This window comes from Azospirillum isscasi, from assembly GCF_030849505.1.
Lineage (GTDB): Bacteria > Pseudomonadota > Alphaproteobacteria > Azospirillales > Azospirillaceae > Azospirillum > Azospirillum isscasi.
Genome location: NZ_JAUJFI010000017.1, coordinates 1 through 52,027, shown reverse-complemented (window position 1 = coordinate 52,027; position 52,027 = coordinate 1). Strand labels below are relative to the sequence as shown.

At 68.9% G+C, this 52,027-nt stretch carries 48 protein-coding genes and 1 pseudogene; 26 read left to right on the top strand and 23 right to left on the bottom strand.

Going from position 1 to position 52,027, the window contains the following annotated elements; translation table 11 throughout:
* The 4 genes from QSG27_RS06025 to QSG27_RS06010 form a co-directional block, all read left to right on the top strand.
* Window positions 1-815: 2-oxo acid dehydrogenase subunit E2 (locus QSG27_RS06025; RefSeq protein WP_306704225.1), on the top strand; the 815-nt coding region annotated here is incomplete at its 5' end.
* A 13-nt stretch (window positions 816-828) separates the two neighbouring features.
* The gene (lpdA, locus tag QSG27_RS06020; protein ID WP_306704224.1) at window positions 829-2,226 is read left to right on the top strand and encodes a dihydrolipoyl dehydrogenase; all 1,398 of its coding nucleotides are present in this window, start codon (window positions 829-831) and stop codon (window positions 2,224-2,226) included.
* A gap of 234 nt (window positions 2,227-2,460) precedes the next feature.
* The gene (gene lipA, locus QSG27_RS06015; protein WP_306704223.1) at window positions 2,461-3,417 is read left to right on the top strand and encodes a lipoyl synthase; all 957 of its coding nucleotides are present in this window, start codon (window positions 2,461-2,463) and stop codon (window positions 3,415-3,417) included.
* A gap of 29 nt (window positions 3,418-3,446) precedes the next feature.
* The gene (locus QSG27_RS06010) at window positions 3,447-3,914 is read left to right on the top strand and encodes a type II toxin-antitoxin system RatA family toxin (RefSeq protein ID WP_306704222.1); all 468 of its coding nucleotides are present in this window, start codon (window positions 3,447-3,449) and stop codon (window positions 3,912-3,914) included.
* Between the two features lie 13 nt (window positions 3,915-3,927).
* On the opposite strand, the gene QSG27_RS06005 is transcribed toward QSG27_RS06010, so the two are convergent.
* Complete coding sequence (locus QSG27_RS06005) at window positions 3,928-4,431, bottom strand: CinA family protein (protein WP_306704221.1); 504 nt, start codon at window positions 4,429-4,431, stop codon at window positions 3,928-3,930.
* A gap of 59 nt (window positions 4,432-4,490) precedes the next feature.
* Window positions 4,491-5,669, bottom strand: a complete 1,179-nt coding sequence (locus QSG27_RS06000; RefSeq protein ID WP_306704220.1) for a bifunctional 2-C-methyl-D-erythritol 4-phosphate cytidylyltransferase/2-C-methyl-D-erythritol 2,4-cyclodiphosphate synthase — start codon at window positions 5,667-5,669, stop codon at window positions 4,491-4,493.
* Window positions 5,670-5,869: 200 nt separating this feature from the next.
* Here QSG27_RS06000 and QSG27_RS05995 point away from each other — a divergent pair, with 200 nt between their 5' ends.
* The 16 genes from QSG27_RS05995 to mazG all read left to right on the top strand — a co-directional run bounded on the left by QSG27_RS05995 (window position 5,870) and on the right by mazG (window position 22,603).
* Entirely contained in the window at window positions 5,870-6,685 is an 816-nt protein-coding gene (locus tag QSG27_RS05995) for a cytochrome C assembly family protein (RefSeq protein WP_306704219.1), read from the top strand.
* A 124-nt stretch (window positions 6,686-6,809) separates the two neighbouring features.
* Window positions 6,810-7,796: a tRNA dihydrouridine synthase DusB gene (gene dusB / locus QSG27_RS05990; RefSeq protein ID WP_306704218.1), complete on the top strand. Its 987-nt coding sequence runs from the start codon at window positions 6,810-6,812 to the stop codon at window positions 7,794-7,796.
* Window positions 7,796-8,998 (top strand): two-component system sensor histidine kinase NtrB, encoded by a 1,203-nt coding sequence (locus QSG27_RS05985; protein ID WP_306704217.1) that lies wholly within the window; start codon window positions 7,796-7,798, stop codon window positions 8,996-8,998. Before dusB ends, QSG27_RS05985 begins: the two co-directional genes overlap by 1 nt.
* Window positions 8,995-10,440, top strand: coding sequence for a nitrogen regulation protein NR(I) (gene ntrC, locus QSG27_RS05980; RefSeq protein WP_306704216.1), 1,446 nt, complete (start codon window positions 8,995-8,997; stop codon window positions 10,438-10,440). The genes QSG27_RS05985 and ntrC overlap by 4 nt, the downstream gene beginning before the upstream one ends.
* Before the next feature lie 203 nt (window positions 10,441-10,643).
* Entirely contained in the window at window positions 10,644-12,965 is a 2,322-nt protein-coding gene (locus QSG27_RS05975; protein ID WP_306704215.1) for a sensor histidine kinase NtrY-like, read from the top strand.
* The gene (gene ntrX, locus QSG27_RS05970; protein WP_306704214.1) at window positions 12,955-14,355 is read left to right on the top strand and encodes a nitrogen assimilation response regulator NtrX; all 1,401 of its coding nucleotides are present in this window, start codon (window positions 12,955-12,957) and stop codon (window positions 14,353-14,355) included. Before QSG27_RS05975 ends, ntrX begins: the two co-directional genes overlap by 11 nt.
* Window positions 14,356-14,538: 183 nt before the next feature.
* Complete coding sequence (gene trkA / locus QSG27_RS05965) at window positions 14,539-15,915, top strand: Trk system potassium transporter TrkA (RefSeq protein WP_306704213.1); 1,377 nt, start codon at window positions 14,539-14,541, stop codon at window positions 15,913-15,915.
* A gap of 42 nt (window positions 15,916-15,957) precedes the next feature.
* A complete protein-coding gene (locus tag QSG27_RS05960) occupies window positions 15,958-16,821 on the top strand; it encodes a D-amino-acid transaminase (protein ID WP_306704212.1) in 864 nt (287 codons plus the stop codon).
* The gene (locus QSG27_RS05955) at window positions 16,818-17,516 is read left to right on the top strand and encodes an HAD family hydrolase (protein WP_306704211.1); all 699 of its coding nucleotides are present in this window, start codon (window positions 16,818-16,820) and stop codon (window positions 17,514-17,516) included. Before QSG27_RS05960 ends, QSG27_RS05955 begins: the two co-directional genes overlap by 4 nt.
* A gap of 94 nt (window positions 17,517-17,610) precedes the next feature.
* Window positions 17,611-17,859: an RNA chaperone Hfq gene (hfq, locus tag QSG27_RS05950; protein ID WP_035675971.1), complete on the top strand. Its 249-nt coding sequence runs from the start codon at window positions 17,611-17,613 to the stop codon at window positions 17,857-17,859.
* 52 nt (window positions 17,860-17,911) lie between these two features.
* On the top strand, window positions 17,912-19,171 hold the full coding sequence (hflX, locus tag QSG27_RS05945) for a GTPase HflX (protein ID WP_306704210.1): 1,260 nt from the start codon (window positions 17,912-17,914) through the stop codon (window positions 19,169-19,171).
* A 171-nt stretch (window positions 19,172-19,342) separates the two neighbouring features.
* A complete protein-coding gene (locus QSG27_RS05940) occupies window positions 19,343-19,627 on the top strand; it encodes a hypothetical protein (protein ID WP_306704209.1) in 285 nt (94 codons plus the stop codon).
* 100 nt (window positions 19,628-19,727) lie between these two features.
* Window positions 19,728-20,258, top strand: a complete 531-nt coding sequence (locus QSG27_RS05935; RefSeq protein ID WP_306704208.1) for a hypothetical protein — start codon at window positions 19,728-19,730, stop codon at window positions 20,256-20,258.
* The gene (locus QSG27_RS05930; protein WP_306704207.1) at window positions 20,255-21,079 is read left to right on the top strand and encodes an inositol monophosphatase family protein; all 825 of its coding nucleotides are present in this window, start codon (window positions 20,255-20,257) and stop codon (window positions 21,077-21,079) included. The genes QSG27_RS05935 and QSG27_RS05930 overlap by 4 nt, the downstream gene beginning before the upstream one ends.
* Window positions 21,080-21,211: 132 nt before the next feature.
* Window positions 21,212-21,514 (top strand): hypothetical protein, encoded by a 303-nt coding sequence (locus QSG27_RS05925; RefSeq protein ID WP_306704206.1) that lies wholly within the window; start codon window positions 21,212-21,214, stop codon window positions 21,512-21,514.
* Window positions 21,515-21,793: 279 nt separating this feature from the next.
* Window positions 21,794-22,603: a nucleoside triphosphate pyrophosphohydrolase gene (gene mazG / locus QSG27_RS05920; protein ID WP_306704205.1), complete on the top strand. Its 810-nt coding sequence runs from the start codon at window positions 21,794-21,796 to the stop codon at window positions 22,601-22,603.
* 7 nt (window positions 22,604-22,610) lie between these two features.
* On the opposite strand, the gene QSG27_RS05915 is transcribed toward mazG, so the two are convergent.
* Genes QSG27_RS05915 through hyfB form a run of 6 tightly spaced genes read right to left on the bottom strand, consistent with a single transcriptional unit; the run spans window position 22,611 to window position 29,789 of the window.
* Window positions 22,611-23,132 (bottom strand): NADH-quinone oxidoreductase subunit B family protein, encoded by a 522-nt coding sequence (locus QSG27_RS05915; protein WP_306704204.1) that lies wholly within the window; start codon window positions 23,130-23,132, stop codon window positions 22,611-22,613.
* A gap of 11 nt (window positions 23,133-23,143) precedes the next feature.
* Window positions 23,144-24,685 carry a hydrogenase large subunit gene (locus tag QSG27_RS05910; protein ID WP_306704203.1) on the bottom strand — a complete coding sequence of 514 codons (1,542 nt, stop codon included), beginning with the start codon at window positions 24,683-24,685 and terminating at the stop codon, window positions 23,144-23,146.
* An 11-nt stretch (window positions 24,686-24,696) separates the two neighbouring features.
* Window positions 24,697-26,154, bottom strand: a complete 1,458-nt coding sequence (locus tag QSG27_RS05905; RefSeq protein WP_306704202.1) for a hydrogenase 4 subunit F — start codon at window positions 26,152-26,154, stop codon at window positions 24,697-24,699.
* Window positions 26,151-26,813, bottom strand: coding sequence for a hydrogenase-4 component E (locus QSG27_RS05900; RefSeq protein ID WP_094302513.1), 663 nt, complete (start codon window positions 26,811-26,813; stop codon window positions 26,151-26,153). Before QSG27_RS05900 ends, QSG27_RS05905 begins: the two co-directional genes overlap by 4 nt.
* A 1-nt stretch (window position 26,814) precedes the next feature.
* Window positions 26,815-27,771, bottom strand: a complete 957-nt coding sequence (locus QSG27_RS05895) for a respiratory chain complex I subunit 1 family protein (protein ID WP_306704201.1) — start codon at window positions 27,769-27,771, stop codon at window positions 26,815-26,817.
* Window positions 27,768-29,789: a hydrogenase 4 subunit B gene (hyfB, locus tag QSG27_RS05890; protein WP_306704200.1), complete on the bottom strand. Its 2,022-nt coding sequence runs from the start codon at window positions 29,787-29,789 to the stop codon at window positions 27,768-27,770. The genes QSG27_RS05895 and hyfB overlap by 4 nt, the downstream gene beginning before the upstream one ends.
* Before the next feature lie 397 nt (window positions 29,790-30,186).
* Between hyfB and QSG27_RS05885 the strand changes: the two genes are divergently transcribed.
* Both QSG27_RS05885 and QSG27_RS05880 read left to right on the top strand, forming a co-directional pair.
* The gene (locus QSG27_RS05885; protein WP_306704199.1) at window positions 30,187-32,577 is read left to right on the top strand and encodes a Tex family protein; all 2,391 of its coding nucleotides are present in this window, start codon (window positions 30,187-30,189) and stop codon (window positions 32,575-32,577) included.
* A 141-nt stretch (window positions 32,578-32,718) separates the two neighbouring features.
* Window positions 32,719-33,828 carry a diguanylate cyclase domain-containing protein gene (locus QSG27_RS05880; protein ID WP_306704198.1) on the top strand — a complete coding sequence of 370 codons (1,110 nt, stop codon included), beginning with the start codon at window positions 32,719-32,721 and terminating at the stop codon, window positions 33,826-33,828.
* A gap of 20 nt (window positions 33,829-33,848) precedes the next feature.
* Here the strand turns inward: QSG27_RS05880 and QSG27_RS05875 are convergent, their stop codons facing one another.
* The 6 genes from QSG27_RS05875 to QSG27_RS05850 all read right to left on the bottom strand — a co-directional run bounded on the left by QSG27_RS05875 (window position 33,849) and on the right by QSG27_RS05850 (window position 38,136).
* The gene (locus QSG27_RS05875) at window positions 33,849-34,484 is read right to left on the bottom strand and encodes a LysE family translocator (RefSeq protein WP_306704197.1); all 636 of its coding nucleotides are present in this window, start codon (window positions 34,482-34,484) and stop codon (window positions 33,849-33,851) included.
* A 98-nt stretch (window positions 34,485-34,582) separates the two neighbouring features.
* Window positions 34,583-34,903 (bottom strand): hypothetical protein, encoded by a 321-nt coding sequence (locus tag QSG27_RS05870; protein WP_306704196.1) that lies wholly within the window; start codon window positions 34,901-34,903, stop codon window positions 34,583-34,585.
* Between the two features lie 70 nt (window positions 34,904-34,973).
* A complete protein-coding gene (locus QSG27_RS05865) occupies window positions 34,974-35,300 on the bottom strand; it encodes a hypothetical protein (protein WP_306704195.1) in 327 nt (108 codons plus the stop codon).
* Window positions 35,301-35,341: 41 nt separating this feature from the next.
* Window positions 35,342-36,175, bottom strand: coding sequence for a hypothetical protein (locus QSG27_RS05860; RefSeq protein ID WP_306704194.1), 834 nt, complete (start codon window positions 36,173-36,175; stop codon window positions 35,342-35,344).
* Between the two features lie 41 nt (window positions 36,176-36,216).
* Window positions 36,217-37,158, bottom strand: a complete 942-nt coding sequence (locus tag QSG27_RS05855; RefSeq protein ID WP_306704193.1) for a YqaJ viral recombinase family protein — start codon at window positions 37,156-37,158, stop codon at window positions 36,217-36,219.
* 342 nt (window positions 37,159-37,500) lie between these two features.
* A complete protein-coding gene (locus QSG27_RS05850) occupies window positions 37,501-38,136 on the bottom strand; it encodes an XRE family transcriptional regulator (protein ID WP_306704192.1) in 636 nt (211 codons plus the stop codon).
* A gap of 237 nt (window positions 38,137-38,373) precedes the next feature.
* Between QSG27_RS05850 and QSG27_RS05845 the strand changes: the two genes are divergently transcribed.
* Window positions 38,374-38,694, top strand: a complete 321-nt coding sequence (locus QSG27_RS05845; protein ID WP_306704191.1) for a heavy metal-binding domain-containing protein — start codon at window positions 38,374-38,376, stop codon at window positions 38,692-38,694.
* Window positions 38,695-38,796: 102 nt separating this feature from the next.
* Window positions 38,797-39,993 (top strand): E22 family MetX-like putative esterase, encoded by a 1,197-nt coding sequence (locus tag QSG27_RS05840; RefSeq protein WP_306704190.1) that lies wholly within the window; start codon window positions 38,797-38,799, stop codon window positions 39,991-39,993.
* Window positions 39,994-40,120: 127 nt separating this feature from the next.
* Here the strand turns inward: QSG27_RS05840 and QSG27_RS05835 are convergent, their stop codons facing one another.
* From QSG27_RS05835 to QSG27_RS05825, 3 genes are all read right to left on the bottom strand, one after another.
* Window positions 40,121-40,573, bottom strand: coding sequence for a hypothetical protein (locus QSG27_RS05835; protein ID WP_306704189.1), 453 nt, complete (start codon window positions 40,571-40,573; stop codon window positions 40,121-40,123).
* A 220-nt stretch (window positions 40,574-40,793) separates the two neighbouring features.
* Entirely contained in the window at window positions 40,794-41,198 is a 405-nt protein-coding gene (locus QSG27_RS05830; RefSeq protein WP_306704188.1) for a response regulator, read from the bottom strand.
* Between the two features lie 17 nt (window positions 41,199-41,215).
* Window positions 41,216-43,027, bottom strand: a complete 1,812-nt coding sequence (locus tag QSG27_RS05825) for an extracellular solute-binding protein (RefSeq protein ID WP_306704187.1) — start codon at window positions 43,025-43,027, stop codon at window positions 41,216-41,218.
* Window positions 43,028-43,233: 206 nt separating this feature from the next.
* Between QSG27_RS05825 and QSG27_RS05820 the strand changes: the two genes are divergently transcribed.
* On the top strand, window positions 43,234-43,854 hold the full coding sequence (locus QSG27_RS05820) for a glutathione S-transferase family protein (protein WP_306704186.1): 621 nt from the start codon (window positions 43,234-43,236) through the stop codon (window positions 43,852-43,854).
* A gap of 64 nt (window positions 43,855-43,918) precedes the next feature.
* Here the strand turns inward: QSG27_RS05820 and QSG27_RS05815 are convergent, their stop codons facing one another.
* The 3 genes from QSG27_RS05815 to QSG27_RS05805 all read right to left on the bottom strand — a co-directional run bounded on the left by QSG27_RS05815 (window position 43,919) and on the right by QSG27_RS05805 (window position 47,166).
* Entirely contained in the window at window positions 43,919-45,025 is a 1,107-nt protein-coding gene (locus tag QSG27_RS05815; protein ID WP_306704185.1) for a TRAP transporter substrate-binding protein, read from the bottom strand.
* Window positions 45,026-45,193: 168 nt separating this feature from the next.
* The gene (locus QSG27_RS05810) at window positions 45,194-46,819 is read right to left on the bottom strand and encodes an alpha-amylase family glycosyl hydrolase (protein WP_306704184.1); all 1,626 of its coding nucleotides are present in this window, start codon (window positions 46,817-46,819) and stop codon (window positions 45,194-45,196) included.
* A gap of 74 nt (window positions 46,820-46,893) precedes the next feature.
* Window positions 46,894-47,166, bottom strand: a complete 273-nt coding sequence (locus tag QSG27_RS05805; RefSeq protein WP_306704183.1) for a hypothetical protein — start codon at window positions 47,164-47,166, stop codon at window positions 46,894-46,896.
* A gap of 127 nt (window positions 47,167-47,293) precedes the next feature.
* Between QSG27_RS05805 and QSG27_RS05800 the strand changes: the two genes are divergently transcribed.
* On the top strand, window positions 47,294-48,412 hold the full coding sequence (locus tag QSG27_RS05800) for a DNA topoisomerase IB (protein WP_306704182.1): 1,119 nt from the start codon (window positions 47,294-47,296) through the stop codon (window positions 48,410-48,412).
* A gap of 6 nt (window positions 48,413-48,418) precedes the next feature.
* On the opposite strand, the gene QSG27_RS05795 is transcribed toward QSG27_RS05800, so the two are convergent.
* The 3 genes and pseudogenes from QSG27_RS05795 to QSG27_RS05785 all read right to left on the bottom strand — a co-directional run.
* Window positions 48,419-49,408 (bottom strand): small ribosomal subunit Rsm22 family protein, encoded by a 990-nt coding sequence (locus tag QSG27_RS05795; RefSeq protein WP_306704181.1) that lies wholly within the window; start codon window positions 49,406-49,408, stop codon window positions 48,419-48,421.
* A gap of 82 nt (window positions 49,409-49,490) precedes the next feature.
* Entirely contained in the window at window positions 49,491-51,494 is a 2,004-nt protein-coding gene (locus QSG27_RS05790) for a methyl-accepting chemotaxis protein (RefSeq protein WP_306704180.1), read from the bottom strand.
* A gap of 214 nt (window positions 51,495-51,708) precedes the next feature.
* A pseudogene (locus tag QSG27_RS05785) lies at window positions 51,709-52,027 on the bottom strand (hypothetical protein); the annotation flags it as partial.

The window sequence follows — 52,027 nt, the reverse complement described above, 5'->3', positions numbered from 1 at the left end:
AGGCCCCCGCCCCGCAGGCGGCCGCCCCGGCCCCCGCCCCGGCCCCGGCTCCGGCGGCTGCTCCGGTGGCCGCCGCTCCAGCCCCGAAGGCCGCGGGCATCGACGCCAAGGACCTGTCGGACAAGCTCGGCATGCGCTACAAGGCCCAGCCGAACAGCTCCACGCGCAAGACGATCTCCCGTCGTCTGACCGAGGTGCAGCAGACGGTGCCGGACTACTTCCTGGCCATCGACTGCGAGCTGGACGCGCTGCTGAAGGTCCGCGCCGACCTGAACGCCCGCTCCAAGGACTACAAGCTGTCGGTCAACGACTTCATCATCCGCGCCGCCGCGCTGACGCTGAAGAAGTTCCCGAACATCAACGCCGCCTGGTCCGATGAGGCCATCCTGCGTTACGACCATGTGGACATCTCGGTCGCCGTGGCGACCCCGACCGGCCTGATCACGCCCATCGTCAAGAAGGCGGAGACCAAGGGGCTGGCCGAGATCTCCAACGAGATGAAGGGTCTGGCGGAGCGCGCCCGCGATGGCAAGCTGAAGCCGGAAGAGTATCAGGGCGGCACCTTCTCGATCTCCAACCTCGGCATGTACGGCATCCGGGAGTTCGCGGCGATCATCAACCCGCCGCAAGCCTGCATCATGGCGATCGGTGCGGGCGAGCAGCGTCCGGTCGTGAAGAACGGCGCGCTTGCCATCGCCACCGTGATGACCGTCTCGGTCACCGTGGATCACCGCGTCGCCGACGGCGCGCAGGGTGCGGAATTCCTCGCGGCTTTCAAGAAGCTGATCGAGGACCCGCTGAGCATGCTGCTGTAAGGGGGCGCGGACCATGGCTGACATGAACTACGACCTGATCGTCATCGGCGGCGGTCCGGGCGGCTATGTGGCGGCGATCCGCGCCGCCCAGGTCGGCCTCAGCACCGCGGTGGTGGAGCGCGAGAATCTGGGCGGCATCTGCCTCAACTGGGGCTGCATCCCGACCAAGGCGCTGCTGCGCTCCGCCGAGGTGCTGCGCAACGCGAAGCACGCCGCGGATTACGGGCTGGTCATCCAGAACCCGTCCTTCGACCTCGACAAGGTCGTTCAGCGGTCCCGCCGGGTGGCGGGGCAGCTCAACGGCGGCGTCAAGCATCTGCTGAAGAAGAACAAGGTCGCCGTCATAGAGGGCGAGGCCAAGCTGCTGGGCAAGGGGCAGGTGGCCGTGACCAAGGGCGGCGCGGCGGTCGGCACCTTCGGGGCGAAGAACATCATCATCGCCACGGGCGCCCGCGCCCGCACCCTGCCGGGTCTGGAGGACGACGGCAACCTCGTCTGGACCTACCGCAAGGCGATGACCCCGAACACCACGCCGAAGTCGCTGCTGGTCATCGGCTCCGGCGCCATCGGCATCGAGTTCGCCAGCTTCTACAACGAGCTGGGCGCCAAGGTGACGGTGGTCGAGGTGATGGACCGCATCCTGCCGGTCGAGGACGAGGAAATCTCGACCTTCGCCCGCAAGCAGTTCGAAAAGCAGGGCATGCGCATCATCACCAGCGCCAAGGCCGGCAACCTGCGCAAGGGTGCGGACAGCGTGACGGTGGCGGTGGAGGCCAACGGCAAGACCGAGGACATCACGGTCGACCGCGTGATCCTCGCCGTCGGCATCGCGCCGAACACGGAAAATCTGGGCCTGGAGAACACCAAGGTCCAGACCGACCGCGGCCACATCAAGACCAACGCCAACTGCCAGACCGACGAGCCGGGCGTCTACGCCATCGGCGACGTGACGGGGGCTCCCTGGCTCGCCCACAAGGCCAGCCACGAGGGCGTCATCGCCGCGGAGCACATCGCCGGCAAGCACCCGCACGCGCTGGACGTCCGCAACATCCCGGGCTGCACCTACTCGCACCCGCAGGTGGCGTCGGTCGGGCTGACCGAGAAGAAGGCGAAGGAGGCGGGCTACGAGGTCCGCGTCGGCCGCTTCCCCTTCATCGGCAACGGCAAGGCCATCGCTCTGGGCGAGGCGGACGGCATGGTGAAGACCGTGTTCGACGCCAAGACCGGCGAACTGCTGGGCGCCCACATGGTCGGCGCCGAGGTGACGGAGCTGATCCAGGGCTACGCGGTCGCCAAGACCATGGAGACCACCGAGCAGGAACTGATGCAGACGGTGTTCCCGCATCCGACCCTGTCGGAAATGATGCACGAGTCCGTGCTTGATGCCTATGGCCGGGCCATCCACTTCTAAGTGGCCTGTCTGATTGACGGTCGTCTCCTCCCTTGCCCCTCCGGGGCGGGGGAGGGACCCCGCCGCGTCGTCGTTTCGGCGGCGTGGTGTTGGGCTGACCGATAAACAGACTTGACCGGTCGGTCATTCCGGCCTATCCGGCGGGACCGCTTCCGCCGGCCCTGCGCCAAGGCGGGCGCGTTACCGTTCAGAATCGGCGCTGCCGCCGGGCAGCCCGTGGGAGCACTTCAGACCATGACCGTGGCCGATCAGCCCGAGAAGCTTCGCCATCCCGAAAAGGCCCACAAGCCCGACAACCCGATCCAGCGCAAACCCGGCTGGATTCGTGTCAAGGCGCCGACCAGCCAGGAATACAACGAGACCCGCAACCTGATGCGCGGGCTCAAGCTCAACACCGTGTGCGAGGAGGCGGCCTGCCCCAACATCGGGGAGTGCTGGAAGCACAAGCACGCCACCTTCATGATCCTGGGTGCCATCTGCACCCGCGGCTGCGCCTTCTGCAACGTTGGGACCGGACGCCCCGACCAGCTCGACCCGCACGAGCCCGACAATGTGGCGGAGGCGGTGGCCGAGCTGAAGCTGAGCCACGTCGTCGTCACCTCGGTGGACCGCGACGATCTGGAGGACGGCGGGGCGGAGCATTTCGCCCGGACCATCCGCGCCATCCGCGCGGCGTCTCCGACGACCACCATCGAGATCCTGACCCCCGACTTCCAGAAGAAGAAGGGTGCGGTGGAAGTGGTGGTGGAGGCGAAGCCGGACGTCTTCAACCACAATCTGGAAACCGCACCGCGCCTCTACCCGACGATCCGTCCGGGCGCGCGCTATTTCACGTCGCTGCAATTGCTGGCGCGGGTGAAGGAACTGGACCCGTCCATGTTCACCAAGTCCGGAATCATGGTGGGGCTGGGCGAGACCCGCGAGGAAGTCGGGCAGGTGATGGACGACCTGCGCGCCGCCGATGTTGACTTCATGACGATCGGCCAGTACCTCCAGCCGACGCCCAAGCACGCGGCGGTGGACCGGTTCGTGACTCCGGAAGAATTCCAGAGCTACGCAACACTTGGCCGCGGCAAGGGTTTCCTGATGGTGGCCTCGACGCCGCTGACCCGCTCCAGCTACCACGCGGGGGCGGACTTCGCGAAGCTGCGGGAGGCGCGCCTGCGCAAGCTCGCGGCAGCGGCGGGCTGAGAGGCGGCCGAAAGAGAAACGGAGCGGGTATGCCGACGCACGCGGAAAAGAAGGTTCTTCCCTACACGCCGGAACAGATGTACCGGCTGGTCGCCGATGTGGAGAAGTACCCGGAATTCCTGCCCTGGTGCCTCGCCGCCCGCATCCGCCGCCGCGAAGGCAACGTGATGTTCGCGGACCTCGTCATCGGCTTCAAGATGGTGCGGGAACGCTTCACGTCCCGCGTGGAGCTGGACGAGGAGAACCGCCGCATCAACGTCCAGTACACCGAAGGGCCGTTCCAGTATCTGAACAACCACTGGATTTTCGCTCCGCATGAGGGCGGCGTCTGCGTGGATTTCTACGTGGACTTCGAGTTCCGCTCGAAGATGCTGCAGAAGATCATGGGCGTGCTGTTCAACGAGGCGGTGCGCCGCATGGTCCAGGCGTTCGAGACCCGCGCCAACCAGCTCTACGGCAACCGCGCCGCCCAGCCGGCCACGGCACGGACCGCCTGAGGGCGGCGTTCCATCAACGGATGGCGGTTTCGGGCTTGGCGGCCCGCAGCCGCTCCAGCGCGGTCTGCACGGTCGCGAGGCGCACCGCCTCGCGGTCGCCGGGGAAATTGTATTCCTTGTGCTTGGCCGCCCCGCGGCGGACCGCCGTGGCGATGTAGACGCGCCCGACCGGCTTTTCCGGCGTTCCGCCGGCGGGACCGGCGACTCCGGTGACCGCCACCGTCACGTCCGCCTTCGATTTCGCCAGAGCGCCCACGGCCATCGCCACGGCCACCTCCGGGCTGACCGCGCCGTGGGCATAGATCAGGCTGGGCGGCACGCCGAGCATCTCCGACTTGGCGACGTTGGAGTAGGTGACGAAGCCCCGGTCCACCACCCTGGACGACCCCGCGATGTCCGTCAGCGCCCCTGCGATCATGCCGCCCGTGCAGGATTCGGCGGTCGCCACCGTGTAGCCCGCCAGTTCGTATTCGGCGAGGAGCTTGGCGGCGAGTTCGCGGATGTGATCGGGAAACATGCGGGTCCCTTTCGTCGTGCAAAGTTCCCTCTCCCCAGAGGGGAGAGGGCTAAGGATAACTAACCTGGAAGCCGGACCGTCGCCACCGCCTGCGCGGCGATGCCCTCGCCTCGTCCGGTGAAGCCCAGCCGCTCCGTCGTCGTCGCCTTCACACTGACCCGGTCCGCGTCCATGCCCAGAATCTCGGCAAGGCGGGCGGTCATCGCCGCGCGGTGCGGGCCGACCTTCGGGCGTTCGCAGATGATCGTCACGTCCACATGGGCGATTCGCCCGCCGCGCGCCGTCACCAGCTCCGCCGCGTGGCGGAGGAACAGCGCGCTGTCGGCGCCACGCCATTGCGGGTCGCTGGGAGGGAAGTGGCTGCCGATGTCCCCGGCGCAGAGCGCGCCCAGGATGGCGTCGGTCAGGGCGTGCAGCCCGACGTCGGCGTCGGAATGGCCGTCCAGCCGGTGCGTGTGCGGCACCCGCACACCGCAGAGCGTGACGTGGTCGCCCTCGGCGAAGCGGTGCACGTCGAAGCCCATGCCGGTGCGCACGTCGGAAAGGGCGGAGTCGAGCACGCGGGCGGCGCGGGTCAGGTCGTCGGGGGTGGTCACCTTGAAATTCTCCTCCCGTGCGGGCACCAGGGCGACCGGCAGGCCGGCGCGTTCGGCAACCGCCGCGTCGTCGGTCAGCTCCAGCCCGGCGGCGGAGCGGTGAGCGGCCAGGATCTCGGGAAAGCGGAAGCCCTGCGGGGTCTGGGCGCGCCACAGGCCGCTGCGGTCCACGGTGCCGGTCACCAGCCCGCCGTCCGGCCCGCCACCCATCCCACCGTCGCCGCGCTTCAGCGTGTCGGCGACCGGCACCGCGGCCAGCGCCGCGGGATGACGGTCCAGCGCCGCGATGACCGCGTCGATGGTGGCGTCGTCGATCAGCGGACGCGCCGCGTCGTGGATCAGCACCCGGTCCGGCGCCGAGTCGGCCAAAGCCTCCAGCCCGTTGCGGACCGAATCCTGGCGGGAGGCCCCGCCGGCCACCGGTTCGGGCAGGTCCAGCCCGGCGACCGCCGCATCGTAGAGATCGCGGAAGGCGGGATTGATGACGACGCGCACCGCGCTCACCCCGGGGTGGCGCTTGAAGGCTTCGACCGTGCGGCGCAGCACGGGCTGGCCGGCCAGATCGAGATACTGCTTGGGCCGCTCGGCGCCGAACCGCTGGCCGGTGCCGGCGGCGACGATCAGCGCGATACAGGAAGACATGGGACGTTTCCGTGCCGTTTGGGCTATGGTATCCGCGCTTGACGGGCCGCCCGCGTGACGCTTACGTCATGGAGCGGCCGGATGCACCGGAGCCTAGCCGCTCACCGGCGTTCCGCCAAGGGCCTCAGAGACTTGAGCAGCGAAGACTTGATCATCAGCGACTTTGGGTTTCCGCAGAGGGAAGGGCACGGGTCCGCCGCATGTCGCAGAACATCGTCTACAGCCTGACCGCGCTGATGGCGCTGCTGCCGGCGTCCATCTATCCCTACCGCCGGATCGCGGGGCAGGGGGCGGACGGGCGGTCCGTCTATTTCTGGGGCGCCCTGGCGCTTGGCTTCGCCGGTCCGGCGGCCTGGGCGCTGACCCAGGTGGCGGGACGCTGGCACACCGGCCTGTCCACCGCGCTGTGGGTGACCATCGCCGCCTGCATGCTGCTGTTCATGGGGCTGAGCGCGCTCACCCGCTCGGCCTGGAGGCTGTCGCCGCTGCTTCTGCCCTACCTGCTGGCGGTCGGCACCTTCGCGACGCTCGCCCAGCAGGCCCCGGCGCCGGTCCTGCGCGGCGGAGCGCCGGGCATCTGGATCGACCTGCACATCGCCGTGTCGGTCGTCACCTACGCGCTGCTGACCATGGCCGCCGTGGCGTCGCTCGCCGCCTTCCTGCAGGAACGGGCGCTGAAGTCGAAACGCCCGACTCCGCTGACCCGCTTCCTGCCCCCGGTGGCGGAAAGCGAGCGGATGCAGCTTCACCTGCTCGCCGCGTCGGAGGCGGTGCTGGGCGCCGGCCTCGCCACGGGAATGGCGGTGCTCTATTACGAAAACGGCGTCCTGCTGCGCGCCGACCACAAGACGCTGCTGTCGGTCGCCAGCTTTGTCGTCATCGGCGGGTTGCTGCTGGCCCACGCCCGCACCGGCGTGCGCGGGCGCATGGCGGCGCGTCTCGTGCTGATCGCCTATCTGCTGCTGACGCTCGCCTATCCGGGCGTGAAGTTCGTCACCGACGTCCTGCTCGGCTAGCCCCGGCGCATGGCAGCCACCGCGCGGAACACGGGTTGTGCGCTTGCAACATGCCGAAACGCTGTGCTACCGTGCACAAATTCTCATCATATAGCTGATATGCCCATCATGTGGGCAGGTGAACATGGCCATCCAAATCGGCACCATCGCGCTTGAGGGTCCGGTGATCCTCGCCCCTATGTCCGGAGTCACCGACCTGCCGTTCCGGCGGCTGGTGAAGAAATCGGGCTGCGGGCTGGTCGTGTCCGAGATGGTCGCGAGCCAGGCGATGATCCGCGAGAACCGGCAGACCCTGCGCATGGTCGAATGCGAGCCGGAGCAGTTCCCCATGGCGGTCCAACTCGCCGGCTGCGAGCCGGAGGTGATGGCGGAGGCCGCGAAGCTGAACGAGGACCGCGGGGCGGCCATCGTCGACATCAATTTCGGCTGCCCGGTCAAGAAGGTGGTCAACGGCCACGCCGGCTCCTCCCTGATGCGGGACGAGGCGCTCGCCGCCCGTATCCTGGAGGCCACGGTGAAGGCCGTCTCCATCCCCGTGACGCTGAAGATGCGCAAGGGCTGGGACGAGACCAGCCTGAACGCGCCGCGGCTGGCCCGCATCGCGGAGGAGTGCGGGATCAAGCTGGTCACCGTGCATGGCCGCACCCGCGAGCAATTCTACAACGGCACCGCCGACTGGGCCTTCATCCGCTCCGTGAAGGACGCGGTGTCGATCCCGGTGGTGGTCAACGGCGACATCGCCAGCTTCGACGACGTGGACCGCGCGCTCAGCGAATCCGGCGCCGACGGGGTGATGATCGGGCGCGGCAGCTATGGGCGCCCCTGGTTTCCCGCCCAGGTGATGCATTATCTGCGCACCGGCGAACGGCTGCCCGATCCGCCGCTCCACGAGCAGCTCGACACGCTGCTGGAGCATTACGACGCCATGCTGTCCCATTACGGCGTCGAGGGCGGGCTGCGCGTCGCCCGCAAGCATGTCTCCTGGTACTCCTCGGGCCTGCGCGGCTCCGCCGAATTCCGGTCGGAGGTCAACCGCATGTCCGATCCCGAACGAGTGCGCGGCTTCATCCGCGACTTCTACGCCCCGGCGATCGAAAGGATGGCTGCCTGATGGCCCGTACATCCGCTGCTGCTCCGTTGCCCCGCCGCCCGTCGCGGCCTCCTGCACCGTCCTCCTCCTATCGCCCCGTCCGCAGCTGCATCGACCCGTCCGTGGTGCTGAACGCCCTGCCGGACCCGGTGATGGTGGTGGATGGCGGCGGCCTGATCCGCTACGTGAATCTGGAGGGGCAGGAATTCTTCGGCCTGTCCGCCGCGATGATGGAAGGCATGCCGCTGGCCGACCTGCTGCCGCCCAACAGCCCGGTCAGCCAGTTGATCGAGCAGGTGCAGCAGGGCCGGAACCGCGCGTCCCAGGAAGGCGTCGTCATCGACACGCCGCGCATCGGTCCGCACCACGTCACCGTGCGGGTCACCGCGCTTGGCGAGCCCGCCGACCATGTGCTGGTCACGGTCAACGAACGCACGCTGGCCCGCAAGATCGACAACTCGCTGACCCACCGCAACGCCGCCCGCTCGGTCACCGCGATGGCGTCGATGCTGGGGCACGAGGTGAAGAACCCGCTGTCGGGCATCCGCGGCGCCGCCCAGCTCCTGGAAGAGAATTGCAGCGAGTCCGACCGGGTGCTGACCCGGCTGATCTGCGACGAGGCCGACCGCATCGTCGCCCTGGTCAACCGGATGGAGGTCTTCTCCGACCAGCGCCCGCTGGAGCGCAGCGCGGTGAACATCCACACCGTTCTGGAGCATGTCCGCAAGGTCGCCCAGAGCGGCTTCGCCCGGAACATCCGCTTCATCGAGCGGTACGACCCGTCCCTGCCGCCGGTCTATGGGAATCGCGACCAGCTCATTCAGATTTTCCTCAACCTGATTAAAAATGCGGCAGAGGCTGCCTCCGTTCCGGGCGGCGAGATCATCCTCAGCACATCTTATCAGCACGGGGTGCGCATGGCCCTGCCGGGCGGCGACACCCGCCTGCACCTGCCCTTGCTGGTGTCCGTTCAGGATAATGGGGACGGCATACCCGACGATCTGCGGTCCAACCTGTTCGATGCGTTCGTCACGACGAAGGTCAACGGAACTGGCCTTGGTCTTGCATTGGTAGCGAAAATTGTCGGCGACCACGGCGGCGTCATCGAGTTTGACAGCCAGCCGCGCCGCACCGTCTTCAAGGTCTCGCTACCCATGTTCGATGAAGCGCAGATGAGCGGCGATCCTGCACCGGCCAGAGTCATCCGAGGGACCGTCGGATGAGTGCGGCCACGATCCTGGTTGCGGACGACGACCGCGCCATCCGCACCGTGCTGACCCAGGCGCTCGCCCGCCTCGGCCATGAGGTGCGCACCACCGGCAATGCCTCCACGCTCTGGCGCTGGGTGGCGGACGGGCAGGGCGACCTCATCATCACCGACGTGGTGATGCCGGACGAGAACGGCCTGGACCTGATCCCACGGATCAAGAAGATCCGGCCCGACCTGCGCATCATCGTGATGAGCGCGCAGAACACGCTGATCACCGCCGTGAAGGCGGCGGAGCGCGGCGCCTTCGAGTATCTGCCGAAGCCCTTCGACCTGAAGGAGCTGGTGTCGGTGGTCGAGCGGGCGCTGAACTCCAACACCCCGCCGGCGGCGCTTCCCGCCGACGCCGGGGAGGCGGACGAGCAGCTTCCCCTGATCGGCCGCTCGCCGGCCATGCAGGAGATCTACCGCGTCCTTGCCCGTTTGATGGGCACCGACCTGACGGTGACCATCACCGGCGAGTCGGGCACCGGCAAGGAGCTGGTGGCCCGCGCGCTGCACGATTACGGCAAGCGGCGCAACGGCCCCTTCGTCGCCATCAACATGGCGGCCATCCCGCGCGAACTGATCGAGTCCGAGCTGTTCGGCCACGAGAAGGGGGCCTTCACCGGCGCCACCAACCGCTCCACCGGCCGGTTCGAGCAGGCGCAGGGCGGCACCCTGTTCCTCGACGAGATCGGCGACATGCCGCTGGAGGCGCAGACGCGCCTGCTGCGCGTGCTCCAGGAGGGCGAGTACACCACCGTCGGCGGGCGTACGCCCATCAAGACGGACGTACGCATCGTCGCCGCGACCCACCGCGACCTGCGCACGCTGATCCGCCAGGGCCTGTTCCGCGAGGATCTGTTCTACCGCCTGTGCGTCGTTCCCATCCGCCTGCCGCCGCTGCGCGAGCGTACGGAGGACGTGCCGCTTCTGGTCCGCCACTTCCTGAACCAGTGCTCGGCCCAAGGGCTGCCGGTGAAGAGCATCGACCAGCCCGCCATGGACCGGCTGAAGCGCTACCGCTGGCCCGGCAACGTGCGCGAACTGGAGAATCTCGTCCGCCGCCTCGCCGCGCTCTATTCGCAGGAGGTCATCGGCCTGGACGTGGTGGAGGCGGAGCTTGCCGACGCCACCCCCGCCGCCCAGCCGGTGGAAGAGCCACAGGGCGAAGGGCTGTCCGCCGCCGTGGAACGGCACCTGAAGGACTATTTCGCCGCGCACAAGGACGGCATGCCGTCCAACGGCCTGTACGACCGGGTGTTGCGCGAGGTGGAACGGCCACTGATCTCGCTCAGCCTCTCGGCGACGCGGGGCAACCAGATCAAGGCGGCGCAGCTTCTCGGCCTCAACCGCAACACGCTGCGCAAGAAGATCCGCGATCTCGACATCCAGGTGGTGCGCGGGCTGAAATGATCCGGCGCCGGGCGGTCCGGCCCGGCGTCACCGAATTCCCACAGAGGCCGAATTCCCACAGAGTGCCCATTTTGCGACAGGATGGCCGCGCCTCTGCCGTTCGCGATGGGCCATAGGGCCTGTTCGAAAGGCAGAGGGGTTGCCGCTTGGCAGGGCGGCAACAGCTCGTGTATCATTCTGGCAACAGACTGGTTGCCGGATTGATGTCGCCCACACCCCCCGAGACCGCAACGCCGCTTTGGCAGCAGTTCCTTCGCTGGGCAGCCCGTGTCGGGCTGGCGAAGCGGCTCGCCTTCGCGCTGTCGCTGGCGGCGCTGGTGGCGGGCTTCGCGACCTACACGGCGCTGACGGAAAGCGCACCCTTCGGGGAGACCAACCCGCGCACCGTAACGTTGCTGCTGACGCTCGATCTGGCGCTTCTCCTGCTGCTCGGCGTGCTGATCGCGCGGCGCATCGTCTATCTGTGGATCGGGCGGCGGCGCGGCCTCGCCGGGTCGCAGATGCATGTGCGGCTGGTGGCGGTGTTCAGCCTGCTCGCCATCGCCCCGGCCATCATCATGGCCATCTTCTCCACGGTCTTCTTCTACGTCGGCGTGCAGTCCTGGTTCAGCGAACGGGTGCGCACCGCGGTGAACGAGTCCCTGGCGGTCGCCAGTGCCTATCTGCACGAGCACCAGCAGAACATCCGCGCCGACGCGCTCGCCATGGCGAACGACCTGAACCAGGAAGCCGCAAGGCTCGCCAGCGATCCGGAACGGTTCGAGCAGGTGGTCGCCACCCAGGCCATGCTGCGCGCCCTGTCGGAGGCCATCGTCTTCAACGGGACGACCGGCGCCATCGTCGCGCGCTCCGGCTACACCTTTGCGCTGGAGTTCGACCCGATCCCCGACGACAAGCTCGCCACCGCCCGCCGCGGCGAGGTGGCGATGATCGTCAGCGAGAACGACGACCGGGTGCGCGCCCTGGTCCGGCTGGACCGCTTCGCCGACACCTATCTCTATGTCGGGCGCATGGTGGAGCCGCGCGTGCTGTCGCACATGGCCTCGGCGGAAGGGGCGGTGCGAGAGTTCGGCGCGCTGGAAAGCCAGCGCGGCAGCCTTCAGATCACCTTCACCCTGATCTTCCTCGTCGTGGCGCTGCTGCTGCTGCTGGCCGCGGTGTGGGCGGGCCTGATCTTCGCGACGCGGCTGGCGCGGCCCATCAGCGCCCTGATCGGTGCGGCGGAGCGGGTGCGCGCCGGCGATCTGACCGTCCGCGTGACCGAGCCGCCGGGCGAGGACGAGCTGGGCCTGTTGTCGCGCGCCTTCAACCGCATGACGACGGAGATCGAAAGCCAGCGGCACGAGCTTCTGTCCGCCAACCGCCTGATCGACGAGCGCCGCCGCTTCACGGAAACGGTGCTGGGCGGCGTCTCGGCGGGCGTGATCGGCCTGGACGCGGAAGGACGGATCACCCTGCCCAACTTCTCCGCGGCGCGGCTGCTCGGCGTCGAGGACGCGGAAAGCATGATCGGGGTGAAGCTGGCCGACCTGTCGCCGGAGATGGGTGAGCTTCTGGTCCACGCGCCGGGCCGTCCGGGCCGGGTGGTGCAGGACCAGATCCAGATCCGCCGCCCCGGCACGACGCCGCTGACGCTCCTGGTCCGCATCTCCACCGAAGGGCGCGGCAGCGGAGAGATCCGCGGCTATGTCGTGACCTTCGACGACATCACGGAGCTGGTCTCCGCCCAGCGCAAGGCGGCGTGGGCCGATGTGGCCCGGCGCATCGCCCACGAGATCAAGAATCCGCTGACGCCGATCCAGCTTTCCGCCGAACGGCTGCGCCGCAAATACCTGAAGGAGATCACCAGCGACACCGAGGTCTTCACCATGTGCACGGACACCATCGTCCGGCAGGTGGACGACATCCGGCGCATGGTGGACGAATTTTCGGCCTTCGCACGCATGCCGCAGCCGGTGATGAAGCCCTGCAACCTCAACGATCTCGTCCGTCAGGCGGTGTTCCTGCAATCCAGCGCGCACGCCGGAACGATCAAGTTCGAGATGGAGCTTCCCCAAGGGCCGCTGACCGTGCCCTGCGACAGCCGCCAGATCAGCCAGGCGCTGACCAACCTGCTGCAGAACGCGGCGGACGCCATCGAAGGGCGCCCGCCTGCTGCGGACGGCGCGGAGCTGCCGCCGGGCCACGTCTCCATCCGGATCAAGGCCGACGCCGAGCGCATCGCCATGATCGTGGAGGACAACGGCAAGGGCCTGCCGACCGAGGAGCGGGACCGGCTGACCGAACCCTATGTGACGACGCGCGCCAAGGGCACGGGGCTGGGGCTCGCCATCGTCAAGAAGATCATGGAGGACCACGGCGGCGTGCTGACCCTGGAGGATCGCGAGGGCGGCGGGGCGCGCGTCGGTCTGGTCATCCCCAACACGTCCACCCTCGCCGGCATCAACGCGGGCGACGCCTCCGGCGGCGTTGGCACGCCGGCGGAGACCGGTGAAGAGAAGAGGCAGGCAGCCCATGGCGCATGACATTCTGATCGTCGACGACGAAGCGGACATCCGGATGCTGATCGCCGGCATCCTGAACGATGAAGGTATGAAGACGCGCGAGGCCGCCGATGCCGACCAGGCGTTCGCCCAGGTCGCCGCGCGCCGGCCCAGCCTCGTCGTCCTCGACATCTGGCTCCAGGGCAGCCGTCTGGACGGGCTTCAGATCCTCGAACAGCTCATGCGCGATCACCGGAACCTGCCGGTCATCATGATCTCGGGCCACGGCAACATCGAAACCGCCGTATCGGCGATCAAGATCGGCGCCTACGACTTCATCGAGAAGCCCTTCAAGGCCGACCGGCTGCTGCTGATGGTGGATCGCGCCATCGAGGCGGCCCGGCTGAAGCGCGAGAACGAGGAGCTGAAGCTGCGGGCCGGCGGCGAGGTCGAGCTGATCGGCCGCTCCACCGCCGTCAACCACGTCCGCCAGAGCATCGAGAAGGTGGCGCCCACCGGCAGCCGCGTCCTCATCACCGGCCCCGCCGGCTCCGGGAAGGAGGTGGTCGCCCGCCTGATCCACGCGCGGTCGCGCCGCAACGGCGGCCCCTTCGTCGGGCTGAACTGCGCCACCATGCGCCCCGACCGGCTGGAGATGGAACTGTTCGGGACCGAAGCCGGGGTGGACGGCGGCGGGCGCAAGATCGGCACCTTCGAGCAGGCGCACGGCGGCACGCTGCTGCTGGACGAGGTGGCCGACATGCCGCTGGAAACCCAGGGCAAGATCGTCCGCGCCCTGCAGGAGCAGGTATTCGAGCGCGTCGGCGGCGGCCAGCGGGTCGAGGTGGACGTGCGCGTCGTCGCCACCTCCAACCGCGACCTTCAGGCGGAGATCGAGCAGGGGCGCTTCCGCCAGGACCTGTTCTACCGGCTGGCCGTCGTGCCAATCCGCGTGCCGTCGCTGGCCGAACGGCGGGAGGACATCCCGTTCCTGGCCCGCCACTTCATGCAGCGTTCCGCCGAAGCCGCCGGCCTGCCGGCGCGCGAGTTCGGGGAGGACGCCATGGCCGCCCTCCAGGCTTACGACTGGCCGGGCAACGTGCGCCAGCTCCGCAACGTGGTGGACTGGCTGCTCATCATGGCCCAGGGTGACCCGAAGGAGGCGATCCGCGCCGACCAGCTTCCGCCGGAGATCGGCGCCATCACCCCGACCGTCCTGAAATGGGACAAGGGCGGCGAGATCATGGGCCTGCCGCTCCGCGAGGCCCGCGAGGTGTTCGAGCGCGAGTATCTGCTGGCCCAGGTGACCCGCTTCGGCGGCAACATCTCCCGCACCGCCTCCTTCGTGGGGATGGAGCGCTCCGCCCTGCACCGCAAGCTGAAGTCGCTCGGCGTGCACGGCAACGAGAAGGGCAAGCTGTTCGTGGAGTGAGGACCTGTTAACCCTCTCCTCTCCGGGGAGAGGGTGGCCCGCAGGGCCTCTCGCGCTGGCTGAAAGCCCGCGCTGACGGCGGCAGGCGGATGCCATTGGCATCTCCAACACGCACAACCCCCTCAACCCTAACCCTCTCCCCAGAGGGGAGGGGGAATTCAATTAGGGAAGGGTAGGACGACCGTGAAGGTCATCGTTTGCGGAGCCGGGCAGGTCGGCTCGAACATCGCGCGCTATCTGGCGTCCGAAGGCAACAACGTCACCGTGATCGACCATTCGCCGGAACTCATCCAGCGGATCAGCGACACGCTCGACGTGCAGGCCATGGTCGGCCACGCCTCCCACCCCGACGTGCTGGAGGCGGCGGGGGCGGGCGAGACCGACATGATCATCGCGGTCACCCAGATCGACGAGATCAACATGGTCGCCTGCGAGGTCGCGCACGCCCTGTTCAAGGTGCCGACCAAGATCGCCCGCGTGCGCAACCAGAGCTATCTGAAGCCGATCTGGGCGGACCTGTTCAGCCGCGACCACATGCCGATCGACGTCATCATCTCGCCGGAAATCGCGGTGGCGCGGGCCATCGCCCGCCGGCTCCAGGTGCCGGGCGCCTTCGACATGATCCCGCTGGCCGACGGCAAGGTCCGGGTGGTCGGCGTGCTGTGCACGGAAAGCTGCCCGGTGCTGCACACGCCGCTGCGCCAGTTGACCGGCCTGTTCCCCGACCTGGGGCTGGAGGTGGTGGCGATCATCCGCAACGACCGCTCCTTCATCCCCGGCGGCGACGACCAGATGCTGCCGGGCGACGAGGTCTATTTCGTTTGCGACAACCGCCATCTCGGCCGCGCCATGGCCGCCTTCGGCCATGAGGAGGTGGAGGCCCGCCGCATCATCATCCTGGGCGGCGGCAACATCGGTCTTTGCCTAGCGGAGGAACTGGAGGCGAAATATCCCCACGTCACCGCCCGCATCATCGAGATGAACCGCACCCGCGCCCAATATGTGGCCCAGCGCCTGTCGCGCACCATGGTGTTGCACGGCGACGGGCTGGACCCGGAGATCCTGGAGGAGGCAAACGTCCGGGCCACCGAGACGGTGGTCGCGGTGACCAACGACGACGAGGGCAACATCCTGTCCTCGCTGCTTGCCAAGCGGCATGGGGCCAAGCGCGCCATCACGCTGATCAACAAGGCGTCCTACACGTCGCTGGTGTCGCCGCTGGGAATCGACGCGGTGGTCAGCCCGCGCGCCATCACCGTCTCCAACATCCTCCAGCACGTCCGGCGGGGCCGCATCCGCGCGGTGCACAGCCTGCGCGACGGCTTCGCCGAGGTGATCGAGGCGGAGGCGCTGGAAACCTCCGCGGTGGTGAACACGCCGCTGCGGGAGGTGAACCTGCCGTCGGGCGTCATCGTCGGGGCCATCGTCCGCGGCGACGAGGTCATCATCCCGCGCCCCGCCACGGTGATCCGCCCGAAGGACCGCGTCATCATCCTCGCCACCGCCGGTCAGGTGAAGAAGGTTGAGAAGATGTTCGCCGTCCGGCTTGAATTTTTCTGATCGTCTCCCGTATCGTTTTGGCTACCAACCAAAAGAACATCCATGGCTCGATGGGCATACGTCAACGGCCGCTACCTGCCGCACCGGCAGGCCGTGGTCCATGTGGAAGACCGGGGCTTTCAGTTCGCCGACGGCGTCTATGAGGTGGTCACCCTCCTCGACGGGCGCTTCGCGGACCTGGACGGCCATATGGAACGGCTGGGCCGCAGCCTGACGGAGCTGCGCATGGGCTGGCCGGCGGACCCGCGCGTCGTCACCATGATCGCGCGCGAACTGGTGCGGCGAAACCGCGTGGTCAACGGCTCGCTCTACATCCAGGTCACCCGCGGCGTGGCCCCGCGTGACTTCAAGTTCCCCGCGGACACCCCGCCGACCCTGGTGATTACCGTCAAGCGCGTCGCGGCCTTCGCCAAGCCGGCACAGCTTGAGAAAGGCGTGGCCGTCGTCACGGTGCCCGACATCCGCTGGGGCCGGCGCGACATCAAGACGGTGGGTCTGCTGGCCCCGGTGCTGGCGAAGCAGCAGGCCGCCGAGTCGGGCGCCTACGAGGCGTGGCTGATCGACCCGGACGGCACGGTCACGGAGGGCTCCTCCTCCAACGCCTGGATCGTCACCCGGGACGGCACGCTGGTCACCCGTGAACCGTCGGAGAAGATCCTGAACGGCATCACCCGCCTGTCGCTGCTGCGGCTGGCCCGCGAGCGCGGCATCCCGGTGGAGGAGCGCAGCTTCACCGTGGAGGATGCGCTCGCCGCCCGCGAGGCGTTCCTGTCCTCCGCCGGCACCTTCGCGCTGCCGGTGACCCGCATCGACGGCAAGCCGGTGGGCGAGGGCGGGCCGGGGCCGGTTACCATGGCGCTGCGGCAAGCCTATCTCGACTATGTGGCCGGGAGGGCGTCGCGATGAGCGATCCTGCCGCCGTCATCGACCGTCTGCCCGTGCTGCCGCGCGCCGTCCTGTACGACTGGGACAACACGCTGGTGGACAATTGGGGCACCGTGCGCGCCGCGCTGAACCACGCGTTGGTCACCTTCGGCCATCCGGCCTGGAGCGAAGAGGAGGCCCGAACGCGCATCAAGCAGTCGCTCCGCGACAGCTTCCCCCGCATCTTCGGGGAGCGCTGGACCGACGCCCGCGACCTGTTCTACGCCTATTTCGAGGCGCATCACCTGGAGCATCTGCAACCCCTGCCGGGGGCCGAATCCCTGCTGCGCGGCTTTGCCGAGCGCGGGATCTACCAGGCGGTGGTCTCGAACAAGACGGGCCGCTTCCTGCGGGCGGAGGCCGACGCGCTGGGCTGGACCGGTTACTTCGGGCGTCTGGTGGGCGCCCAGGACGCGGAGTTCGACAAGCCGCACGGCGCGCCGGTGCGGATGGCCCTGGAACCGGCGAACATGGCCCCCGGGCCGGACGTCTGGTTCGTCGGGGACGCCGACATCGACATGGAATGTGCCCATGGCGCGGGAATGGTCCCGGTGCTAATAGGGGCAGGCGAGGGGAGCGGCTTCAACCGGTTCCCTCCGGCCCACCGGTACGACACGTGCCACGCATTGTGCGGCTTGGTGGGCGGCGGTGGTGACACCATATCGGATGACCAGTAGTCGAGACGGTTGCAACCAACCATGACCTTATCGCTGCAGGGGGCGGGCTTCCAACAAGAAGCCCCAAAAAACACTGAAGAAGGGGGCGACATAAATGTCTGAAAAAAGCCAGAACGTGCAGGACGTGTTTCTCAATCACGTCCGCAAGAACAAGACTCCCGTGACCGTGTTCCTCGTGAACGGTGTAAAACTTCAGGGAATTATCACCTGGTTCGACAACTTCTCGGTCCTGCTGCGGCGCGACGCGCATTCGCAGCTCGTCTACAAGCACGCCATCTCCACCGTGATGCCCGCGCATCCGATCCAACTTTTCGAGCCGCCCAAGGAAGGTGAAAACGTCTGATCTTCCGACCAATGGCAATAGCCGGGCGCCCGACGCCTCCGGCCGCGCCATCGTGGTCCACCCCGTCCTCCGCAATGAGGCGGACGGGGTCCTGCGCCATCCCGAATCCTGCCTGGACGAGGCGGTGGGCCTTGCCCGCGCCATCGATCTGGAGGTCGTGCACGCCGAATGCGCGCGGGTCAACCGCCCGCAGCCTTCGATCCTGCTGGGGTCGGGGACGGTGGAGCATTTCGCCCAGCTCGTGGAGGAGACGGAGGCGTCCCTCGTCATCCTCGACCACGCCCTGTCGCCGGTGCAGCAGCGCAACCTGGAAAAGGCGCTGAAGGTCAAGGTCATCGACCGCACCGGCCTGATCCTGGAGATCTTCGGTGCCCGCGCCCGCACGCGCGAAGGCATGCTCCAGGTCGAGCTGGCCGCCCTGACCTACCAGAAATCGCGCCTCGTCCGCTCCTGGACCCACCTGGAACGCCAGCGCGGCGGCTTCGGCTTCCTCGGCGGTCCCGGCGAGTCCCAGCTTGAGATGGACCGCCGGCTGATCGGCGACCGCATCGTCAAGATCAAGAAGGAGCTGGAAGACGTCCGCCGCACCCGCGGCCTGCACCGCAAGGCGCGCGCCAAGGTGCCCTATCCGGTGGTCGCGCTGGTCGGCTACACCAACGCCGGCAAGTCCACCCTGTTCAACCGGCTGGCCAACGCCGACGTCTTCGCCAAGGACCTGCTGTTCGCCACGCTGGACCCGACGATGCGTCAGGTGACCCTGCCCTCCGGGCGTAAGGTGATCCTGTCGGACACGGTGGGCTTCATTTCCGACCTGCCGCACGGCCTCGTCGCCGCCTTCCGCGCCACGCTGGAGGAGGTGGACGCCGCCGACATCATCCTGCATGTCCGCGACGTCGCCCATCAGGACAGCGACGCCCAGAAGGCCGACGTGCACGAGGTCATGCGCGACATGGGCATCGACCCGGATGCCGACGACCGCGTGATCGAGGTGCTGAACAAGATCGACGCGCTGGACGGGGAGACCCGCGACGCGCTCCTGGCCCAGACGGCCCGCAACCCGCGTGCCGTTGCCGTTTCCGCCCTGTCGGGGGCGGGGATCGGCGAGCTGGACCGGCTGCTCGACCAGCGGATGAACGCCCACCGCCATGTGGTGGACCTGTCCGTCGAGCTGGGCGACGGGGCGGCGCTCGCCTGGCTCTATGCCAAAGGCGAGGTGCTGGACCGGCGGGACGACGAGGCCCGGGCCCACCTCCAGGTGGCCATCGACCCGGCCGATCTGGCCCGCTTCGAGAAGCGGTTCGTAAACGTTTGATCTTTGGCCATAATGGCGTCGGGCGCGTCATAACTCGTTCGTACACGTGCGGCGACATGACGCGCCCGATTTCAGACCCGGCCTACCACGTCCGAGGTGTAGCCTTTTCCCAACGCGCTCCCGATATCTGAGACGGGGGACCGATGGGTATCCCCGGGAGGAGGCCCGCCTATGCGTTTGCAGACCGATCCAACACACTTTTCGATCACCGCCTTCCTGGCCGATCAGGTGACCCTGGTCGCCCGTCAGGAGCAGTTGTCGCCCGGTGCCGCGGTGCTGCGCATCCAGGAGTTGTCACGCGACCCCGCCGGTCGCGCCCGCCTTCTGGAGATCATCAGCGACGCCTGGCGCAGAGAAACCAACCCCACCGAAAGCAGCAAAATTGCCGCCCTGCGGTCAGAATTGGCCGCCTGGGCGCTGCACGCCACCCCCAGCGACAGCCTGCCGCGCTCCTGATGCGCGTGGGGCTGCCGGGACAAGGAATTGTCCGTGGCTATAAAGCGGGCAGGGCGCCATAATGGGTGTTCGGCCCGCTTCTTCTCTTCTCCGGATTCCCTTGCGCGTTCTGGCTCTACTTCTGCCCCTGGGTCTTCTGTCCTTCGCGGGCGCGGCGGTCGCCGCCGAGCCGGTGCTGCCGCCGGGATTCGTGGAGGAGCCGCGCGTCGCTCCGGAAGACCCCTTGCCGCCGGAACCGGCTGAGTTCCCGCCGGCCCCCTTCAGCCCGCTGGTCGTGGCGCCGGACCCGAGGGAGCTGCTGAAAGCCTGCAAGGAAGCCAGCTTCACCGACTGCTTCCGCTTTTGGCGCCCCCCCCCGCCCCCGCCGAAGGAGGAAACCCGGGAGGCGCGCGACGTGCCGCAGTCCCCGCCAGACCCGAACGCGCCGCGCAAGCCGCCGGAGCCCGGCCCGTTGACCGGCACGCCGCCCGCCCCGAACCCGGCGGCGGATCAGGCCACCTATGACGCACTGGTCAAGGCATTGAAAGACAGCGGTTTGGACGGCAAAGTCATGCTTCCGGAACCGCCGAAGGACGGCGGAACCGTTCTGAGGCTCGACCCCCGATCCAACAAAGCGGCACCCAAACCGTGACAGATTTTCCGATTCCTGCCCTGATTCCCGACGTCGACCGCGTCTCCGCGATCATCCGCGAGGTCGCGGAGAGCGAGATCCTGCCCTATTTCCGCGATCTGGCGAACGCCGGCATCCGCGAGAAGACCGGACCGGCGGATCTCGTGACCCTGGCGGACGAAGCCGGCGAGCGCGCCCTGACGCCGCGCCTGCTGGACCTGCTTCCTGGCAGCACGGTGGTGGGGGAGGAGGCGGTGTCCGCCGACGCGTCCCTGCTCGACCGCATCCATGGCGACGCGCCGGTCTGGATCATCGACCCCATCGACGGCACCTTGAACTTTGCGAACGGGCGCCCGCTGTTCGCGGTGATCGTGGCCCTGGCCTGCCGCGGCGAGACGGTGGCCGGCTGGATTTACGATCCCTGCGACGGGCGGACCGCGACGGCGGTGAAAGGGCAGGGCGCCTACCTGAACGGCACCCGCGTGACGGTCGCCCCGGCGGTGCCCCTGCCGGAAATGACCGGGGCGCTGTCCACGCGATTCTGTGCCGAGGATCTGGGGCGCCGGTTGGACGAGCGTGGCCGGTCGCTCGGCCCGCGGGTCTGCCTTGCCAGCGCGGCGCAGGAGTATCTGCGCCTGTTGGAGGGCAAAGCCCATTTCTCGCTCTATCACCGGCTGATGCCGTGGGATCACGCGGCGGGCGTCCTGCTGCACGCGGAGGCCGGCGGCTACAGCGCGCTGTTCGACGGCTCGCCCTATCGTCCGACCGTCCTGAACGGTGGGGTGATGCTGACCCCCGACCGTGCGAGTTGGGAGGCGCTGCACCGGCATCTGTTCGGTTAAGGCGGGGACGCACCGGACTACCGCACACGTCCCCGGCGGGGACCGGATTGGGAGGGAACTCCGCCGGCACGGCGGCCTTATAGTGCCAGGATGCCGGAAACGGCCGCCGTGAGCCTTGCGGAGCGTCCGATCATGAAGGCCATTGCCCTGAAGCGCGTGCTGCTGGCGGCATCACTGCTGGTGCCCGCGGCTTGCGCGGACAGGACCGCCGACTGCACGCCCACCGGGCAGCGCGAAGCTTCGGCAGGGGCGGCCCGGTGCGCTGCCGATGCCGCGGCGCGGGAGGTCGCGCTGGACCACAAGCTGGACGCCGGCCCGGTCCTGAGCGTGGCGCCCCCGCAACGCCGCAAGGCGCGGCCTGCGGTGCACGCGCAGCCGGAAAGCCCGGAAAGCATGGAGTCCCTGGCGAGTGGATTGCCGGGGGAAAGCTACTGAGGGCAGGGAATTTCCCACTGCGGCATCAGGGCAAAAACCTCCCAGCCCAGGTATTCACGCGTGCAGGCGGCGCAGCGTTCAGGTTTCGAGGTCAGTTCGGCCCGAACATCTTTCGCAAGAAGGGACGGATTGGTGCCCTCCTCCCTTCCCGTCGATCTTATTTTCCATAATACCACTTATATGATTTTTGTGGATTGTCCGCGGCATGCCTCCTTTCCTCCACCGGCCGGGTCGGTTAAGGTCCCCCTCCCTGATCCGTTCCGCTGCCGAGAGTCTCACATGGCCCGCAACATCGACCGCCTGATCGACGTCATGGCCCGCCTGCGCGACCCCAACGGCGGATGCCCGTGGGATCTGGAGCAGACCTACGCCACCATCGCGCCGCACACGATCGAGGAAGCCTACGAGGTGGCCGACGCCATCGAGAAAGGCGACATGCCGGCGCTGCGCGAGGAGTTGGGCGACCTGCTCTTCCAGGTCGTCTACTACAGCCAGATGGCCCGCGAGGAGAAGCTGTTCGACTTCGATGAGGTCGCGGGCGTGATCGCCGACAAGATGATCCGCCGGCACCCGCACGTCTTCGGCGCCGACGAGGTGAACAGCGCCGATCTGCAGATCTCGCGCTGGGAGGATCACAAGGCCGCCGAACGCGCCGCCAAGGCCGCCGAGGAAGGCCGCGCCCCGTCCGCCCTGGAAGGCGTGATCGCCGGCCTGCCCGCCCTCACCCGCGCGCTGAAGCTCCAGAACCGGGCCGCCCGCGTCGGATTCGACTGGACCGATGCGCGGGACATCCTGGACAAGATCGAGGAGGAGGTCCGCGAACTCCGGCACGAGATGGACAGCGGCTCCGCTCCGGAGCGTGTGGCCGACGAGTTGGGCGACCTTCTCTTCGCGCTCGTCAACCTCGCCCGCCGCCTGAAAGTGGAGCCGGAATCGGCCCTGCGCGGCACCAACGCCAAGTTCGAGCGCCGCTTTCACCGCATCGAAGACCTCCTGGCCGGCCAGGGACGCACTCCCAAAGAGGCGACGCTGGACGAGATGGAAGCCTTCTGGCAGCAGGCCAAGCGCGAGGAACGCGGGGTGTCCTGAGCCTCCCTCACGTTGCGGCGCTGGTCTCCAGCAAGGCCAGAAGGCCAGCCAGCAGGTCCACCGGGCGCGGCGGGCAGCCGGGGATGCGCAGATCCACCGGCAACACCTCCTCCACAGGCCCGACGCAGGCATAACCACCTGTGAACAGCCCGCCGCCGACGGCGCAATCGCCGCAGGCCACCACCCATTTCGGATCGGGCGTGGCGTCCCAGGTGCGGACGAGCGCCTCGCGCATGTTGTGGGCGACCGGACCGGTGACCAGCAGAACGTCGGCGTGACGCGGCGAGGCGACGAAACGGATGCCGAAGCGCTCCAGATCGTAGATGGGGTTGTTCAGGGCATGGATTTCCAGCTCGCACCCGTTGCAGGAGCCGGCATCGACCTCGCGGATCGACAGGCTGCGCCCCAGCCGGGCCTTCGCGGCCTTGTCCAGCTTCCCGGCCAGTTCGGCCAGGGCCGGGTCGGCGGGCGCCGGGGCCGGTTCGGTGACCGGGCCGCCGGTCAGGGAGGTCAGGATATGCTTCAGCACCGGCGGCCTCCTTACAGGTCGTGCCCTGCGTAGGAACAATTGAACGACTTGTTGCACAGGGGGAAGTCGGCCACGATGTTGCCCCCGATGGCCGCCTCCAGCAACGGCCACTGGAACCAGGACGGGTCGCGCGGGTGGCAGCGGGCGACGGTACCCTCCCCGTCCAGCCGCACCCAGGTCATGATCTCGCCCCGGAAGGATTCCACCAGGGCCATGCCCTCCCCGCCCCGCCCGGCCTCGATCGGGACCGACGGATGGTCCAGTCCGCGCGAGATGGCCGGCAGGCGGGCCACGATCTGTTCGATCAGGGACAACGACTGCTCGACCTCGCGGATGCGGACCCAGACGCGGGCGTTCACGTCGCCCTCGGTCAGCACCGGCACCTCGAAGGCCAACTCGTCGTAGGGCGCGTAGCCGGGGCTGCGGCGGGCGTCCTGGTCGCGGCCCGACGCGCGCCCGACATGCCCCCCGGCGCCGAAGCGGTTGACCAGTTCCGCGGACACGATCCCGGTCGTCACCGTGCGGTCCTGCAGGGACGCCTTGCCGTCGTAGATGGCGACCAGCGGCGGGAAGCGTCGCCGCAACTCCACCACCAGATCCAGCAGCAGACCGGTCCCGCGCTCCGGCAGGTCGACGGCGACGCCGCCGGGAATCACGCGGTCCATCATCAGCCGGTGCCCGAAGCAGGAATCCGCCGTGCGCAGCACCCGCTCCCGCAACTGGCTGGTCTGGGCCAGCATGAAGGCGAAGGCGGCGTCGTTGCAGATGGCCCCGATGTCGCCCAGATGGTTGGCGATCCGCTCCAGTTCGGCCATCAGCGCGCGCAGCCACACCGCCCGATCCGGCACGGCGATGCCGAGCGCCGCCTCCACCGCGCGGGCGAAGGCGAGGCTGTGCGCCACCGTGGCGTCACCGGAGATGCGGGCGGCCAGCTTCGCCGCCTCTGCCACCGGCCTGCCCTGCATCAGCCCCTCCACGCCGCGGTGGACGTAGCCGAGCCGCTCCTCCAGCCGGACGACGGTCTCGCCGTTGGCGGTGAAGCGGAAATGGCCGGGTTCGATGATGCCGGCATGGACGGGGCCGACCGGGATCTGGTGCAGCCCGTCGCCCTCCACCGGCAGGAAGGTGTAGGGGCCGGGGTTGGGCACCGGGGCGGCCGGCTGCTCCGACAGGGGGCGGCGCACACCCCAGGAGTCGTGGTCCAGCCAGGGGCGCGGGTCGGTCGTGCGCTCCGCCGTCAGGCCGTAAAGGTCATGGGCGGCGCGCTCCAGCCGGTTGGCGGCGGGCCGGACGGCGCTCAGGCTGGGGAAGCGGCCCTGCGGGCAATCGAGGCTGACCACCGCGACGTCGCCGGAGAAATCCTCGCGGAAGGCGGCGTGGACCGCCCTCACCTCCCCCCACAGGCCGAGCAGGCTCCAGGCGTTGCCCTTCAGCTCCTCGATCAGGCGCAGCCAGCCGTCCCGGCCCAGGCGGTAGCGGGGCCAGGGGCGGTGCCCCTCGACCGGCGTGCCGATGCGGTTCAGCAGGCCGAACAGCGGTTCTTCCCCGTACATGCCGTCTCCCCCTACCCCAGCAGCGCCGCGACGGTCTGGAACCAGGCGACCAGCGGTCCCGGCAGCCAGACGCCGGCCACCAGCACCAGCGCCAGATGCGCGTAGAGCGGCACCAGCGTGCCCTGCACCGGCACCGACGCCACCGGCGCGCCGCTGCCCTCCACCCGGCCCGGCGCTCCGAAGCACAATTGCTGGACCCGCAGCACCAGCGCCCCGAAGGCGACCAGGATGCCCACCACCAGCGGCAGGGCCAGCAGAGGCTGCCGCGCGAAGGTGCTGGTGACCAGCAGGAATTCGCTCATGAAGACGCCGAAGGGCGGCAGCCCGGCGATGGCCACCACCCCGGCCAGCAGGCCCCAGCCGAGGGCGGGATGGCTGACCGTCAGGCCGGAAATCCGGTCGATCCGCTGCGTGCCGGTCACCTGCACCGCGTGGCCGACCGCGTAGAAGATGGCCGACTTGGTCAGGCTGTGCATCGCCATGTGCAGCAGCCCGGCGAAGTTGGCGAGCGGCCCGCCCATGCCGAAGGCGAAGGTGATGATGCCCATATGCTCGATGGAGCTGTAGGCGAAGAAACGCTTCACGTCGCGCCGCCGGTACAGCATCAGCCCGGCCAGCAGAAGCGAGGCCAGCCCCATGGCGATCATCAGCGGCCCCGGCGCGATGGCCTCCCCGTTCGCCGCCAGCAGCATCTTGAAGCGCAGCACGGCGTAGAGCGCCACGTTCAGCAGCAGGCCCGACAGCACGGCGGAAATCGGCGTCGGCCCCTCCGCGTGGGCGTCCGGAAGCCAGGCGTGCAGCGGCGCCAGCCCCACCTTGGTGCCGTAGCCGATCAGCAGGAAGACGAAGGCCAGATTCAGGATCGCCGGGCTGATCTTCGTGACATGGCCCATCAGCTCCGTCCAGGTCATCGCCGCCATGCCCGGCCCCATCACCGGCTGGGCGGCCATGTACATCAGGATGGTGCCGAACAGGGCGAGCGCGATGCCGACGCCGCACAGGATGAAGTATTTCCACGCCGCCTCGATGCTGGCCGCGGTGCGGTACAGGCTGACCATCAGCACGGTGGTCAGCGTCGCCCCCTCCACCGCCACCCACATGACGCCCAGGTTGTTGGCCGACAGGGCCAGCAGCATGGTGAACATGAAGGCTTGGTACATGGCGTGGTAGAAGCGCAGCTTGCGCTCGTCCAGCTTGCGCGCCGCGATCTCGTGCGCGATGTAGCCGGCGGAAAAGACGCTGGTGGTCAGCCCGACGAAGGCGGTCAGGGCGATCAGGTAGATGTTGAAGGCGTCCACCACGAACAGCGCCCCGCTCGACGGTTCCAGCCCGAACAGGACCAGGGACGCCAGCAGCGTGACCGCGGAGAAGCCGATGTTCAGCCGCGACCCCAGCCGGTGTCCGGGAACCAGGGCGAGGACGGCGGCGCCGATCAGGGGGGTGGCGACGATGACGGCGACGGCGCTCAATCGCTTTCCCCCCGGAAACTCTCGATCTTCTGCATGTCGAGCGTGTCGAACCGCTCGCGGATGTGGAACAGGAAGATGCCGAAGATGATGAAGGCGACCATGACGGAGAAGGCCACCGACATCTCCACCACCAGCGGCATGCCGGCCACCCCGACCGCCGCCAGGATCAGCCCGTTCTCGATGGACATGAAGCCGACCACCTGGCTGACCGCGTTGCGCCGGGAAATCATCATCAGCAGGCCGAGCAGCACCACCGACAGCGACAGCGCGAGATTCTCGCGGGTCAGGGCGGTGGCGTCCGCCGTCACCGGCAGCACCAGCAGAATCGACAGCGTGACCAGCGACACGCCGGCCACCATGGTCAGCCCGATGCCCAGCGCCGGCTCGATGGTCCGGTGGATCTTCATCTTCACGACGATCCGGTGCAGCGCCACCGGGATCAGGATGGCCTTCAGCACCAGGGTCAGCAGCGCGGTGATGTAGAGGTGCGGCTCCCCGTGCGAGTAGGCCTGCCACGCCGCCGTCGCGGTCAGCGCCAGGGCCTGCATCGTGAAGACGTTCAGCAGGGAGAACAGCCGCCGCTGGTAGAGCAGGGCGAAGCTCATCAGCAGGACGACGGCCCCCAGCATGTGCGCGGCGTCGTAACCCAGGTCGCTCACCTCACACCCCCCGCGACACGTAGAGGAAGATGGCCCCCAGCAGACTCAGCAGCAGGGCGCCGCCCAGGAACTCGCCGACCCGGAAGACCCGCATCTTGGCGATGGAGGTCTCGAACAGCGCCAGCAGAGTCCCGCCCAGGGCCAGCTTCACGACGAAGGCGACCGCCCCGCCCAGCGCCGCCGCCACGCCGGACCCGGCGGTCGCCATGCCCCAGGGCGTGAAGACGCAGGCGATCAGCGCCATGTAGAGCAGCAGCTTCAGCATGCTCGCCGCCTCGACCAGGGCGAGATGGCGGCCCGAATATTCCAGCACCATGGCCTCGTGCACCATGGTCAGTTCCAGATGCGTGGCCGGGTTGTCGATGGGGATGCGCGCGTTCTCGGCGATCGCCACCATCACCAGCGCGATCAGCGCCAGGGCCAGCGAGATGCGCAGCCCGACCGTGCCGGACATCATGAAATCGGCGATCTCCGCCAGCGAGGTGGTTCGCACCAGGATCGCCACCGAGAAGACGACCATCAGCATCGCCGGCTCGGCCAGGGCCGCGATCATCATCTCGCGCGAGGAGCCGATCCCGCCGAAGCTCGTGCCCGTGTCCATCCCGGCGAGCGCCAGGAAGAACCGCGCCGACCCCAGCAGCGCGATCAGCGCGATCAGGTCCGCCGTGGGGGCGAGCGCCAGTTGCGTGGTGAAGACCGGAACCAGCCCCGCCGCCAGCCAGATCGCCGTGAACATGATGTAGGGCACGGTGCGGAACAGCCAGGAGGCGTTGCGGGCCAGCACCACCTCCTTGCGCAGCAGCCGCAGCAGGTCGCGGTAGGGCTGAAGGACGGACGGTCCCCGCCGCCCGACCAGCCGCGCCTTGACCAGCCGCACCCAGCCGGTCAGCAGCGGCGCCAGGGCCAGCACCAGAAGCATCTGGAGGATCTGATAGACGGTGGCGAGCAGCATGGTCATCGTTGCGACACCGCCACCATCACCAGCAGGACGACCAGCGCCAGGAACATCAAGGTCAGGTACCGGCGGATGGTCATGTATTGCAGCCGGTTGGCCCGGTCGGCCAGCCAGGCCACCCCGCGCGACACCGGCTCCACCACGGCCACCCAGGCCGGGTCGGTCCAGGTCACCGACAGGCGGGCGGGCCGCGTGTCGCCCGGCGCCGGCATGTCCACATGGTCGCGGGCGCGGAACACCGTGCTGCCGAAGGCGCGGCGGATCGGCTGGCCGAAGCTGGAGGCCGTGTATTGCGTGACCGCCGCCGAGTCCGGCCCGTCGAAGCCGCAGCCCCAGGGAATCGACCAGCGCACCCGGTCGCTGGCCTTGCGGTGGATGCCCAGAACCAGCACGACGGAAAGCAGGGCGATCACCACCAGCATGATCAGGCCGTTGTAGGAATTGCCGATGGCCGAGGTCGGGGCCAGCCAGAACCAGGGCTGATAGGCGCGCCCGTCGAACGGACCGGCCTCCACCAGCAGGCGCAGCGCCGGCTCGAACAGGCGGATCAGCGGGGTCGGCAGCACGCCCAGCACGACGCAGAGCACCGCCGGAACCGCCATGCCCAGCCGCATCGCCCGCCCGACCTCCACCGCCTCACCGGCGGCGCGCGACCGCGGGCGGCCCAGGAAGGCGATGCCGTAGAGCCGCACGAAGCAGGCACCGGCGAGCGCGGTGGCGAGCGCCAGGGCCGCGCCGACCACGGCGATCTCGATCTTCAGCGACCAGTCCGGAAGCGCCGGGGCGTTCAGGATGGCCTGGAACAGCAGCCATTCCCCGACGAAGCCGTTCAACGGCGGCAGGGCGGAAATCGCCGCGGCCCCGACCAGGGCCAGGACGGCGGTGGTCGGCATCCGGTGGATCAGCCCGCCCAGCCGGTTCAGGTCGCGCGACCCCGTGGCGGTCAGCACCGCCCCCGCGGCGAAGAACAGCAGGCTCTTGAACAGGGAATGGTTGACGACATGCAGCAGCGCCGCCGCCAGGGCGAGGGCGGCGATGACCGGCGTGTGGGCGGCCTTGAAGACCAGCGCCAGCCCCAGCGCGATGACGATGGCCCCGATGTTCTCCACCGTCGAATAGGCCAGCAGTCGCTTCACGTCGTCCTGCATCAGCGCGTAGAGCACGCCCATGACGGCGGTCAGGGCGCCGAATCCCATGGTCACCCCGCCCCACCACCACTCCGGCTCGCCCAGCAGGTCGAACAGGACGCGGATCATCGCGTAGACCGCGACCTTGGTCATCACGCCGGACATCAGGGCCGACACGTGGCTGGGCGCCGCCGGATGGGCCAGCGGCAGCCAGACATGCAGCGGCACCAGCCCGGCCTTCGACCCGGCGCCCAGCAGGATCAGCACGACGACCAGCGCCGCGGCCCCCGCCCCCGGCGCGTGGGCGCGGATGGCGGCGAAGCTGTAGTCGCCGTGCGCCGTCGCCAGCACCCCGAAGGCCAGCAACAGGCAGGCGGTCCCGAAACTCGCCATGACGATGTAGAGGCGCGCGGCCCGCGGTGTCTCCGACTCCCGGTGGGTGGACAGCACCAGGAGCCAGGAGGCCAGCGACATGAACTCCCACGACAGCAGGAAGGTGAAGGCGTCGGCGGCGATCAGCACCATGTTCATGCCGGCCAGGAACAGCGGGTAGAGCGGCAGGACCGGCCCGCCATGGGAATCGTGGTGCGCCCGCTCGTAACCCCAGCCGAACAGGCTGGCGGTGATGCCGCCCAGATTGACGACGATCAGGAAGACGGCGGACAGCGAGTCGGCGCGCAGATGGGCCTCAATCCAGGGCAGCCCGACCGGCAGGACCAGCGACGCATCCGGCCCGCCCCCGGCCAGCCGGACCGCCGCCCACAGGGCGATCAGGGCGCAAGCCGCCGCCGTTCCGCCGTAGACGACCGTGGACGCCTGCGGCAGCCGTTTCGCCGCGATTCCCGCGGCAGCCATCGCGAAGAGGAAGGCGATTGCCGAAACGACCAGTCCCAAGGTTGCGAATCCATATGGATTAGACCCACAAACAGTAAGGATGTTTCTCCCCGGGAACGCAAGGGGAAAAACTCTGTCGCATTCATCTTCCGGGTGCGCGTGCTTTGGGCGCCACGCGCACAGAAAAAAGGCGGCTCACCAAATCTGGGAGCCGCCGGAGTCTGTTCGGGAGGAAACGCAACCAAGTTGCAGGGGAAGATGTAGCCCGGTTATGGTTAACGTTACGTAAACAGAGCCGGGATTTTCATTAACCATACTTTATTGCAACGCCGCTTCTCCCCGCCTGCACAAGCAGCCCCGGCGCGCTCCGAATCCCGCTCCCAGATCCGCACTGGCCCGCAGACCCCGCTTCGCGCTATAGGAGGCCCCCTTCCCTTTCACCAGTCACCGGTTCTCCATGCCGTCCATCGCCATCAGCCAGCGCATCGCCGACGAGCTTTCGGTCCGCGAATCCCAGGTCGCCTCGGCCATCAAGCTGCTCGACGAAGGATCGACCGTTCCCTTCATCGCCCGTTACCGCAAGGAAGCCACGGGCGGGCTCGACGACACGCAGCTGCGCACGCTGGAGGAGCGGCTGTCCTACCTGCGGGAGCTTGAGGACCGGCGGGAGACCATCCTGTCCTCCGTCCGGGAGCAGGACAAGCTGACTCCGGAGCTGGAGCGTCAGATCCGGCAGGCCGACACCAAGACGCGCCTGGAAGACCTCTACCTGCCCTACAAGCCCAAGCGCCGCACCAAGGCGCAGATCGCCCGCGAAGCGGGGCTGGAGCCGCTGGCCGACCGGCTGCTGGCCGACCCCGCCCGCCAGCCGGACGCCGAGGCCGCCGGTTTCGTCAGCGCCGACAAGGGCGTCGCCGATGTGAAGGCCGCGCTGGACGGCGCCCGCCACATCCTGGTGGAGCGCTTCGGCGAGGACGCCGAACTGGTCGGCAGGCTGCGCGCCGCCATGGCCGACAAGGGCGTGGTGACCTCCAAGGTGATCGAGGAGAAGCGGGCGGAGGGCGCCAAGTTCTCCGACTATTTCGAGTTCGACGAGCCCTGGGCGAAGGTGCCCTCCCACCGCGCGCTGGCGCTGTTCCGCGGCCGGACGCAGGGCGTCCTGGACATCCGCCTGGACCTGCCGGTCGAGGAAGGCCAGCCCCATCCGGCGGAGCGCACCATCGCCGCCCATACCGGCATCCGCGACCAGGGCCGCCCCGCCGACAAGTGGCTGTCCGACGTGGTCCGCTGGACCTGGAAGCTGAAGATCGGCCCGCATGTCGAAACCGACCTGATGGGCGACCTGCGCGAGCGCGCGGAGGACGAGGCCATCCGCGTCTTCGCCCGCAACCTGCATGACCTGCTGCTGGCCGCCCCCGCCGGCCCGCGCACGACCATCGGGCTGGACCCCGGCATCCGCACCGGCGTGAAGGTCGCCGTGGTGGACGCCACGGGCAAGCTGGTGGACACCGCCACCGTCTATCCGCACCAGCCGAAGAACGACTGGGACGGCGCCATCGCCACCATCGCCGCGCTGGCGCTGCGCCACAAGGCGGAGCTGATCTCCATCGGCAACGGCACGGCCAGCCGCGAGACGGACAAGCTGGTCGCCGACCTGTTCAAGCGGCACCCGGAGCTGACGCTGACCAAGCTGGTGGTCAGCGAGGCCGGCGCGTCGGTCTATTCCGCCTCGGAGACCGCGGCGGCGGAGTTCCCGAAGCTGGACGTCAGCCTGCGCGGCGCCGTCTCCATCGCGCGCCGCCTTCAGGACCCGCTGGCCGAGCTGGTGAAGATCGAACCGAAGTCCATCGGCGTCGGCCAGTACCAGCACGACGTGTCCGGCGGGAAGCTCGCCCGCTCGCTCGACGCGGTGGTCGAGGACTGCGTGAACGCGGTCGGCGTGGATCTCAACACGGCCTCGGTCCCGCTCCTCACCCGCGTGTCCGGCCTGAACGAGACCATCGCCCGCAACATCGTGGAGCACCGCGACCGCAACGGCGCCTTCCGCTCGCGCAAGCAGTTGCTGGACGTGGCGCGCCTCGGCCCGAAGACCTTCGAGCAGGCCGCCGGCTTCCTGCGCATCCGCGAGGGCGACAACCCGCTGGACACCTCCGCCGTCCACCCCGAAGCCTACCCGCTGGTCGAGCGCATCCTGAAGAAGACCGGCAAGGATCTGGGCAGCGTGATCGGCGACGCCCGCTTCCTGCGGGGCCTGAACGCGGAGGACTTCACCGACGAGCGGTTCGGCGTCCCCACCGTGGAAGACATCCTGAAGGAGCTGGAGAAGCCGGGCCGCGACCCCCGCCCCGAATTCAAGACCGCCACCTTCCAGGAGGGGGTCGAGGAGTTGAAGGACCTCCAGACCGGCATGGTTCTGGAAGGGGTGGTGACCAACGTCACCGCCTTCGGCGCCTTCGTGGACATCGGCGTGCACCAGGACGGGCTGGTCCACATCTCGCAGCTTTCGACCAGCTTCGTGAAGGACCCGCACACCGTCGTGAAGGCCGGCGACATCGTGAAGGTCAAGGTGCTGGAGGTGGACATCCCCCGCAAGCGCATCGGCCTGACCATGCGCCTGACCGACGCCGCCCCGCGCCCGGAGAAGGCCCAGTGGCGGGGCGAGGGTCCGCGTGGGGATGACCGGCGCGGGCCGCCGCCCGGCAAGGCCGGCCCTGGAAAATCCGCCGCCGCCAAGCCGGCTACCAAACCCGCCGCAAAGCCCGCCGCAAAGCCCGCCAAGGCGCCGGAACCCGTCAACAGCGCCTTCGCCGAAGCCTTCGCACGCGCTCAGGCCGGCAAGAAGCGCTGACGTTCCACGGCAAACGGGGCGGGTGCCGAAACACTTGGCTGAAACACTTGGCTGAGACACTCGTCGGCACCCTCCCCCTGCCCCATGGACGGCTCAAGCGCCAAAGGATAGTCTGCACCGACGCCAACAGCACTCGCCCCCATGCTCTCCTCAGCAACCAGGATCGTCGGTCTGTACACGGGTCTCGCCATCGCGTGGGTGGTGGGGTCGGACCGCGTTCTGGAAGCCGCCGGTCTGGGCGAGGTGGTTCTGATCCAGAACGTCAAGGGCGTGGCCTTCGTCCTATCCACGGCGCTGGTTCTCTGGATCTTCCTACGCCAGGAATTCCGGCGCCGCGCCCGGTCGGAAGAGGCCCTGCGCTCCACGCTGGAGCGGCTGGCCCAGTCGGAGGCCGACCTCCGTTCCATCATCGAGAAGCTGCCCGACGCCTTCTTCCGCACCGATCTGGATGGGCGGATCAGCATGGCCTCCCCCCAGTTCGCGCGGGAGTTCGGGCTGACGCCGCATACGGTGATCGGCACCCGCATCGCCGACCATTACGTGGAGGAGGACGGACGGGACAAATTCATCGCGGCCCTGGAGGAATCCGGCGGAGAGGTCCGCGACTACCGCGTGCTGATGCGGCGGCAGGACGGCAGCACCTTCTGGATCTCCGCGAACGCCTACATCCGCCGCGATCCCGCCGGGCGGCCCATCGGGGTGGAGGGCATCGCCCGCAACACCACCGCCCAGCACCATCTGGAGGAGCGGCTGCGCTACCTCGCCGGGCACGACGCGCTGACCGGCCTGTGCAACCGCATCCGCTTCGAAGACCGGCTGCAGCACGCCATCGCCCGGGCCAAGCGGGAGAACAACAGCTTCGCCCTGCTCTTCCTGGACCTCGACGGCTTCAAGGAGGTCAACGACACCCACGGCCACCACAAGGGGGACGAGGTGCTGGTGACCATCGCCCGCCGCCTGTCCGGCATCCTGCGCAACAGCGACACCACGGCCCGCATGGGCGGCGACGAGTTCGCCATCCTGCTGGAGGGGGAAATTTCCGTCGAGAACGCCCGCAGCGTGGCGGAGAAGATCATCGCCACCATCGACCATCCCCTGCCTGGCCTCGACCTGTCGGTGTCCGCCAGCGTCGGCATGGTGATCTATCCGGGGGACGGCACCGACGCCGACACGCTGCTGCGCGGCGCCGATCAGGCCATGTACCGCGCCAAGCGCCTTGGAAAGAACCGGCTGGAGCTGAGCGCCGTCTGACGCGGCGCTCCCGCCGGCTCTCAGGACGGCTTGGCCGCCTCGACCACCAGACGAATCCCCAGCGCGCCGATGACGGAGGCCGCCAGCCGGTCGATCCACGCCTTGGACCGCAGATAGGCCGCGCGCGGGCGGCCGGCGGAAAAGGCCACGGCGACGATGGCGTACCAGCCCGTCTCGACGAGGAACACCGCGGGCGGCAGGGCCAGCAGAATCCAGGCCGGCGGGGACGCCGGCAAAAGGGCCGCGAAGATGCTGCCGTAGACGATGGCGGTCTTCGGGTTGCTGATCTGGGTCGCCAGACCGATCCAGAAGGAGCGGAGCGCGCCGCCCGTGTCCGCGGCCCCGTCCGGAACGCGGATGGTTTCCGACGCCCCCCGCCAGATCCGCACCGCCAGGTGGACGAGATACAGGCCGCCGGCGATCTTCAGCGCCAGATAGAGCCACCCGACCTGGGTCAGCAGGGCATGCAGGCCGAGCAGGGCGAGGGCGGCGAAGGTCACGCCGCCGATCCCCATGCCGAGGGCCGCGGCAAGCCCGGCCCGACGGGACACGGCGATGGAGGTGCGCGCCACCAGGACGAAGCTGGGGCCGGGGCTGATCGCGCCGATGGCCAAGGCGCCGAGAATGCTCAACAAGGCAAGAATGGACCCGTCCATGGCTGAGGCTCCGCCGATTGGGAAAGCCGCAGCTTATGGCCGGCGGGGTCGGCTGTCAGGGGGCAGAAGGCCGCAGCGCCCGGCCCCGCCGCCGGCCGCTACTCCGCGGCGATCAGAAAGCTCGCCCCGTGGCGGGCGCGCGGCGGACCTTCCGGCAGGCCGAGGGTCTGCCCGACCTCCTCCGGCGTCGGCTGGCGCCGGTAGGTCTCCACATAGCGGTCGAGCGCGGCGAGGCATTCGGCGATGGTGCCGGAGCCGACCGCCCGGCAATCCTCGAAGGCGTGCGGGTCGGGACGGAACCAGTGGGTGATGTAGCCGTCCTCCGTCCCGTTCAGCGTCAGGGTCAGGGCGAAGCGGCCCTCATGCCCGATACGGGCGTGAGCCGCGCGCAGCCGGGTCTGGACCTCTTCGATGGTCATGGCGTGAGTTTCCTTCCTCAAAGTCGGGCGGCTTCACGATCAGGCGGCCCCAAAATCAGGCGGCCCAAAATCAGGCGGCGTTGCGGAGCAGACGTTCCTCCAGGCGGCGCGCCCATTCGGCGTCGCGGGCCAGCGATTCCACCAGCGCGCGGGCCGGACCCGCCGCATCCGCCGGCGTGTCGGGGCGGAGCAGGCCGGCCAGCCGCATGGCAAGGGATTCCGCCTCCGCCTCCACCCAACGGGCATACTGCTTGCGGCGTTCCGACTCGTTCCAGTACCAGCGCGGAAGCTGGGGGTAGGTCCGCTCCATCTCGCCTTCCCAGGCGCTCATGCGGAACAGGCCGCTGGGTGAGCGTTCGGTATGGGAACGTTCGGTGGTGGTGCTTGCGGGTGTCATCGTCGGGGCATCTCCCTTCCACGCCGCGCTGCGGGCGTGGCTCAGGCGGCCTCCAGGTCGCCGCCCTCTTCGTCGCGCTTCAGGATTTCCGCCTTCTTCTGGGCGAACAGGCTGGTGATGCGGTGCTGGGCCGCGCGGTCCACCGTGCCGATCTCGCGCAGGCGGGTGCCGGCGCCGGTCCGCCACAGCTCCTCCAGGTCGTCCAGGTCCAGGCAGGCGCCCAGGCGTTTGCGGATCTCCTCCTCGAAGGCGGCGATGGCGGCGGGTTGCAGGTCCGGATTGGCCTTGGCGGCGTAGAAGGCCTCCGACTCCTCCCGGTACTTGCTGTCGTCGAACTGGCCCATATGGACGTCGGCGGCGAGGCCGAGCTGGACGAGGCATTTGCCCACCGCGTCGGTCATCGACATCTTGAAGCACTCGTCGTCGGGCGCCTCGATGCCGTTGCGGCGGCGGACCATCTCGGTGCCGCCCCACTGCGGGCCGGTCCAGCATTTCTCGCCCGTCTCCGGGTCGAGGTACCAGACGCGGGCGCAGATGAAGACCATGCGTTCCGCGATGGTCCAGTCCATCTGCTCGTAGCCCCAGCCCTTGCCGACCGGGCCGAACACCTCGGTCATCATCATCAGGCGCCAGGCCGGGTCGATCTGGGTGCCGCGGAAGCCGCCGTTGCGGGTGAAGGGCTTGGTCGCCTTCGGGTCGGTCCGCTTCAGCCGGTTCCACAGATGCATGTGGTCCAGGGCATCCGGCTTTCCATCCGTCTTCCGGTCATCCGCCTTTTGCCCGTCCGCCTTCCGGTCCGCCTGCGGGGCCGCGATCGTCGGATCGGCCTTGCTGACGGCCTTCTCGGTTTCGGCGACGGTGTCGGTCTTGCTCATGCGTCCCATGGTCGTCGGGTTCCCCTTGTTATCAAAAGCGGTCAGAAGCGTTCGTCTCTCCCCTCACCCCAGCCGCCGCTGAGGACAGCGTCCAGGCTCGGGTCAGGGGACGGAAAGGCCGTGGCGGGCTCCCACGGCTCGGCGGCATCCAGCACCCGCCGGGGCGGCGCGCCGTAGCGCAGCGACAGCCGCCCTTCGCGGTCGCGGGCGAGGTGCAGGCCGCGGCCCGGCTCCTCCCCCGCCACGAAGGCGATGCGCGCGTCGGCGGGCATCAGCGCCTTCAGGGCGGCCTCCGCCTCGCGGACGGCGATGGCGGAGGCGCGGCGCTCCACCAGTTCCGCCGCCAGGGCGGCGAAGCGGTTGTGCCGCGCCATGTCCACCACCCGGCGCGTCTCGTAGGACGGCGCCTCGGCGGGCAGAGGGTCGCCGGGCTCCACATCGTTGGCGACGTGCCACCAGAAGGCGTCCAGCGTCTCCATCAGCCGCCCGCAGTCGTCCTCGCGCCGCCGGACGCGCAGCAGCGCGTGGCCGGTGGGGCGCAGGATCGACAGCATGGCGCGGTCCAGGCCGGTGACCACGAGCTGGTGCTGGACCTGCCAGTGGTAGCGCCGGGCCAGTTCCGCGTCCGTCTGGAAGCCGCCGGAGAATTTCGCCTCCACAAGCGTGTCCGGAGCGCCGACGGACGTCTCCTCCTCCCAGGTCAGGAAATCGGGGTGGGCGACCATCCAGTCATGCTCCGGATGGACCCAGGTCCGCTCCGCCGGCACGCAGGGCAGGCCCGTGGCCTTCTCCACGAAACGGGGGTGCAGATGCTCCGTCGCGATGCCGATCTGCACCGCGGGAACGAGGTCCAGGTCGGCCGGCGCCGCGCGCCCGGTCTTCTCGCGCCACAGAGTCAGCCAGTCGCCCGCCATGATGCGGGTGGCGTCGGAAGACCCGATCCGCCCTGCCCGCGCGGCGCGCTGCGCGTCGGTAATCGCCATTCCCCTGCCGGCCCCCAGCCGTTTGCGTGCGTTTCCGGTTGCCGTCCGATGCGTCTTCGCAGCGCTGTCGGCGTTAACCATAATCCGTAGCGTGAATATGGGCTGCGAACATGCAGGATTCAAGAACAAAAAGAGAACCTGCGGCTTGGCCGTGAGGATCGAATCTTCGAATATTTTCAGAAAACTAAGTCGAAATCAGAGCAGCCGCGGTCACGCTGCGGCCGAATCGGACCGACTCGGCACAGATGGTCATGGATTCGCACGGTCAAAGAGGGGCGAGACAAAGAATTCCGCCACGCGAATCCGCGGCTTTTCTTGCGGATTCCCGCCAAATACGCGCGGTCAGACGCGCAGGCAGCGCTGGATATGAACCGCCACCCCGGCGACGGCGGCGCGCTCGATGGACGTCGGGCGGCAGCCGGGGTCGGTGCTGACCGGCAGCAGATGCGGCGGGAAGAAGCGGTAGCCGCAGACCGTTCCGTCGCCCACCGTCACCACCACGTCCCCCGCCTGCGGCGCCAGCACGTCGAGCGGTTCCAGCACCACGCAATCGTCCGGCAGGACGCCCGCGGCGTTCAGGCTGGTCGAGGCGATGGTCAGCGCGAAGGCGCGGCGCGAGGCCGGGCGGTCAACCGCGATGCCCCGCGCCCCGCCGCTGAGCGCCGCGGCGATGAAGGCTTCGCCCGCCCGCCGCCCCAGTTCCAGAAAGGCGCGCACCTGCTCCACCGACAGCAGCGGCACCCGGGCGACGGGCGGGTAGGCGGCCTCGTCCAGAAAGCGCGGTTCGGACCCGGCGACGCGGGCCAGCCGCCCCAAGGTCTCGGCGCTGGGAACGCTGCCCCGCGCCGGGTCGCGCAGGAAGCGCGTGATGTTGGTCGGCGTGACCTCGGCCAGCCGCGCCCAGGCCCCGGCGCTCCAGCCCTGGGCCTCCATCACGCCGGTCATCCAGCGCAGGATCGCCCGCCGCGTGTCGTCCATGCCGCCGTCCTCTCCGCCGAAAGAGCGCCCTATAAGAGAGAACGTTGAAAGAACGCGCAAGGTTTCTTCGCTTACGTCGCAATTTCGCCGAGGATGCGCTGCGATTTCGCAGTATCGCGTCGGACTCCCCTTTTCTCCGCCTTCGCCCTTTCCTCCCCCCTTGCGACCGGCCCCTATTGCGGCCGACGAAGCGCGCCGCCATCTGGAGGGCGCCAGACCATTCCGGAGGAACCGATAATGATCGTCACCAGCACCGACACCGTCGAAGGCCACCGCATCACCCAGTATCTGGGCATGGTCGCGGGTGAAGCGATCCTGGGCGTGAACATGTTCCGCGACCTGTTCTCCGGCATCCGCGACATCGTCGGCGGGCGGGCCGGCGGCTATCAGAACGCGCTGCGCGACGCCCGCGAGGCCGCCTTCGCCGACCTTCAGGACGCCGCGCGGGCGCTGGGGGCGGACGCCATCGTCGGCGTGGACATCGACTACGAGGTGTTGGGCAAGGAGAACGGCATGCTGATGGTGTCCATCAACGGAACCGCCGTCCGGCTGGGCTGAGTTCCCCCAACCGTCTAGGCCGATTGACCGCCTGGACGGGCGGCCGCACCCCCTTACACTGCCTCCCCGCATCGAAAAGGACAAACGATCGGGAGGGATGACATGCGTGCACTGGCGAAACGGCTCGGCGGCCTTGCTCTGGCCGCCGGGCTTTTCTGCGCGGCGCCGGCCCTGGCCTTCGACGGCCTCGTGGAGAAGAAGGTGTTCGAGATGCCGTCCTACACCACGGTGGGCGGCGGCACGATCAAGAACGTCCGGATCGGCTGGGAAAGCTACGGCACGCTGAACGACGCCAGGGACAACGTCATCCTGGTCACCCATTTCTTCAGCGGCAACAGCCACGCCGCCGGGAAGTACAAGATGGAGGACCCGGCCCCCGGCTATTGGGATTCCATCATCGGGCCGGGCAAGCCGCTGGACACCGACAAATATTTCGTCATCAGCTCCGACACGCTGGTGAACCTGTCGCCCAAGGACCCCAACGTCACCACCACCGGCCCGGCCAGCGTCAATCCCGACACCGGCAAGCCCTACGGGATGAGCTTCCCGGTCGTCACCATCCGCGATTTCGTCAATGTGCAGAAGGCGTTGCTCGACAGTCTCAACGTGAAATCCCTGCACGCGGTGATGGGCGGGTCCATGGGGTCGCTCCAGGCCCTGGAGTGGGCGGCCTCCCATCCGGAGATGGTCAAGCGCGTGGTCGCGGCGATCGGCGGGGCCGAGGCCGATCCCTTCCTGATCGGCTGGCTGAATCTGTGGGCCGCCCCCATCCGCGTCGATCCGAACTGGCAGGGCGGCGACTATTACGGCAAGGCGGAGCCGAAGGCCGGGCTGACCGAGGCGCTGAAGCTGGTGACCCTGCACGCCCGCCATTGGAAATGGGCCGACGCCACCTTCGGCCGCGGCTGGGCCGAGGAAGGCAAGGACCCCGCCGCCAGCATGAACAACCAGTACGCCATCGAATCCTGGCTGGACAAGGCGGCGGCGGCCCGCGCCGCGGTCAGCGACGCCAACCACTTCCTGTATCTGGTGAAGGCCAACCAGACCTTCCTGGTCGGGGGTGGCGGGTCGCTGGACGAAGGTTTGGCGAAGATCAAGGCGCCGGTTCTGTTGATCCCCTCCGCCGACGACCTCGTCTTCCCGCCGGAACGCGCCATGCGTCCGCTGAAGGAGCGGCTGGAGAAACAGGGCGTGGCCGTGACCTACACCGACGCGATCACCACCAGCCTGGGCCACCTGGACGGCATCGCCAACATCGCCAAGGCGGGGGACGCCATATCGGCCTTCATGGCGAAGTAACGGGCGGACGGATCAGCGACGCCACAGACCAGAGGCGCCTGTGTGTGGACATCACGACCGCGACCGGCGACACCGGCCACGTCATGGTCGTGATGGGCGCACCGGCCAGCGCCGGGACGGGCCGGTCTCAGGGTCCGACGTAATGCGGCTTCAGCTTCGCCTGATCGCCGACATAGACGTCGCAGCGGCTGTCCTGGCCGTCGAAGAAATACACCTGACCGGTCTTGCGCTTGTTCTGCGGGTCCGACAGGTTCGCCCCGCCGGAGAAGGCGACGCCGTAGCGTTTGTCCGGGGTCCGCGCCCAATAGAACCCGTCCATCTCCTGTCCGAAGGCGCCGCGCTGGCACAGATGCGACAGGGCGGCGTCGTACCTGGTCAGCCCGTCCAGCCCCTTCGGCAGATTGTAGACGGCCTGACTCCGCACGAAGCGGGTGCGGGGCGGAATGGTTTCCTTGGGGATGAAGGGGCGGCTGGGTGCCCGCATATGGCCGGGATCGGTCCGCTCCACCCGCATCGGGTCCGCCGCCGCGGGCGAGCCCAGCAGCATCAGCAGCAGCGGAACGGCGGCAAGGGCTCTCATGGCGCTAAGATGGAAACTACGATGGCGGCAGGATCATAGCACGGAATGCCCGCCGCCGAGGAACGGCTGCGGCGCGGCAAATTCGTCAGAATTCAATAACATGTTATTTTTCAATACATTAAGAGGTGTTCCTAAAGCGAATCGGGAAGTGATTCACCAAAGAAATTTCTCATATCTTGGTTTATCAAACAGCCATAAACCATTCTTTTCATTGTGATTATCAAATCCTCTCCCCCTCGCCGTCCAGATAGCGGGTGATCGTCGCCAGGAAGTCCTTCGGCCGGATGGGCTTGGGCACATGCCCGTCGAATCCGGCGTCGGAAAAGCGCCGCATGTCCGTGGGGGTCGACAGGTTGGTCACCGCAATCACCAAGGTGCGCGCCAGTTCCCGGTCGGCGCGGATCATCCGGACCACATCCACCCCGGACAGGCCGGGCATGACCACGTCCATGACCACCAGATCGGGCTTCAGCCCGCGCATCAGTTCCGGCACGCCCCGCGGGTCGTCCGTCTCCACGACGCGATGGCCGCCTTCCTCCAGGCAGCGGACGAACAGCTTGCGCATCAGCGCGTTGTCGTCGACGACGAGGATGGTCCGTGCCTTGTCCGGCGGTTGAGCGTCCATGGGGCCGGTCCTTCCTGTCAGGGCGCCTTGCCGGTCGCGGCGGACGGAGCGTCCGACAGCCACCAGGAGTCGAAGGAGATCGAATACGGCGGCAGGGCGTCCGGGCGCTTCAGCCGGTTCCAATAGGCGACGCGGTAGACGCCGGAATACCAGTGCGGCACCACGTAATGCCCCCACAGAAGCACCCGGTCCAGGGCCGAGACGGCGGCCATCAGATCCTCCCGGCTGTCGGCGCGGACGATCTCCCCAATGAGGTGGTCCACCGCCTCGTTGCGGACGCCGGCCAGATTCTCGCTGCCCGGACGGTCGGCGAAGGCCGATCCCCAAAAGCCGGTCTGCTCGTTCCCCGGAGACAGGGACTGCGGCCAGACATGGACCACCATGTCGAAATCGAAGTCGCGGGTGCGGTTCTCATACTGGGCCGTGTCCACCGTCCGGATGCTCGCCCGGATGCCCAGCCGCTTCAGATTCTCGATGAAGGGAAGGGTCACCCGCTCGAAAGTAGGGCTGTCCAGAAGGATCTCGAAGTCCAGCGGCTTGCCGGTCGCGACATCGACCCGCACCCCGTTGCGCACGTCGGTCCCGGCTTCGTCGAGCAGCCGCTTGGCCTCCAGCAGGTTGTGGCGCAGCCCGTTCGGCCCATCCGTGCTGGGCGCGCGGTAGGGCTTCTCGAAGACTTCGGCGGGGATTTTCCCACGCAGCGGCTCCAGGATCGCCAGTTCCCGCCCCTGCGGCACGCCCTGGGACTGGAGCGGCGAATTCTCGAAATAGCTCTCCGTGCGCTTGTAGGCGCCGTAGAACAAGGTCTGGTTCGTCCATTCGAAGTCGAAGGCGTGGGCGATGGCCCAGCGCACCTTGGGGTTCGCGAAGACCGGGCGGCGCGTGTTGAACACGAAGCCCTGCATGCCCGCCGGCACCTCGTTGCGGATCTCCTCCTTCACCACCTTGCCGTCGCGCACGGCGTCGAAGCCGTAGCCGGTGGCCCAGGTCTTGGCGACGTTCTCCTGGCGGAAGTCGTACAGCCCGCCGCGGAAGGCCTGGAGGGCGACGCTGGCGTCCCGGTAATACTCGTAGGCCATGCTGCCGAAGTTGTTCCGCCCGACATTCACCGGCAGATCCGCGCCCCAATAGTCCGCGACCCGCTCGTAGACGATGCTGCGGCCCGGATCGAAGGCGGCGATGCGGTAGGGGCCGCTGCCCAACGGCGGGTCCAGCGTGGTCGCCTGGAAGTCCCTGCCCTGCCAATAATGCTTCGGCAGCACCGGCAACTGCCCGATGATCATCGGCAGCTCGCGGTTGTCGCCCGGCTTGAAGGTGAAGCGGACGCGGCGGTCGCCCTCCGCCGCCACCGTGTCCACCGCGCCGTAATAGCTGCGGTAGAAGGGGTGGCTCTCCGTCAGGATGTTGAAAGAGAAGACCACGTCGTCGGCGGTGACCGGCTTCCCGTCGTGCCAGCGCGCGGCGGAGCGCAGGTTGAAGACGATCGAGGACCGGTCCGCCGGCATCTCCACGCTCTCGGCGAGCAGGCCGTATTCGGTGAAGGGCTCGTCCCCCGACCCGGTCATCAGCGTGTCGTAGATCAGCGTCGCCCCGACCGCCGGCACACCGCGCAGCGTGAAGGGGTTCAGCGTGTCGAAGGACCCGATGGCCTGGAGCGTCACCTTCCCGCCCTTCGGCGCGTTCGGATTGACGTAATCGAAGTGCCGGAAATCCGGCCCGTATTTCGGCTCGCCGTAAAGGGCCATGCCGTGGCGCGGCTGCGCGCCCGCCGGACCGGCCACGGCGGCTGCGATCAGCCCGATCAGTACACCTGCGGCCACACGGCGCATGCCCTGTCCCCCTCGTTTCCTCCGGAGCCGCCGGCCCCGGTTTCCGTCTGATAACATGTGGGAGAGGGGCGGCGGTACGAAACCCCTTTCTTCGCCCGCCGCGGGTCCGGACCCAGCGATTTGCTCTGGTGTGCCGACGGGCTTGCGGTCATGGTTTTCGGCAATCCGCGCCGATAAGCGCGACCAACCAGGAGGGTTACCGCATCGTGTCCGCCGAATTCACCGTTTACGGCAATCTCAATTCGCAGCCCGCCACCCGCGTCGTCCTGTTCCTGTCCATGGCCGGCGTTCCCTTCGCCTACCGCCATGTCGACCTGCGCGGCGGCCAGCAGAAATCGGCGGACTACCTCGCCATCAACCGGTTCGGACGGGTGCCGACTCTGGTCCATGGCGGCCTCAGCGTGTCCGAATCGGGGGTGATCCTGACCTACCTCGCCGAGAAGACTGGCCGGTTCGGCGGGCGGGACGAGCAGGAAAAGGTGAAGCTGGCCGAATGGCTGTCCTGGCTGGCCGACGTCCTGCTGCCGGTTCAGCGCGCCCGTGCGGTGCGCAAGTTCAACGGCGATCCCAACGCCCTGCCCTGGATCGACGCCGCGGCGGCCAGCGGGCTCGCCCAGTTCGACCGCCATCTGGCGGGCCGGACCTTCATCGAGGGCGAGCGGGTCACCATCGCCGACATCTTCGCCTTCCCCTGGATCGACCTCGTGGAGGAGTCGAACATCGACATCGCCGCCTACCCCAACGTCCAGGCGTGGCACGCCCGCATGCTGGCCCAGCCCGGCGCCAAGCGCCAGATGGAGCTGATGCCGCAGACGGACGTCGGCTGACGCAAAAAGAAATGGCCCCCACCCGCGGACCGGATGGGGGCCATTCCTGTTCAGGCGGAACCGTTTACTTCTTGGCGCCGGCGGACGCCACGAAGCTGTCGTAGGGCAGTTCGGCGACGCGGAACCAGAGCTGGGTCTCGTCCAGGAACGGCTTCCAGCTCTCGTAGATGGTCTTGAAGTTCGGGTTGGTCTTCGCCAGCTCGTCATACAGATCGAAGGCGATCTTGTGCGCCTGCTCCATCAGGTCGCGCGGGTAGGCGCGCAGGATGGTGCCCTTGGCGACCAGACGCTTCAGCGCGCGGGCGTTCTCCGCGTCGTAGCGGGCGGTCATGTAGGTGTTCGCCTCGGCGCAGGCGGCGGTCAGGATCGACTGATAGGACTTGGGAAGCTTCTCCCACTCCTGCAGGTTGACGTAGAGCGAGACGTTCGGCCCGCCTTCCCACCAGCCCGGGTAATAGTAGTACTTGGCGACCTGATGGAAGCCCAGCCGCTCGTCGTCGTAGGGGCCGACGAACTCGGTCGCGTCGATGGTGCCCTTTTCCAGCGCCGGATAGACGTCCGCGCCGGCGATCTGGGTCGGGGTGGCGCCCATCTTCGCCATGATCTGGCCGGTGATGCCGGCGATGCGGATCTTCAGGCCCTGGAAATCCGCGGCGGTCTTGATTTCCTTGCGGTACCAGCCGCCCATCTGGGCGCCGGTGTTGCCCGCCGGGAACTGGATGACGTTGTGGTTCTTCATAAAGGCGCGCATCAGGTCCAGGCCGCCGGCCTGGAACCAGGCGTTGGTCTGGCGCGCGTTCGGGCCGAACGGAATGGCCGTGTCGAAGGCGAAGGTCGGGTCCTTGCCGACATAGTAGTAGCCGCAGGTGTGGCCGCACTGGACCGAACCGTTCTGCACGGCGTCGAGCACCTGGAGGCCGGGCACCAGTTCACCGCCCGGAAAGGCGCGGATCTGGAACTTGCCGTCCGTGCTCTCGGCGACGCGGCGGGCGATCAGCTCCGAAGCGCCGAACAGGATGTCGGTGCTCTTCGGGAAGCTCGACGCCAGACGCCACTGGATTTCCGGCTGCGACTGCGCAATGGCCGGCGCGGCCACGCCGGACACCGCCAGCCCCGCACCCGCGGCCACAGTGCCTGCACCCGCCGACTTCAGAAACGCACGTCTTTTCACGATTCTTCTCCCGTGGACTCCGCCTTCCCTTTTCGATTCAAGCAGCCCGTGCGACCACTTGTTGCGAGGGAATTTTCACCGGCGTAACAAAGCAGCGTTTTCGTTCCGGTTCATCGCACAAATGCGCATGACAGGTCTTCGCTGGTCCCGCCGGATTACCCTCGCGCCTCAGCTTTTCCGCCCCAGGAAGGCGGAAAGCGGCGGCAGGACCAGCGTCCGCCCGTCCGCGGCGACCTCCGGAACCGGTGCTCCCGGCGGGCGCGGCAGGTCCAGCGCGGCCATCGGCGGCCTGCGTTTCAGCGCGTATTCCGCCGGCTGGTCGGCAAGGTTGAAAACGGCCAGCAGATCTTCGCCGCCCGCCGCCCGCTCGAAGGCCAGGACGCTGCCGGCCTCCTCCACCGCCTCCACCCCGCCCAGCGTCAGCGCCGGATGGCGGCGGCGCAGGCGCAGCGCCTCCCGCCAGAGGGCCAGCGGGCTGCCGGGGCGCCGTTCCTGTTCGTCCACGGCCAGGGCGCGGTGGGTTTCCGCCACCGGAAGCCAAGTTTCGGCGGCGCCGGAAAAGCCGGCGTTGGGTGCGCCGGACCGCCAGGGCATCGGCGTGCGGCTGCCGTCGCGCCCCTGGAAATCCGGCCAATAGGCGATGCCGAAGGGGTCGCGCAGGTCTTCCTGCTCCAGCACCGCGTTGGGCAGCGCCAGTTCTTCCCCCTGGTAGAGGCAGACGGTGCCCGGCAACGCGGCGAACAGGGCGGCCAGCAGGGCGTTGAAGCGCTCCGGATCGGCGCCGGGCGGCAGCCAGCGGCTGGCCGCGCGCTCCACGTCGTGGTTGGAGAAGCTCCAGCAGATCGCCTCGGGCCGCGGCGTGCCGGCCAGCGCCGCGGCGAAATTCGCCGCGGTGAAGGGCTGCTTGGCCAGCGACAGGCTGTAGGCGGCGTGCAGCCCCTGCGGCCCGCAATAAGCGGCGATGCGCCGCGCCGCTCCTGGCTGGCTCGACAATTCGCCCAGCAGCACCCGGTCCGGATAACGGTCCACCACCGCGCGCAGCCGGGCCAGCACGGTGTGGACGGCGGGGTGCATCATGTCGTGGAGATGCTGTTGCAGGGCGAACAGCTTGGCCGGCGGCTCCGCCGCGGTCCAGGCCGCGGCGGGGTTGGAGCGGAGCTGCGGGTCGTGGGCGAAGAAATCCACCGCGTCGATGCGGAAGCCGTCCACCCCGCGCTCCAGCCAGAAGGCGGCGGTATCGCACAGCGCCTGAAGCACCGCCTCCTCGTGCAGGTTCAGAGCGGGCTGGCCGGGCAGGAAATGGTGCAGGTAATACTGGCGCCGCCGCGGCTCCCAGGTCCAGGCGGGGCCGCCGAACACCGACAGCCAGTTGTTGGGCGGCGTTCCGTCCGGGCGCGGGTCGGCCCAGACATACCAGTCCGCGAACGCCCCGCCGCGCGACCGGCGGCTGGCGGTGAACCAGGGATGCGCGTCCGAGGTGTGGCCGCAGACCAGATCGAGGATGACCTTCAGCCCGTGGCCGTGCGCCGCCTCGACGATGCGGTCCACCGTCTCCAGCCGGCCCATGCGCGGATCGACCGCCCGGTGGTCGGTGATGTCGTAGCCGAAATCCTTCTGCGGCGACGGGTAGAAGGGGCTGATCCACACCCCCTGCACGCCGAGCGACGCCACATGGCCGATGCCCTCCAGCACCCCGTCCAGATCGCCCCAGCCGTCGCCGTTCCGGTCGAGGAAGCTGAGGGGATAGATCTGGTACAGCGCGGCGCCGCGCAGCCAGGAAGACGCCTGGGACATGGGGACCCTCCACACGAGACTCGTGGAAAGGGTCCGTCCATACCCCTAACGATCGGTTACCGGCCCATCTTTGGTCACGGCTCCCGCCGCGGCGGCGTCAGGCGCAGCCAGGGCGCCCAGACCTGCCGCATCGCGTCGCTCCACAGCCGCATCGGCGCCGCCCAGAGGGCGAGCATCGGGTTGGCCGAAGCCAGAAGCGCCGGCCCCATCGTCCCGCGCAGCGCGTCGAAGGAGGGCGTGGCGGTGATCTGGATGGCGATCGTCTCGGCCCCGCGCTCCGGATCGTCCCGATGCAGGATCTGGATGTCCAGGTTCGGCAGGGCGGCGGTCAGCTTGGTCTCTTCCATCGTCCATTCCCCTTGATGCCCGCGCCATGGTCGCCGAACGGCGCGCCCGCTGCAACCATGCAACCAAAACACCGCGCCGATGTTTTCCGCAGGCAACCGATGGGGAATTCGCCATGGATGGGCCGCGATGGATGGGCTGACGGGCACCGATCCCGGTGCCGACGCGGAGGAAGCCGCGGCCTGCGCCGGCCTGACCTATGTCTGCGACGACGCGCCGGGAATCCGCCGCCGCCGCGCCGGCAAGGGCTTCGTCTACCGGTGGCCCGGCGGCGCGCGGGTGACCGAGAACGACACGCTGGAGCGCATCCGCAAGCTGGCGATCCCACCGGCCTACCGGGGCGTCTGGATCTGCCCGGACCCGGACGGCCATCTCCAGGCGACGGGCCGCGACACGCGCGGGCGCAAGCAGTACCGCTACCACCCCCGCTGGACCGAGATGCGCGAGGGCACAAAGTTCGGGCGCATGCTGGACTTCTGCCGCGCCCTGCCCGCCATCCGCCGCCAAGTGGACGCCGATCTGGCCCGCCGCGGCCTGCCCCGGGAAAAGGTGCTGGCCGCCGTGGTGCGGCTGCTGGAAACCACGCTGATCCGCGTCGGCAACGAAAGCTACGCGCGGGAGAACCGCAGCTACGGCCTGACCACCCTGCGCGACGACCATGCGGACGTCGAGGGGGCGGAGATCCGTTTCACCTTCACCGGCAAGTCCGGAAAGACCTGGAACGTCGCGCTGAAGGACCGGCGTCTCGCCCGCGTCGTCGGCGCCTGCCGCGACGTGCCGGGGGACGAGCTGTTCCAGTACATGGACCGCGACGGCCAGCGCCACGCCGTGAGTTCCGGTGACGTGAACGACTATCTGCGCGCCGTCACCGGGCAGGACTTCACGGCGAAGGATTTCCGCACCTGGGCCGGCACCGTCCTGGCCGCCATGGCGCTGCGCGAGTTCGAGAGCTTCGACAGCGCCGCCAAGGCCAAGCGCAACGTCACCCGCGCCATCGAGCAGGTCGCCGCCCGCCTCGGCAACACCGCCAGCGTCTGCCGCAAGAGCTACGTCCATCCCGAGATCCTGGACGCCTATCTGGAGGGCAGCCTGCTGGAGTCCCTGACCCGCGAGGTCGAGGCGGAATTGCGCGAGGAGCTTCCCGGACTGGAGGCGGAGGAGGCCGCCGTGCTCGCCTTCCTGCGCGAACGGCTGGAGCGCGAGCGCCGGTCCCGTACCGGCGAGGGCCGGCGGCGGCGCGCGGCCTGAAGGCGGTCAGGCGTCCGAAGGGCCGGGAAGGGTCAGCCCGTCGCCCCAGCCCAGCCGGCGGGCGGCCTTGAAGGCGGTGCCGTCGCGCTTGCCCAGAATCCGCTCCGTCCGCGTGCCGTCTCCGGCGCACAGCTTGAAGCCGATGCGCCCGTTCCCGGCGTTCCAGGGCGGCGCGATGATGCGGGCCTCCGGACGGGCGGCGGGCTGGCGGGAGGCGGCGATGTAGACGAACTTCTCGTCCTCCCACGGCACCTCCGCCCCCTTGGCCTGACGGTGCAGGCGGGAGCGGGCGACCCGGCGGGAGAAATGGCACCAGTCCGGCGCGGCCAGCGGGCAGGCCGCGCCATGGACGCAGGGCGCCACCAGATGGGCGCCCGCGGCGATCAGCCGGTCCCGCGCCCGGACGATCCGCGCCCAGCCGGCGGGGGTGCCGGGCTCCACGATCAGCAGCGTCCCGGCGGTGAGGTTCCAGAGCCGGTCCACCAGCCGGTCGCGCGCCGGTTCCGCCAGCTCGTCCAGCACATAGGCCAGCGTCACCAGATCGCGCGGCGCCAAACCGGGCAGATCGCCGGCGGCGTCGCCGGCCCGCCATTCGATCCTTGCGGGGGCGGCCCCGCGCGACAGCGTTTCGCCGACGGCGCGGATGGCCGGGCTGCCCTCGATCAGCAGGGCGTCGTCCAGGCTGGCCCAGCAGTCGGAGGCCGCCCACAGCGCCGTTCCCGGCCCAGCCCCCACGTCCAGAGCGGTGACCGGCGCGAAGCCGGGGAGCGCCTCCGCCACCGCCTCCATGCCGGAGCGGACGGCGGCGAAGGTCGCGGGCAAACGGGTGGCGAGGTAGGCCCGCGCCGCCAGATCGTCCGACAGGTGAAAGCGCCCGTCCCGCACCTCCGCCCGGTAGCGTTGGGACAGGCGGTCCGCCGCGCGCTTCAGGTCGGACAGGGCGATGCCGTCCAGCGCGCGGTCCACCGCGTGGCGGAGCGAAGGGGGAAGTTCCATGGGTCCGGAAAAGAGCAGGCTTGGATGTTAGCCTGTTAGCACGCCGCCCGCCGTTGCGGAAACGGACAATGCGCGGAACCGGCTACGCCCGCACCTGCCGCAGGAAGTCGTTGACCGCGCCGTTCAGCGTGCCGGCCACCTCCGACAGGCGGTCGGCGGCCCCCATCATCGCATCGGCGGAGCGTCCGGTGTCCACCGCCACCCGGCTGACGTCGCCGATGTTGGAGGACACGTCGGTGTTCATGCACTCCACCATGCGCACGTTGTGGGTGATTTCGGAGGTGGCCTGCCGCTGCTGCTCCACCGCGGCGGCGATGCCGGTCACGCTCTCGCCGATGACGGCGATGGTGGAGCCGATGCGGGCGATGGCCTCCACCACCCCCGTCGTGGATTGCTGGATGCCTTGCACCAGCGTGGCGATCTCCTCCGTCGAGGACGCCGTTTGGGAGGCGAGCGCCTTCACCTCGTTGGCGACGACGGCGAAGCCCTTGCCGGCGTCGCCGGCCCGCGCCGCCTCGATGCTGGCGTTCAGGGCAAGGAGGTTGGTCTGCTGGGCGATGGCGGTGATGATGGCGACCACCTCGCCGATCTTCTGAGCGGACTCGGACAGGCCCTTGGTCAGCCCGTCGGCGCGCCGGGATTCGGTCACGGCGTCCTCCGCCACGTCGCGGGAGTGGGCGATCTGCCGCCCGATCCCGTCGATGGAAGCGGAAAGCTGCTCGCTGGCCGAGGCCACGGCGCCGACGTTGCTGGTGGCGTTGCCGGCGGCGTCCGCGGCGGCGCGGGTGCGCTGCGCGGTGTCCGACGCCATGCCGGCCACGGCGCGGGCGGAATCGGTGACCTCCCCCGCCGCGACGGACAGCGACCCGGCCACCGCCTGGACGGTGCGCTCCAGCCCGTCCGCCAGTTCGTTCATCAGGGCGCGGCGTTCCTCCTCGGCCCGCCGCTCCTGGTCGCGGCGGGTCTCCTCGGCGCGCTGGCGGGCGTCCAGGGCTTCGCGGAAAGCGTGGACCGCGCCGTGGATGTCGGCGATCTCGCGCAGCGGCGAGGGCCGCAGGGCCACGGCGCTCTCGCCGTGGGTCAGCGCCTGGAGCGCCCGGCTGGCGTCGCGGACCGGCTGCATGATGAAACGGTACCCCAGCAGCATGTTCAGCCCGCCGATCAACCCGATCAGCGCGAAGGCGCCCAGCGCGATCAGCGTCAGCCGGTCGAGCACCGCCGTCAGCGCCGCCGCCCCGTCCTGGCTGCGCGCGGTTACCTCTTCGGAGGCGGCGTTCATCCGCTGCACCAGCCCATCGACCAGCGCCCGGACCTCCTGGTTGCGGGCGTGGGCGTCGGTGGTCAGGCGCAGCACGTCGGTGCGCTGCGCGAAGGTCTCGTCGAGCGCCGCGAAGGACGCGATGTCGTCGGCGACGCTCTCGAACTCGTCGGCGCCCGGCAGGTGCCGGCGCAGTTCCATCGCCTTGGCCATATGCTCCCGGAACTGGCGCAGGTCGTTGCCGACCGCGGGCGGGTAGAGCTGGGACGGCAGGCGGGTCAGCAGGAACCTGGCGTCGCGGATGGTCGAGAAGAGCGCGGCGAGCCCCTGCTCGTCCGCCGGCTGCGCCGCCGCGCGCATCGCCGCGGACAGGCCGCGGGCGACGTCGCCGGACAAGCTCTCGGCACGGCCGATGTTGAAGCCGAATTTCTTGTCCAGCGCCTCCACCCTGGCGCCGATGGCCGCGGCCTCGCGGCTGGCCGCGACGGCCTTGGCGACGGTCCCGGCGATCTCCGGCGCGGCGTTCGCGGACATGCGGGCGGCGTGGGCGTCCAGACCGGACAGCGCTTCCGCGCGGGCGGCCTCGTCGGTGCCGGCGATCACCGCCTCGCCCAGCTTGGCGAGCCGTTCCGCCTCCAGCGCGACGCGCTGGTTCTCGGCCACCCGCTGCGCCAACTCGGCGTTGCCGTTGGCGATGCGCGCCGCCTCCATGGCCGTCATGCCGCCGAACACCGCCAGGGCGGCCACCACCGTTCCCGCAATCAGGCAATCCACCACCACGACCTGAAAGGTCGAGCGTTTTGCCCGTTCACCCGTACCGGACACCATCTCCACACCTCATCCGCAGCGTTCCCCCGGAATCGTCGTTTTTCCGGACAGACCGCGGGGCGGCCCGACCGGGGCTTTTTTTGTTTGAGTACCTATATGATCGGGGATGCGGAGATGAGGCTATTGTGGAAAACCGAAGATGGCGCCCGACCGTCCGGTGGGCGCCATCCTCGGTTGCAACAGGTGCTGTGGAACGGGGGACGAAACGACGCCGTTACAGGCCGGCGCCGGTTCCTCCGGCCAGAGCGACGCAGACGCGGTCCCGGCCCTCCAGGCTGCCGCAGCCGCCGCTGCGCTGGGACACGAAGCGGATGACGACCCGCTCGCCCTTGCCGACCGCGTTGGGCGGCAGCATCGCCTCGGCGACCAGGGTCTCCACCGTCCGCGACGGAGCCCGGCCGGTCCTGGCCGCCGTGGCCTTCGGCGCGTCCCGGTCGGTGGCGGGAACGAATTCCGCGGGCGGGCCGCCAAGAAGCCGGACGAGCTGCAGGACGTGCTGCGCGGCATCGGGCGGGCCGGCGACCTGACGCACA

Excerpts from the sequence above, each read along its gene's own strand:
- QSG27_RS05810 (WP_306704184.1), bottom strand. The coding sequence starts at position 46,819 with ATGTCCCAGGCGTCTTCCTGGCTGCGCGGCGCCGCGCTGTACCAGATC.
- QSG27_RS05830 (WP_306704188.1), bottom strand. The coding sequence starts at position 41,198 with ATGGACGCTCAACCGCCGGACAAGGCACGGACCATCCTCGTCGTCGAC.
- QSG27_RS05790 (WP_306704180.1), bottom strand. The coding sequence starts at position 51,494 with ATGGTGTCCGGTACGGGTGAACGGGCAAAACGCTCGACCTTTCAGGTC.
- lipA (WP_306704223.1), top strand. The coding sequence starts at position 2,461 with ATGACCGTGGCCGATCAGCCCGAGAAGCTTCGCCATCCCGAAAAGGCC.
- QSG27_RS05985 (WP_306704217.1), top strand. The coding sequence starts at position 7,796 with ATGGCCCGTACATCCGCTGCTGCTCCGTTGCCCCGCCGCCCGTCGCGG.
- QSG27_RS05880 (WP_306704198.1), top strand. The coding sequence starts at position 32,719 with ATGCTCTCCTCAGCAACCAGGATCGTCGGTCTGTACACGGGTCTCGCC.
- QSG27_RS05800 (WP_306704182.1), top strand. The coding sequence starts at position 47,294 with ATGGATGGGCTGACGGGCACCGATCCCGGTGCCGACGCGGAGGAAGCC.
- QSG27_RS06000 (WP_306704220.1), bottom strand. The coding sequence starts at position 5,669 with ATGTCTTCCTGTATCGCGCTGATCGTCGCCGCCGGCACCGGCCAGCGG.
- QSG27_RS05885 (WP_306704199.1), top strand. The coding sequence starts at position 30,187 with ATGCCGTCCATCGCCATCAGCCAGCGCATCGCCGACGAGCTTTCGGTC.
- QSG27_RS05975 (WP_306704215.1), top strand. The coding sequence starts at position 10,644 with ATGTCGCCCACACCCCCCGAGACCGCAACGCCGCTTTGGCAGCAGTTC.
- QSG27_RS05925 (WP_306704206.1), top strand. The coding sequence starts at position 21,212 with ATGAAGGCCATTGCCCTGAAGCGCGTGCTGCTGGCGGCATCACTGCTG.
- ntrC (WP_306704216.1), top strand. The coding sequence starts at position 8,995 with ATGAGTGCGGCCACGATCCTGGTTGCGGACGACGACCGCGCCATCCGC.
- mazG (WP_306704205.1), top strand. The coding sequence starts at position 21,794 with ATGGCCCGCAACATCGACCGCCTGATCGACGTCATGGCCCGCCTGCGC.
- QSG27_RS05865 (WP_306704195.1), bottom strand. The coding sequence starts at position 35,300 with ATGACACCCGCAAGCACCACCACCGAACGTTCCCATACCGAACGCTCA.
- QSG27_RS05795 (WP_306704181.1), bottom strand. The coding sequence starts at position 49,408 with ATGGAACTTCCCCCTTCGCTCCGCCACGCGGTGGACCGCGCGCTGGAC.
- QSG27_RS05850 (WP_306704192.1), bottom strand. The coding sequence starts at position 38,136 with ATGGACGACACGCGGCGGGCGATCCTGCGCTGGATGACCGGCGTGATG.
- hfq (WP_035675971.1), top strand. The coding sequence starts at position 17,611 with ATGTCTGAAAAAAGCCAGAACGTGCAGGACGTGTTTCTCAATCACGTC.
- ntrX (WP_306704214.1), top strand. The coding sequence starts at position 12,955 with ATGGCGCATGACATTCTGATCGTCGACGACGAAGCGGACATCCGGATG.
- QSG27_RS05875 (WP_306704197.1), bottom strand. The coding sequence starts at position 34,484 with ATGGACGGGTCCATTCTTGCCTTGTTGAGCATTCTCGGCGCCTTGGCC.
- QSG27_RS05960 (WP_306704212.1), top strand. The coding sequence starts at position 15,958 with ATGGCTCGATGGGCATACGTCAACGGCCGCTACCTGCCGCACCGGCAG.
- lpdA (WP_306704224.1), top strand. The coding sequence starts at position 829 with ATGGCTGACATGAACTACGACCTGATCGTCATCGGCGGCGGTCCGGGC.
- QSG27_RS05940 (WP_306704209.1), top strand. The coding sequence starts at position 19,343 with ATGCGTTTGCAGACCGATCCAACACACTTTTCGATCACCGCCTTCCTG.
- QSG27_RS05895 (WP_306704201.1), bottom strand. The coding sequence starts at position 27,771 with ATGACCATGCTGCTCGCCACCGTCTATCAGATCCTCCAGATGCTTCTG.
- QSG27_RS05825 (WP_306704187.1), bottom strand. The coding sequence starts at position 43,027 with ATGCGCCGTGTGGCCGCAGGTGTACTGATCGGGCTGATCGCAGCCGCC.
- QSG27_RS06005 (WP_306704221.1), bottom strand. The coding sequence starts at position 4,431 with ATGTTTCCCGATCACATCCGCGAACTCGCCGCCAAGCTCCTCGCCGAA.
- QSG27_RS05860 (WP_306704194.1), bottom strand. The coding sequence starts at position 36,175 with ATGAGCAAGACCGACACCGTCGCCGAAACCGAGAAGGCCGTCAGCAAG.
- QSG27_RS05845 (WP_306704191.1), top strand. The coding sequence starts at position 38,374 with ATGATCGTCACCAGCACCGACACCGTCGAAGGCCACCGCATCACCCAG.
- QSG27_RS05955 (WP_306704211.1), top strand. The coding sequence starts at position 16,818 with ATGAGCGATCCTGCCGCCGTCATCGACCGTCTGCCCGTGCTGCCGCGC.
- dusB (WP_306704218.1), top strand. The coding sequence starts at position 6,810 with ATGGCCATCCAAATCGGCACCATCGCGCTTGAGGGTCCGGTGATCCTC.
- QSG27_RS05910 (WP_306704203.1), bottom strand. The coding sequence starts at position 24,685 with ATGTACGGGGAAGAACCGCTGTTCGGCCTGCTGAACCGCATCGGCACG.
- QSG27_RS06010 (WP_306704222.1), top strand. The coding sequence starts at position 3,447 with ATGCCGACGCACGCGGAAAAGAAGGTTCTTCCCTACACGCCGGAACAG.
- QSG27_RS05835 (WP_306704189.1), bottom strand. The coding sequence starts at position 40,573 with ATGAGAGCCCTTGCCGCCGTTCCGCTGCTGCTGATGCTGCTGGGCTCG.
- QSG27_RS05840 (WP_306704190.1), top strand. The coding sequence starts at position 38,797 with ATGCGTGCACTGGCGAAACGGCTCGGCGGCCTTGCTCTGGCCGCCGGG.
- QSG27_RS05995 (WP_306704219.1), top strand. The coding sequence starts at position 5,870 with ATGTCGCAGAACATCGTCTACAGCCTGACCGCGCTGATGGCGCTGCTG.
- QSG27_RS05870 (WP_306704196.1), bottom strand. The coding sequence starts at position 34,903 with ATGACCATCGAAGAGGTCCAGACCCGGCTGCGCGCGGCTCACGCCCGT.
- QSG27_RS05855 (WP_306704193.1), bottom strand. The coding sequence starts at position 37,158 with ATGGCGATTACCGACGCGCAGCGCGCCGCGCGGGCAGGGCGGATCGGG.
- QSG27_RS05805 (WP_306704183.1), bottom strand. The coding sequence starts at position 47,166 with ATGGAAGAGACCAAGCTGACCGCCGCCCTGCCGAACCTGGACATCCAG.